The sequence below is a fragment of the Luteitalea sp. genome (assembly GCA_009377605.1).
Classification (GTDB): Bacteria; Acidobacteriota; Vicinamibacteria; order Vicinamibacterales; family Vicinamibacteraceae; genus WHTT01.
Map to the genome: position 1 here is coordinate 115,344 of WHTT01000001.1, position 57,671 is coordinate 173,014.

Genomic DNA, 57,671 nt, shown 5'->3' on the forward strand with positions numbered 1-57,671 from the left:
CGAGATCAGCATCGGCGAATCGGCACAAAAGGAGGTGCGCGCCAAAACTCCCGAACTGACAGACCGCGCTATCACGTCGTATATTCAATCGCTCGGACGACGACTGGTTGCCCATGCCGACGGACCGGAGTACCCCTACAGCTTCTCGGTTGCCAACTACCGCGACATCAACGCGTTTGCGCTGCCGGGCGGCCCGGTGTGGGTGAACCGTGGCGCGATTCAAGCGGCAAAGAACGAAGCACAGCTCGCCGGCGTCATCGGCCACGAGATTGCGCACGTCGCCAATCGCCATGCCGCGGGGCAACTAACGAAGGCGATGGGGGCGCAGCTGGGACTCGGCCTGCTTGGCGCCGTGTTGGGCAGTGATCGGAGCGTCGGTGCGCAGGCGGTCCGCGTCGGCTCGTCGCTCGCTGCAAACGTCACGATGATGAAGTTCAGCCGCGACGATGAGCGGGAAGCTGATGAAAAAGGCATGCTCTACATGAGCCGCGCGGGCTACGACGTGCGCGGGATGGCGGAGTTCATGAAGATCCTCCGCGATCAGCAAGGACGCGATCCCAGCTCCGTCGAGGCCTTCTTTGCCTCGCACCCAGCTCCAGCCGAGCGCGTCGACCGGCTGGAACGGGAGGCCGCCCAATTCAAACGCGGCGGGCGCCGCGACTCACCCGATTTTCAAGGTGTCAAGCGCCGGCTCGCGCAATTGCCTCCTGCAGCCCAGATGCCCCGAGGATAGCGCTGCAACCACGAAGGGACGAAGAAAGGCAAACGACGAAGGACACGAAGGTCAAAAGAATCAACCACGAAGAACACGAAGAGCACGAAGAATAATCAATGGTCTTCTTCGTGATCTTCGTGTCCTTCGTGGTGAAAGATCTTCGTGTCCTTCGTGGTTATCGCTTCGTGTTCTCCGTGGTCGACGCGGCCCTCGAACCGATCGACGATCGTCGCCGTCACCATGTCACCCGTGACATTCACCATCGTCCGGGCCATGTCCAGAATCCGGTCGACGCCCAAGACAATGGCGATGCCTTCCATCGGCACGCCAACCATTCCCAAGACCATCATCAACAAGGGAATCGATCCGCCAGGAATCCCCGCCACGCCAATTGCCGTGACGACCGACATGATGATCACCATGAGCTGTTGACCGAGCCCCAGTGATACCCCGAACACTTGGGCAATGAACAGCACCGTGATGCCCTCGAAGAGTGCCGTGCCGTTCATGTTCATCGTCGCCCCAAGCGGAACGACAAAGCCTGCGATCTGACGCGGGACGCCCAACTCTTCCTCGGTGACGCGGAGCGTCGTGGGCAGCGTGGCGCTGCTCGACGAGGTCGAGAAGGCCGTCAGCATGACGATGCGAGCCTTGCGGAGGAAGTCGCGTGGGTCGCGACGCGCCACGAGCTTGAGAATGATCGGGTAGCCCACCAAGAGGAACACGCCCAAGCAGCCGAGGACGGTGATCACGTACTTCAGCAGGTTGAGCAAGATGTCGAAGCCAAATCGCGCCGTCACGCTGAAGATCAGCGCGAACACGCCGATCGGCGCGACCTTCATCACGAGCGAGATGATTGCGACGGTCACGTGCGCCAGACTATCGAGGAACTTCACCATCGGCGCCGCCTGCTCCTTGGTCAGCATGGTCAGCGCGATGCCCACCATCAGCGCAAAGAAGATGACGGCGAGCATCTCTCCATTGGCAGCGGCTTGCACGGGGTTGCGAGGAACGATCTGCACGAACAGGTCCACGCCGAAAGCCCCTTTGGCGAGCCCCATCGCGCCTTCCGCCTGGCCCTTGTACGCGTCCATCAACCGGGCCGTGGTGTCCGGATCGAGTCCTGCACCCGGACGAATCAGGTTGACCGCCAGCAGACCGAGGATCGTTGCCAATGAGGTCAGCCCGAGAAACGACAGGAGCGTCGCGAGGCCGATCCGCCCCAGCTTGGCCACGCTCCCGAGCCCGGCGACCCCCAGCGCCAGCGTCGAGACAATCAACGGGATCACGACCATGATGAGGGCGTTCAGCCACACGCGTCCGACAGGCTCCGTCACGAGTGCCACGAAGCGCTGCGTCGCGCCGTCGCCGCCCGTGATCACGTTCACGGCGACGCCTGTTGCGGCACCGGCGATGAGCGCCAGAAGGATCTTGGTGTGAAGAGGCATGGAGGCGGACAGTACCCTGCGATCTGCGTGATGTCAATCGGCGGTAAGCTACCTATCAATGTCGACCGTGCGCGGGCGACGGACGCCTCGTGCTCGTAGCCAGCCGCGACGTTACCGGCAGCGAAACGTCCCGCGCCGTTGGCGTCGGCGTCTGCTCCCGGACCCTCGTCACCAGCGGCCGCGATGGCACGACAGCATGTGGCGTCGTGTTCGGCGCGTGCTGTGGGCCTGGTGGCTGTGGGCAGGAGGCGCGCTCCTCGCCGCGGCGAACGGCTTCTACTGGCTGGCTCTCGCGTGCGCGCTCCTGGCCGTTCTCCTGCACTTGGCGAGCCCTCCCGAGCGACGACCACCCGTCTTTGGGCTCGATCACATCTTCGATGTGGCCTCGCCGGAATTCTTGCAAAGCCTCGAAGGCGCCACCGGCGTTCCTTTCGTCGGGGGGAACAGCGTCCAGCTGCTCGACAACGGCGACGCGTTCTACCCGGCGATGCTCCAGGCCATTCGCTCTGCCACGCGCTCGGTCACGATGGAGATGTACATCTTCTGGCCTGGCGACTGCGGAACGGCGTTCGCGCAGGCGCTTGCCGAGCGGGCGCACCACGGCGTTCCCGTCAAGATCCTCCTCGATGCGATCGGATCCGCGACGCTTGGGGACCGGATCTTGAAGATGTTGGAAGACGGTGGCTGTCACGTGGGCTGGTACAATCCCATCCACTGGTATACGCTCGGTCGCTTCAACAATCGGACGCACCGCAAGACGCTCGTCGTCGATGGACGCGTGGCGTTCACCGGCGGTGCAGGCATCGCTGATCAGTGGCGTGGGAACGCGCAGGATCCGGATCGGTGGCGGGACTTGCAGGTGTCGATCGAGGGTCCGGCCGCGGCGCAGCTGCAGACCGGCTTCGCCCAAAGCTGGCTGAAGTCGACGGGGGAGCTCTTGAGCGGCGAGGAGTTCTTTCCGCGACTGACGTCGCGCGGACCCGTGAGCGTCCAAGCGCTGCTCGGGTCGCCGGGAGGGGGCGCATCGACGATTCGCATGCTCTACTACCTGGCGATTGTCTGCGCGCGGCGGACAATTGAGATCGCCAACCCGTACTTCGTCCCAGACGAGGCGGCGAGGACATTATTGGCGGAGGCAAAGCGACGCGGGGTCCGTGTACGGATTCTCGTCTCGGGCCTCCGCACCGACATTTGGTTGGCGCGTCATAATAGCGTGCGACTCTTTGGCCGATTGTTGGGCGAAGGAATTGAAATCTATGAGTACCATCGCACGATGCTCCACCATAAGATCATGATCGTGGACCGGCGCTGGGCCACGGTCGGAACTGCGAACTTCGACAGTCGATCGTTTGCCCACAACGAGGAGAGCATGGTGTCATTCTTCGAGCACGATCCCATCGAGCAGCTTGCTGCCACGTTCGAGGAGGATGTGGCGCAAGCGGAGCGTGTGACCCTCGCCGCCTGGCGGAACCGTGGCGTCGCCGCGCGTCTGCAGGAAGTGGTGGCCTCCATGTTGCAGGATCAAGTGTAGTCATGGCGCAGCTGCGTCTGCCGTTCGCCGAGCGGATCGTGCTGGTCCGTAACCGGCGCGCGCGGCGATACATCTTACGTGTCGACCCGGATGGCACGGCCCGTGTGACCATTCCGCGCTGGGGCTCGAAGCGCGAAGCGCTTCAGTTCGCCGAGCGGCACGCGGCATGGATCGCCCACGAACGACGGGCCTGCCTGGAGCGCGCGTCCGCGAATCGTGTCTCGCCCGCTGGAGGGTACGTGCTGCTGCACGGTGTGCGCGTGCCGGTGGCCTGCCGGTCCTGCGATACCGGGATTCACGTGCGACTCGGCGTGGTCGAGCTCGAGGTGGCGGGCGATACGGAACTGTCCGAGGCGGTTCGTCGAGGCTTGCGCGCGCTGGCCCTTGCCGAGTTGCCGGACCGGCTTCAGGAGCTTGCGGCGGTGCACGGGCTGTCCGTGGAGCGCGTCAGCATCCGTGACCAACGCACACGCTGGGGATCGTGTGGCGCCAACGGGCACATCACGCTCAACTGGCGGTTGATCCAAATGCCGCCGTTCGTTCGCGACTACGTGCTCCTCCACGAGCTGATGCACTTGATCGAGCCGAATCACTCGCGACGTTTCTGGCGACACGTGGCCTCGGCGTGCCCGAGCCTTCACGAAGCGCGAGCCTGGCTCCGTCGCGAGGGACGTCGCTTGTGGTCATGACGCGCGAGCTCGTGGACGTGAGCGCGGAGGTGGATCACCTCTATCAAGTGCCGCTCGCCGAGTTCGTCGCGGCCCGCAACGCCCTCGCGAGCCGCCTGGCGCGCGGTGGCAACAAGGCTGCGGCGCTGCAAGTGAAGCAGCTGGCGAAGCCGAGCCTCGCCGCGTGGATCGTCAATCAGCTCTATTGGCAGGCTCGACCCGAGTTCGACGGATTGATCGCCGCTGGGGATCGGTTGCGTGAGGCGCAGCAGCAGCGGCTTGCAGGAAGCAAGACGGCCGACCTACACGAGGCGATGCGCGCTCGACAGCAGGCGGTCGATGCGCTGCTCGCGCGCGCGGATGCGCTCGCCCAGAGCTCGCGCGCGGCGATCACGCCCGCCATACGGCAGCGTGCGGCAACGACACTGGATGCCCTGGCCGTGCACGGCGGCGAGGGTGAGCGCCCGCCAGCCGGCCGTCTGACCACCGAGCTCCAGCCTTCTGGATTCGCCGCGTTGGCGTCATTGACGTTTGGGGCGCCGTTTCAGGTCGCGACGGAGCAGGGAGCCCCGCCGAAAGCTGGCCGGACGCGACCGCCATCGCGCGCGCAGAATGGCGGCAAGCGGCAAGCTGCCCTGCGCGCCGAGGCACGCGCTACCGTGAAGGCGGCGGAAGCGGACATGGCCAGCCGTCGCCGGGCCGTCAGTGACGCCGAGCGTGCCGAGACGCGGGCACGACAGCGCGCCGCAGCGGCCGACCAGAAGGTTCGAGACTGCCACACCGCCATCGCGGAGGCGCGTCGTACGCTGGACGCCGCCCTGGAACAGGCGTCCGAGGCCACCGATGCGCTGGGGGCGGCGCGGACCACGGCTGCGGAGGCGACCAAGACGTTCCGTGAAGCGGAGTGGCGCCTGCGTCAAGCGCGCGCGGCGCTCGACAGGGTCGGCAAGTCCACGACGTGACCCGGTGAGAGATCAGGAAATAGGAATCGGGAAACGCCTTGGCGTCTTGCCACCTTCTCACCCTTGATCCCTTGATCCCTTGATCCCTTGATCCCTTGATCCCTTGATCCCTAGTCCATACTTGCCTCTATGATGTCAAAGTGATATCATTTCGATATCTGGAGGTTCACCATGATTCGCGAACGTGCACATCACGCTCCTACCGGCTGGTTGATGTTGGCGCTGTTCCTACCCGCCGTGGCCCTCGCCATCTGGCTCATCATCCATGGCAACGTCGCGGGCGTCGTGCTTCCGAGATGGGTAGGTATCTTGTTGTTGCTGGCCGCGATGGCGATTCCACCTGGCCTGTTCACCGTCGCGCCCAAAGAATCACGCGTGCTTCAGCTGTTTGGGCGCTATGTCGGCACGACGACTGAGACGGGACTGCGATGGGCGAACCCTCTGTACACGAAGAAGCGGATCTCCGTCCGGGTGCGAAACTTCGAGAGCTCGAAGCTCAAGGTGAACGACCTCGAGGGGAATCCCATTGAAATCGCTGCAGTGATTGTGTGGAGGGTCGTGGACACCGCCGAGGCGATGTTCGAGGTCGACGACTACACCAACTATGTCCACGTGCAGAGCGAGGCTGCATTGCGCAATCTTGCGACGAGTTATCCGTACGACACGCACGAGGATGAACAGATGTCGCTGCGCGGTCGCATCGGCGACATCGCGGAGCATCTCAAGCGTGAGATCCAGGAGCGGCTGGCGAAGGCGGGCGTCGAGGTGATCGAGGCTCGCATCAGCCATCTCGCCTACGCTCCTGAGATCGCCGCCGCCATGCTGCAACGCCAACAGGCCGGCGCCATCATCGCCGCCCGACAGCGCATCGTCGAAGGCGCCGTCACCATGGTGGAGTCGGCCCTGACGCTGCTGTCGTCCAAGCAGATCGTCCAGCTGGACGAGGAACGCAAGGCGGCGATGGTCAGCAATCTCCTGGTCGTGCTGTGCGGGGACAAGGCCACGCAGCCGGTCGTGAACACCGGGACGATCTATCAGTAACAAGCCACCGAACGGACGAGGACCGCGTGCCGCGCCACCGGCCTTGTCCGTTCCTCGGTTCCTCCGTCTTCGTGACGATTGCTGTTCTAGCGGGCCGCGGCCTACGGCCGCGCCCCCCGACGCTCACTTGAGAGCCCCGAAACTTGACTCAAATGCGTCAAGTTTCGGGTTCTCAAGGGTTGTGGATGACCAATGGCCGAGCGGCGCTCGTTCTTGCTACGGATGGATCCGGACCTGCTCGATGCGCTGCAGCGTTGGGCAAGCGATGATCTGCGTAGTCTCAACGGTCAGATCGAGTTCCTGCTTCGGAAGGCGCTGCGCGACGGTGGCCGTCTCGGCCGCGGAGAGCAGGGGCCCAAAGGCCCGCGCAAGCCGAAGACATGACCGGCACCAACGCGCCTTTGTGGCGACCTTGAGCCTCACGCGCAAGCCTCGCCCGAACTTCGCTGATAATAGTTGGGCACGGCTCACGTCTTGCGAGGAGGACCTATGTTTGGTCCCGCAGATTTCACCAGTTTCTGGTTGGGGTTGCTGATCGGCTGGTTGACACACCGCAGGCTACCGCAACGCAGTCCGCTTGGCGGCATCGCCCTCCTCATCACGGGAGCAGCAGCGGGCGGCATCATGTTTCCAGCGCTCGCGAGTCCGCCGCGTCTGGGAATATACGGACTCGGACTTGCCGTCGGCTTCTTTGCCTCTCTCGTTTTCGCGTCGTTCACCACTCGGGACCAAACCATGACGTGGTGGTGGTGACCATCGCCTGCGGTACGTATGGCACTTCGTGAGCGCGGTGACGCATCTGCGGCGCCGGCGCGCGCGGTCTCACCGTAGTCGCGCGTGCTGACGCCGTGTTCGGTGTCGACGGCGGATTGGCACAAGACCAGTGCCGGAGTCGTTTCGAAACGAGTTGATTGGTGCGATGCGCCGAAGACGGGCGCAATTTCTCGTACGCGTGTTGCTTGCCGCAGTCCGAACTCGCGCTCCGCTTCGTAGAGATTGTGCGAACGGCAGCGTAACTCAGTATTTTCAACTGACGCCTCTCCTCCCTTTGCATATGGCACGACGTGATGAAACTGCAGAAAGCTGCGCTCCGCACAGCGCCTCCCGCTTGAGCTCACGAAGGCACACTGACCGCCGTCGCGCTGCCAGACGGTCCGCTTGACTGCTGCCGGAATGTGCCGCGACCCAGCCGTCGGCCGGCCACTTGGATTCGGTCGATCCGTCGCCGCGCGGGTCGTCCGGGCGCACTCGGTCACGAGGAGGGTCAGCGCGCGATCAAAGATCAGCGCGGGGTCCCCGGTCGGGACGACGTGTCGGAGGAGCGCCTGTGCCTCCTGGAGCTTCGCGTACGTCTCGGCACTGATCGTGAAGGACACCTTGTAACGCGAGGGCGCTAGCGGTGCGACCACTGCGGGGCGTGTCGGGGCCGGCGCTGGTGGCTTGGGAACTGGAGAGAACCTCGACGCAGCCATCCCTGTCGTCCCCTCGGCGTCAGCGCGGTCTTGGTCGACCGACGCGCCACTGGCGATAGGCGAGTCTGGCTTTGGCGGCGTCGGCAGCTTTCGCACTGTGCTCGGCACGTCGGACCGTGGGTGCAGGCGGGCGACGATTTGTTCGACCTTGCGTCGACTCCGATGCCGGGCTTCGGCCAACAGCGCGGCGTGGTTCTCGTTGGTCAGGTGCGGCGCGAGCAGCCGAATCGTGGTCAGCGTGACCGCGCCCGCGGCGAGCTGCCCGAGAATGACCGGAAATCGGCGCACGGCGCGGGCGACCTCGATCCGGTCGTAAGCGGCGTGCTCCGACAAGCGCAGTACTTGGACGCAGTACGTGAAGAGCGAGGCACAACCTTCGCCTAGGTAGAGGCGTCGGCCATCGACCTCGGCGAGGCCGGCGATGAGGCACGCCGTGGCCTCTCGTTCACAGGCGGCGAGGCGGGTGACCTCGCGGAGCAGATCTCGATCGGAGAGGTGATGAAACGAGGAATGTGGCGTCGTCATGCCCCATTATACGGACGCGATTTTCGCGGCTCAGGAAGCGCCCACAGCGCACGATCGTGGCAGGATCCACCTCGTTCGCCGTCCACACATCGAAACGCGGCCTGTTGACCAACGTGAGGCCTACAGGAGCTAATTCTCACGGACTCCCAGACAAAAACGCGCGTGCTCCGAGAATCTTGTCAAGCACAATTGTTGGTCCGCACGGTCCCAGACCAAAAGAATTCTGTAGACGGGTTCCACCAGTCGCCTGAAGACCGCGTGCCTTCTTCTATTGCTTTCAAACATGTGATTGTGGCATTCTTCTATGGAACTGCAATAGCTGCTTACGTTCAGCGTGGGAGCCGGCGTCATACTCGTGGCAGCGCTCATCGCCTGTCTGAAGCCTGCACTCTCAGCCATGCGGATCGATCCAGTCTCGGCACTTCGCGGCGAGTGAGCTCGCGGAGACTCCTCTCTCTGCTTATCGTTGTTCAGTCCTGGCGCAACGTCTCCAGCAGATCGATTCGCGAGGCACACCGCGCCGGGACGTAGCCTGCCGCTACGGCGAGAAGTGCGAGTGACACCACTACGACGAGCACCGTCGGCGGATCGCTGGCGGTGATACCAAAGAGAAGGCTCTTGAAGACCTGCATGCCAATGAGCGCTGTCGGGAGCCCCATCAGGATTCCGGCCAGCGCGATGAGGAGTGTCCGCCGCATCACGGCGAGTACAACGCTCGCGGGTGGCGCGCCGAGCGCCATGCGCACGGCCAGCTCACGCGCCCGTCGCCTTACGCCGTAGTTGACGACCGCATACAGGCCGACGATGGCCAGGAGCGTGCCGAGCACGCTCAAGCCCGCTGCAAGCGTCGCTACCAGACGTTCCTGACGGAGTGACTCATCGATTCGGCTGCGCATAGTCCGGATGTGAAACAGTGGAATGGCGGGATCCAACGCGCCGACCTCGCGCCGAATCGTCGAGAGCATGCCGGTCGGCTCGGCGGCTGCGTTGACGTGGAGCGTCATGAGACTCCGCGTTTCTTGGGCCAACGGGCGATACACAATGCGCCGCGGTTCTTCACGAAGGTTCAGGTTGGGTGGCAATATTTATGGACCGGACCACCTAGACGGAAGGCCGGCACTTCGCGTTGCCACAGCCGTGTGCTCCACGTCGATCTCGATGGCGGGTTGGTCGATAATCAGTCAGCACCCGTAAGGCATATTGAGACGCTGCCTCTTGCGTCGAGGAATCGAACAAAACGAGAGAAGGTACCTCATGTCAAGGCTTCTGTTGTTCTTCGTGTTGTCCATGTGTGGAGCAGCCGCGGCTCACGCGCAGACCGCCGCTGAGTCGGCGGCGATCCGACAAACGGCGCTGGACTATATCGAAGGCTGGTACACCGGCGACGCTGAGCGTATGGAACAGGCGCTGCACCCCGAGCTCGCCAAGCGCATGGTGTCCAAAGATCCCCAGAGCGGCCAATCTCGCCTCGACCAGCAAAGCGCCATGACGCTCGTGCGGGGAACCCGCGCGCGCAGCGCCAAGAAAACCCCTGAGGACAGGCAGCTGAAGGAGGTGACAATCCTCGACGCCTACGAAAACGCGGCGAGTGTGAAGATCGTCGCCTCCGACTGGATCGACTACCTCCACTTAGCCCGGTGGAACGGCACGAGGAAGATCGTGAACGTGCTTTGGGAGCTCAAACCACAGGACAAATAGGTATAGTGAACGCCGTGTCGCTGTCGTGCAGTTCTTTGTAAGACCGATACGAGTGGAATAGCAATTGGAGGATCCGCCGATGAGCATTCTGACCTTTGAGGGCCTCGTCGAGAATGGTCAAATCCGGCTCCCTGGTGGAACGGTTCTGCCAGACAAGACTCGGGTGTACGTGGTGGTGCCTGACGGTGCGCCTCAAGGCTTCCGGCTGTGGAGCCCCCGCCTGGCGAACCTCGAGCAAGCCGGCGAGTTCCGCATGCAGATGACAGCGCCACCTCAGAAGCGATCCTGATGCCCAGCTATGATGGCACCCGCTTCGCACCTCCGGCTCTGCTGGCGCGTGTCAGGCTTCGCAGCTCAGACCAGCTCTGGGCCACTAGGCCCCTGGCCAGTGGCGAGGCCGGCCGCGCTCGTCGACCACGCGGAATGGCGTACCGGGCGGCAGCACCTGCAGGGTCTTGAGGAACTCGATGAGCGCGTCCTGCTCGTGCGGCGGGAGCGCCTTGAAGAGCGCCCGCGTGCCGGCTGCCTCGCCGCCGTGCGCGAGCACCGCTTCGCGGAGCGTGGTGTATTGGCCGTGATGGACGTAGGGCGGCTCATTGGCCACGCCCCACAGCTTGCGCGTGAGGAACAGACGGTTGCCTTCGAAGAACCCGGGCGACCCGTGCTGCTGGTTCATGTCGAGCGACTCGATGTTCGGATCATCGGCAGTGTCACAGATATCGTGCAGCTTGAGGTCTGTGAAGGCCGGCACGTGCACGACGCCGCGCACGGGCCTGAGACGGGGCTGGGGCAAGCGGCGATCGGTCAGGTCGACCGCGCGCGTCGGCGCGTCCTCGGGACGGAGCGTATCCTCCGGATTGAACGGGTTCGGCTCCGTGAAAATCCAGCCCGCCTTGTCGAGCGGCAGCGTCGGACGATGACAGGAGGCGCAGCCGATCGCCTCGAAGCGCTGTTCCCCGAGGATGACCGCCGCCTCGATCGCGCGATCGCGCGGGATGACGCGGCCGGGGACGGCCATGGCCGCCTGAAAGAGTGTCGCGGCGGTGACGTCCGCCCTCGTGAGCTCGTTCACGAAGCCATCGCCGTCCGGGTCCGCTTCCTCGCCCACGCGCTCGGCAGCCTGCATCCCGTGATGATGGTTGAACGCATTCACGGTGAACTGGCGGAGCGAGATGACGTTCCCCACCTGGTGAAAGGGGCGGATCAGCAGGGACGGCGGGTCGTCAGGACCGGTCGTGGCCAGGCTTCCGGCCGGCAGCCCTTCGACGCCCGTCGTATCCCAACTGCCATCCGGGCTCCTCGCGATGACGCCGAAGCTGACGCCCTTCGAGATCAAGGGCGTCCCGCCACCAGGAGGCGTCGCGTCACGGATCCGCTGCAGATCCGTGGACATCTGACGCGCGAGCATCTCGATGAAGCCCGAGCCGAACATGCCGAGCGTCGCCCGTGAGTTGGCGATGGACTGAAGCGTGGTCGGCTGGCCACTTTCGTCCACGGTACTGCCCGTCGGCGTGGTATCGGTCGTCTCGAAGGCGGCGAAGTCAAAGCGCTGCCCGAGCACGAACACGTTCGCCACCACATCACCGCCGCCGCCGGCGATGCCGAAGGGCGCATTGTGGCAGCCCGCGCAGGCGTTGGCGTCAGGCGCCGACACGCGGTTGAAGTTGCGGGGGAAGAGGAGCGGCCGCGTCGGATCCGAGAGCGGGGCGCCCGTGCCCTTGACGAGCGGCCGGCCCGCGCCTTCCTGGATCGTCCAGTTGGCTCGAAACAGCCGTTCGCCGAACTGGACTAGGGCCCTGAGTGGCACGACAAGCTCCTCACCATCTCGAAGATGGCGCGGGATGGCCACCTCGCGGCCAATCGGCGTTTGGGCCACGACCGTGGCCGTGAGGATGATGGATCCCAGAGCGATGCAGGCGGCGGCGCGAAAGCGGGGCATCGTCACACTCCACTACCCATAACGCCTGCACCCGGGGGAGCGCACAACGCTGTACGAGCGTTCATGAATTTCGAGGCTCCCAGAGGCCGACTAGAGCGTCTGACGCGTGCTGGTCGCCACGCCGGCGGGCGCAGCGACCGAGGCATCGCTCACCGCGCCACATGGACGGTGGCCTGTTGATCCGTGCACGGGTTGCTGTCGCTGCAGCCGGCGCCGTACGAGCCGATGCGCAATGTATTGGACGCCATGCGAGCGGCGCACCGGGTCTGGCGCCTTGAAGTTGAATGGCCGGAAATACACGGCGTCGTAGGTCTCCTCGTCCACGCCGTGGAATGCAACGCCGACGAAGCTCCGCGCCATGATGTCCCTGCCGCGAATGTCGATCTCGATGGTGCCGTCGCCCAGCACGAGATCGGGCCACCAGGCGACGCCATCGCCTTCGCGCTCATCCAGTTGCACGATCTCGCGGTTGCCCTCGGTCGCCGTAGAGGCCTCGCGGTTGTGTACTCTCGGCGGCGCCGCCGGCATCTCGCTCGTGCTCCCCTGCGGACGTTCGGAAGCGGCCGCCCCTGCAATCACCGTTGCGCAGACCGCGAACAAGTACATCGAAGCAAACCTGGATGGCATCCCATTCCCTCCTTGTTGGTCCCGATTCGGTCGCGAATCGTGCAAGTACATGGCCAACGAGAAGTGCCGCGAATGCGTGCTGCTCGATGCTCCTGGGGATGTCGGATGTTCGACTTCGGGATCGATGCGTCCGAGGCCGAACAGGAATGCCGCTCACTGCGTTACCGGATGAGCTCGCCAGCGGTCCAGCCCCTGACCGCATTGATCAGCCAAATTCGCGGCGATTCCCGGAGATCCTCGAGGGTTAGGAGCGATTCCCGAATGGTTCCATTGGCCAGCAGCTCTGCCCGGAACGTTCCGGCGAGGAGCCCACATTCACGAGGAGGGGTCAGCAGCACACCGGATTTTTCGACGACGATGTTGGCGATGGTCGACTCGGTGATGTGGCCGCTGCGATTCAACAGGAGCACGTCGTCTGCCTCCGGGCGGCTGCGGGCGGCGGCATCGTAGATCTGACGACAGGTCGTCTTGTGAAACAGCCTGAGGTCCCCGGCATCGATGGGATCGTCGGCGACGGCGACACGCCAGGCGCGAGCTGGTGCATCGTCCAAGCCGACACAGTGCGTTTGGACGTCACCGCTGCGCCCGAGCAAGAGCTTGACCCGCCATGTGCCCTCGATGTGGGCGCGTCTTACCCGATCTACGACGTCGAGCACGATGCTGGCGTCCCACCTGAACCCGAGGAACCGCGCCGACGCTTCGAGCCGATCGAGGTGACGCTGCAAGAGCCAGAACCGTCCATCGGCGAGCCTCAAGGTCTCGAACAGCTCGAATGAGCTCTCGTCGTTCCGGGATCGCGAAGCAGGCAGGCTCCCCAACGTCGCCGGTGTCCATGGCGGTGTCGTGGTGAACGCCGCTTTCAGGACGCACTCGTCGTACTCCGAGTCGGCGAGGGAGTCGGCCGTGATGCCGGCGCCGACACCGAGGGTAGCGGACTTCGTTGGCTGATCGATCAGCAGGGTGCGAATCGCGACGTTGAAGATACAGTCACCGCCAGGTTTGATGTAGCCAATCGTCCCTGTGTAGAGGCCGCGCGGCGCGACTTCGACGTCACGAAGGATCTGCATGGTGCGGATCTTCGGTGCACCGGTGATGGATCCGCACGGAAAGAGGACACGCAGGATGTCGAGCAGACCCGTGTTACCGACACTCGGCGCGCCCTCGTCGTCAGCGGCGGCCGTCAGAGGGCCTGCTCTGCCCAGCTTGGCCTCGATCGTGGACGTCATCTGCCAGAGAGTCGGATACGGCTCGACGGTGAAGAGCTCGCGGACGTGGACCGACCCGAGTGTTGCCACCCTCCCGAGATCGTTGCGCAGAAGGTCGACCACCATGACGTTCTCGGCCTGCGTCTTCTCACAGTGCGCTAGACGCGCTGCCAGACGCTTGTCCTCTTCGAGCCACCGCCCGCGTGGACACGTACCCTTCATGGGACGCGTACGGATCACATCACCCGTGCGCTCGAAGAAGAGCTCTGGTGAGAGGCTGAGGATCACCTGGTTGCCGCGCTCGATATACGCGCAATAGCCTCCCTGCTGACTCTGACACAACGCTCGATACAACGCATACGGGTTGCCAGCCCACGTGCCTTTCATGGGGAAGGTGAGGTTCGCCTGGTACGTGTCGCCAGCACGAATGTGCTCGTGGATCGTGTCGACGGCGGTCTGGAACCACTTGCGCGAGACGGCCGCGTGCAAGGTGGGGCGATGTGGATACGGGCGCGCGCGGCTTTCTCCAGAAGGATGCGCCGCGTCGGCGAACACGCTGACGCACGCGAACGGTTGCTCGGACACAGGCGCAGTTGTTGTCAAGGCCGGCTCGAACGCCGGCGCGGCCTCGTAAGCCAGCATGATGACTGCCCACAGACCACGACGCGCCGGGCGGTCGGCCTCGGCGAGCACCGGAAGGACCTGGTCGAGACGCTCCGCGACATGAACGTCCACCGGGTGCTCGAAGATGAGCGGCCCCCAGCCGGGCCGTGCCGCGTTGAACGACTCGAAGGTGGCAGATGTGATGTAGCTCACGGTGCCAGGATTCGCAGCTTAGGAAAATAGCTCCGATAGCGCCGCGAGTCCCGGGTGAGAAGTGTCATACCCCGAATGGCGGCATGAGCACCGATGAGCTGACGGCGCGCCTACGCGGCCGCAGCCTTTGGTGTGGTCGGCTTGCGCCGCCGCCGGGCGAGCAGCCGCCGCCACGCGGGATGGCTGGCAAGGTCGTCGAAGAGGGAATACACGACTGGCGTGAGCAGCAGCGTGAGGAGGAGCGCGAGCGATTGACCACCGATGACGACCACTGCGATGCTGCGCCGTTCTTCGGCGCCCGGACCGGTGCCCAGCGCCAGCGGCAGCATGCCGCCCACCAGCGCCAGCGTCGTCATCAGGATTGGCCGCAGCCGATCGCGATTGGCCTCCATGATGGCCGACAGCCGATCGAGGCCCTTGCCGCGCAAGTTGTTCATGTGGTCGATCTGCAGAATCGCGTTCTTCTTGACCACGCCGAACAGCACCAGCAACCCGAGGGCCGAGTAGAGGTTCAGGGTCTGGCCCATGAGCCACAGCGAGAAGAGGGCGAACGGCACTGCTACCGGCAGCGACAGCAAGATCGTCAGCGGATGCACGAGGCTCTCGAACTGCGCCGCCAGGATCATGTACATGAAGATCACCGACAGCATGAAGGCCCACAGGAACTCGCGGAACGTGCGCTCGAGCTCGCGACCGCGTCCTGCGACGACCGCCGTGTAGCCCTGCGGCATGTCGAGCTGCTCCGCCGCCTCCAAGAGCGCCTCCAGTCGATCGCCTTGTGCAAAGCCTGGTGCCACGTTGGCCCGCAGGTTGGCCTGCCGCTGGCGATCCTGGCGGTCGATGCGTGACGGTGCCTCTGTGGCGACGATCCGCACGAGATTGTCGAGGCGGACCAGCCCGCCGCCCTGGCGCGGGACGAGGAGCCGCGCGATCGTCGCGGGGTCGTTGCGGTCGCCGTCGGTCAACCTGAGCTGAACGTCGTAGTTGTCGTTGATCCCCTCGTCCCTGAACCGCGTCACCCGATCGTCACCGCCCACCATCAGCCGGAGCGCGTACGCGATGTCCTCCGTGTCGACGCCCAGATCGGCGGCGCGCGAGCGATCGATCTGCACCTGTAGCTCCGGCTTGTCCAGCTTCAATGTTGTGTCGGCGTCGACGATGCCCAGCTCGGGCGCACGCAGGCGCAGCTCATCGGCGTACTTTGCGAGTACTTCGAGCTCCGGGCCTTGCAGCGCGACGTCCACCTCGGACGGGCCGCCGCCAAAGTTGAAGGAGGGAATGTTGCGAACCTGGCCGCGCAGATCCCGGTAGTGACCCAGGCGCGCGCGAGCCATCTGCATGATCCGGTCCTGTGCATAGTTATCCCGGAACGCCTCCATGGGATCCAATGTGACGAATCCCTCGATGAGGCGAGACCACGTGAAGATCCGTTCCTCGTGCGGCGCCAGATGCACGTACAGCTCACCTTGGTTGACACCGGACAAGAACCCGCCGCCCACCGTGCCGAGCACGAGCCGCACGGCGGGCAGCGCGCGGATGTCCTGCTCCAAGGCCTGCATCACCTCGTTCATGGCGCCGACGCTGGCGCCTTCGGGCGCCGTCACGCGGACCTCGAACTCGGCTTCGTCCACGCCGCTTGGCACGTACTCCTGCGGGACGAGCCAGTAGAGCGGGACGGCCGACAGGGCAACCGTCGCCGCGACCGCAGTCATGACGAGGCGGTGCTGCAGGGACCAGGCCAAGAGCGCCGTGTACACGCGATCGATGTGGCGGTAGAAGCCGCCACGGGAGGTCGGCGCCCCACCACCGTGCAGTCCATGACCGGACCGCCCCGCATGCGGCGGGCGTGGGCTGGCGGCAGCACCGGATTCGACGCCGGACTTGGCATCTTCGTCGTCGCCGGCGGGATCGTCGACGTGCAGCAGCCGCGCGCTCATCATCGGCGTCAAGGTGAACGACACCAGCAGGCTCACCAGGATTGCCACCGCGGCGGTGATACCAAACTGGAACAGGAAGCGTCCGGAGATGCTCGACATGAACGAGACCGGCACGAAGATCACCACCAGGCTCAGCGTCGTGGCCATCACCGGCAGGGCGATCTCCGCCGTTGCCGCCGCTGCCGCCTCGAAGGGCCGCATCTGCTTTTCTTCCACGAACCGGAAGATGTTCTCGAGCACGACGATGGCATCGTCGATGACGATCCCGACCATGAGCACGAGCGCCAGCATCGTGACGCTGTTGAGCGTGAAGCCGAGGGCGGCCATCATGCCGAACGTCGAGATCACCGACGCCGGAATGGCGACGCCGGCGATGAGCGTCGCCCGCCAGTTGCGCATGAACGTGAACACCACCAAGCAGGCCAGGATGCTGCCGAGCACGAGGTGAATGTTGATCTCGTGGAGCGCCGCGTAGATGTAGCGCGACTGGTCGCGGATGATCTCCAGCGCGACGTCGGCCGGCAACTGCGCCTCGACCCGCGCGAGGCTCGCTTTGGCGGCTTCGATGACGGCAACGGTGTTCGCGCCGGACTGCCGCTGGACGCGCAAGGTCACGGTGGGCACGCCGTTGAGACGCGAGAGCGATCGCTGCTCCTTCGTGCCGTCCTCGGACCAGCCGATGTCCCGTACGCGAATCGGCGCGCCGTTCCGCGTGACGATCACCAGGTCATCGAACCGCCGAGGGTCTTCCATGCGACCCATGGTCCGCAGCGTGTGCTCGCGCGCGCGCCCGGTGACGTTCCCTCCCGGCAGATCGGCGTTCTGCCGCGTCAGGGCTTCGCGCACCGTGGAGATGGGCATCTGATACGCGGCCAAGCGATCGGCGTCGACCCAGATGTTGATCGCGCGCTCCATGCCGCCGATGATCTCCACGTCGCCGACGCCGCTCGATCGCTCGACCTGCGGCTTGACGACCTTGTCCGCGATCTCGGTCAGCTCACGGAGCGGCCGGTTCGCAGAGACTGCGATCTCCAGGACGGGCGACGTGTCGTTGTCCCGCTTCATGACGACCGGCGGCCGCGTATCGACGGGGAGGTCCGCCAGGACCCCCGACACGCGGTCGCGGACGTCCTGCGCCGCGGCTTCGATGTCGCGCTCCAGATTGAAGGTGGTAATGACCAGCGACGTGCCTGGCCCGGAGATGGATCGGAGCTCGTCGATGCCCTCGACCGTGTTGACTGCCTCCTCGATCGGCTGCGACACGAGGACTTCGGTCTCCTCGGGGGAGGCACCGGGGAGCAGCGTGCGAACCATGACCGTCGGGAGATCGACGGCGGGGAAGCGGTCCACGCCGAGCCCGAGGTAGCTCGCGCTGCCGACCACGACCAGGCCCAGAATGAGCATGGCCGCGAAGATGGGGCGGCGGATGCAGATGGCGGCGAGCGTCTTCATGAGGTGAACTATGGCGCCGCGACGGCGGCGGTGCCGGCGACGCGCACGCGCTCGCCGGCGACGAGGTTGCCCGGATCGACAATCACTTGCTCGCCGGCGGCAAGGCCACTCACGATCTCGAGGCGATGGTCCTCCCGCTGGCCGATGCTCACGTGTTTCTCGACGCTCTTCCCCTCTTGCACGACCAGGATCTTGTCGACCCCGGCAAAGGTCACGAGCGCGGAAGCGGGAACGACAACGGCCGTATCCTCGTGCTCGAGCACGATATCGACGTTGGCGAACGAGCCCGGACGAAGCCGGCCCTGCGCGTTCGGCACGGCCGCTTCCACCATCAGCGTGCGGCTGGCTTCATCGATCGCGGGACTCACACGACTGATGCGGCCGTCGTAGATGGTCTCGTCTCCGGTGACCGTGACGTGAACGGCTTGCCCGCGACGAATCGCCGGCGCAGCTCGCTCCGGAACCGCGAGACGCAAGCGCAGCGGATCCATGCGAACGATCGTGGCGACGGGGGCACCGGCCGCGAGATATTCGCCAACCGTGACATGGCGCTCGCGCACCATGCCGTCGAATGGCGCGGTCAGTGAGGCGTCGACGAGCGCCTGACGGGCCAGCTCGAGCTCGCTCCGCCGCTGTTGGAGGATCGCCTGACGGTTGCGAATCTCCTCGAGCGCGTCCTGATAGCGGCTCTCCGCCACACGGAAGGCGGCCACCGCCTTGTCGAGGTCGGCCCGGCTGCCGATGTTCTCCTCGAAGAAGGTTTGCGCGCGGTCGTTGGTCAGCGTCGCTTCCTCGAGCACCGCCTGCGCCTCGCGTACGATCGACGTCTGCTCGGCGTCGATACGATCGTCGTCACCCTCTGGCGGCAGGCCGAGCCGAGCGCGGCCTTGCTGCAACGCCGCCTCCGCTTGAGAGACCCGAAGCGTGAAGTCCGTCGGCGCGAGGCGGGCGATCACCTGCCCGCGCCGCACGCTGCTGCCGAGATCGACGAACAGCTCATCGAGGCGCCCGGTCACCTTCATGCTCAGCGTCACCTGCTCTTCGGCCGCGAGCGTCCCTGTGACGGCAATCGAGCGGACGAGACGTGCCTCGGATGCAGGGACCACGCGCACCTGCCGCGGCTCGTGGACGGCGCGCTCGCCGCGCGGCACCTCGGACGCCGATCCCGAGCAGCCGCCGAGGACGAGGATGAGGCTCAGACAGCCCGCCAGCGCTGACCGATGGTCACGGCGGCGGGGGAGCCACTGTTCTGAAACGACATCCGCAGACATTGCTCAGATTCTAAGGTAGGGCCGCCTCGCCGAGGCGGCCGTAAGCGGGTGGCCGAGGCGGCCGTGACGACGCGGGAGGCCGACGCGCCCTACCGCGTAACGTTCCACAACAACTACTTCGCCGGCGGCCCGGATGCTTACCCGGCGCCTGCTAGGGCTCCACGATGAACTTGTAGCCGACGCCTCGCACCGTGATCACATGTCGCGGCTCGGACGGATTCTTCTCGAGATATCGGCGCAATCGGACGATGAAGTTGTCGATCGCGCGCGTGTCGGTATCCTCGTGCAGGCCCCACACGTCCTCGAGGATTGCGCGCCGCGACACGGCCTTGCCGGCGTTCTTCAAGAGGTAGCGAAGCAGGTCGCACTCCATCACGGTGAGGTGGAACGCGCGATCGCCGACACGCAGCTCGAGCGCGTGCAGGTCGAGCGTCTTACCGGCGAAGGTCAAGGTCGCGGGCTCTTCCTCTGGCGCTCGTGGCTCTTCCACCCTTGCCGGCGGCTCAGCGCTGAGGCTTTCGCGCAGCCACCGCGCGCGACGCAGCAAGCCACGGACACGCGCCAGGAGGATCTCGAGCTCGAACGGCTTGGGAAGATAGTCGTCCGCGCCCGACTCGAAGCCCTTGAGCACATCTTCCGGTCGGCCGCGTGCGGTGAGCATCAGGACGGGGACGAACCGGCTCGCGCGTCGCAGCTCCGAGGCGATCTCGAAGCCGTCGCGGCCGGGTAGCATGACGTCGAGCACGACGAGATCGTGTCGGCCGTCTTCGGCGAACAGCACCGCCAGCGCATCGCTCCCGTCTCCCACCACGTCCACGTCGTGGCCCTCGGCTTCGAGGTTGAAGCGGATGCCCTCCGCGATGTGGGGCTCATCTTCGACGACTAGGATGCGGCTCATGTCAGGTAGCACCGACCGGTAGCCGTTCTAGACACGTCCACTGGTGGCGATCGACTCGGCAGGAGATTCTGCGGCGCGAGCCCGCAGCCGCGGCAGCTGCAGCGTGAAGGTGGCGCCGCGGCCCTCCCCCTCGCTCTGCGCGAAGACACGGCCTCCGTGCTGCGTTGCGATCGATCGAACGAGGTAGAGACCGAGCCCGGTGCCCTTGACCTTGAAGCCACGCATGGGGATCCGGTGGAAGCGGCGGAAGATACGCTTCAATTGACTGCGCGGAATGCCGATGCCTCGATCCCGCACACGAATCCAGAGCGCATCGACGGCTGGCGCGAAGAGCTCGACGGTCACCTTCACCTGGCCGTGCGAGTACTTCACGGCGTTGTCGAGCAAGTTCGACAGCGCCGAGCGCAGGTCGTCGACGTCACCGTCGACCAGCAGGTCGGCGTCAGCGACGCTTCGCAGCCGCGAGATCGCATCTGCTGGGAGGTGATGTCGCAGCCGAGCCGTTTCGATGGTGTCCACCACCAACGCTGCCATGTCCACCGGTGCGCGATGCAGCAGCCGCGGTCGCTGCCCGGCCACGCCGGCTTTGAGCACCTGCTCGACCGTGTGCTGCAGCCGCTCGGTGTCGGCCACCATGATGCGGTAGAACTCGCGGCGCTGCGCCTCGCTCACCTCGCGCGCACCCAGGGTGTCGAGATACAGCCGAATCGACGCGATGGGCGTCTTCAGCTCGTGGGTGACGGCGTTGATGAACGCGTCGTGCTGCTCGTTTCGTCGCATCTCGCGGACGAGGAAGACCGTGTAGACAATGATGCCGGCGATGATGAGGGCAAACGAGAGGACGCCGAGAACGAGCGGCAGGACACGCCGCCCATTGACAATGATCCAGCCGATGTTGAGCGTGACGGCCGCTGCGATGAGGACGACCGCGAGCGCGATGAAGACGACGGTCGCGACTTGGCGGCGGGGCACATCACGATCATAGCGAAAAACGGGGGCTGTCCCCGTTTTCGCTATTCGCTAATCTGCCGCCGCGATTTCGGCCGCCGTGATGTTGACGGCGTCGGGCGCTTCCTGCGGGTCCGCGTGGGCGGCCCGTCTCACCTTGGCCACCTTGACATCCCACGCCAGGCCAAGGGCTTGCAGCGTCTTGATGCCGTAGTAGTTGAGGTCGATCTCGTACCAGGCGAGGCCGTGGCGCGCAGACACCGGGTGCGCGTGGTGATTGTTGTGCCAGCCTTCGCCGAAGGTGAGCAGGGCTACCCACCAGTTGTTCGTCGAGTCGTCTCGTGTCTTGAAACGCCGTGAGCCCCACTTGTGCGTCGCTGAATTGACCAGCCAGGTGGCATGGAGGCCGAGAACCACGCGAAAGAAGACGCCCCAGAGGACATAGGTCCACCCGCCGTACGCCAGCAGCGCCAGCCCAACGACGACTTGCGGCACCCAGTGCCATTTCGTGAGCCAGAGGTGGACCGGGTCCTTACTGAGGTCTGGCGTGTAGCGGCTCAGGATCTTCGTGTCGTGATGCATGGCCTGGCCGGAGAAGATCCAGCCCATGTGCGCCCAGTAGGTGCCCTCACGCGGTGAGTGCGGGTCGCCCTCCTTGTCGGAATACTGATGGTGAATGCGATGCGTGGCGACCCAGAAGATGGGCCCCCCTTCCAGCGCGAGCGTCCCGCACAGCGTCAGGAAGTGCTCAACCCATTTCGGGGTTTTGTACCCGCGGTGCGTCAGGAGCCGGTGATAGCCCATCCCAATGCCGAGCATGCCCGACATCCACCAGAGAAACGCTGCCGCAAGGATCGCGCCTGTGTCGACGAAGAAGAACGCCGCCACTGCACCGATGTGGAACGCCGTCATTGCGATGACGGTCGTCCAGGTGATGCCGTCGGAGTTCTTGCGGCCGTAGAGGGTCCGTACGTCCAACATGGTTATCGACACTACCAGCATGCTGGGCGGCCGACTGTAATAGTTCTGTCAAAGGAACGAAGGGGGCGTTTTTCTTAGGATTTCCGCAGAAAAGACCACGTGCTGGCGACGACGGATCGGCTCCGCAGGGGCGGGACGGGCTATTCCGTCTCCATCGCCTCGATGAAGAGATCCGCTTCGGCAATCGCGCGCTCCAGGTCGGCAACCAGCGCGTCGACGTTGCCGCGCATGCTGGTGAGCTCCTTGGTGAGTGCCCCGACCGCTTGCGCGTTGAGGTTGTGCTTCAGAAAGAGGACGCGATCGCGCAGCGGACTGAGCACTGGATCGATGCGCTCCTCGGCGCGCGACATGGCTGCAATCAGCGCATCGGCTCGCCGCCGCGTCTCATCCAGCTCGCGCTCGCTCTGCGCACGCAGCGTCCGGTCCGAGTATTGTCGCAGCTCCTTCTCCCACTCGCGGAACAGATCCGCTGACACGTCGCGTACCGCCTTGATGCGATCACGCACCCTCCGGGCGCGCGACTCGCTCCGCTCGAGCACATCGTTGAGCTCGTTGTACTTGTCTTCGAGCGACCCTCCGTCGACGTCGAGGACGGTCTGGAACTTCTCGAGCGCCGAGCGGAACTCCTCCTTCGCCTCTTGCTGCGCGCCCCGCGCCGCGCGGACCCGTTTGACGAGGATGTCGCGCTTCTCGAGGCCGAACTTTCGCATCGTGCCGTAGTACATCCAGTCGCACCCGGCACATGCCACGAGCGCGAACACCAATGGCATCAGGCGCAGCCGCCGCGTTGGCCACGTCAATCGGCGATCCCCCCGGGGGCCAAGATGGGCCGAAATGGCTCTGATCATGCGGAGACGGCAGATCGCCGTGGGACTCGTCCTGCTGATTGAAGACCATGTTTGCGGACGAGCCCGCGAATCTGGTCGTAGGTGAGCGCAAGGTACCGCGCGGCGCGCTTCTGACTCCCACCGTTGGCCGAGAGCGCGCGACGGACCCACTCCCGTTCGGCCTGATCGAGATACGCGCGGAGATCGAAGGGACCGCCTGGCGCGCTCGACAGCGGCGGCCGTGGCTCGAGTGTCGCTGCGGGCGATGGGCCGGCGGCGTCGACGGCGGCCGCCGGACGATACACCGTGTCGAAAGCGTCAATGACGACCCGGTTGACGGGACCAGTGCGGTCGGCGGAGATCCAGCGATAGAACGAGCGCTCTGCGGCGTTCTTCAGCTCACGGACGTTGCCGGGCCAGTCGTAGGCGCAAAGCGTCGCGATCGCGGCGGGCGTGAAGCCTTCGAACCGCACGTCGGGACTCTCTTCGGCGAGCTCTTGCGCGAGAGTCGCGGCGAAGTGCTCAGCGAGGAGCGGAATGTCTGCTCGGCGGGCGCGCAGGGGAGGCGCGACGATCACGTCGAAAGCGAGCCGGTCCAGCAGGTCGGCGCGGAAGCGCCCCGTCGCGGCGCGGGCCGGCAGGTCGACGTTCGTGGCAGCCACGACGCGCACGTCCGCGGTGACCGTCGTCTCGCCGCCGACGCGCTCGTACTCGCCGTATTCGATCGCACGCAGGAGCTTTTCCTGCACGCGCACGCTGGCCGAGGCGATCTCGTCCAGAAACAGCGTGCCGCCTTCAGCCCGCTCGAACCGCCCCTGATGGCGGCGCTGGGCGCCGGTGAACGCGCCCGCCTCGTGACCGAAGAGCTCGCTGTCGAGGAGATCGTCGCTCAAGGCGGCGCAGTTGACCTTGACCAGTGGGCCGTCCCAGCGCGGCGAGAGGAAGTGGATCCGCTCCGCCAAGAGCTCTTTGCCCGACCCGCGCTCGCCGGCAATGAGAAGCGGACGGTTGAGACCCGCCGCCGTAGACGCATGGGTGAGCGCATCGAGAAATGCCGGGTCCTGACCGATCAGCTCCGGCAGTGTGCGCTCGCGCTCCATAGAAGGCCAACCATACCAATTTCCGTCGGTGAAAGTCACCCAAAAAAAGGCGTAGGATGCCTGTGTAGAGGCGGCGTGGAACCAGGCGATGAGACAAACGTATCTAGAATCAACGCGTTATGAGGACGGCTCCAGACTGGAACGACTCTCGCAAGAGATGAGCTCGGCAACGATCCAGTAGGCGAAAAAGCCGGGAGCATGACATGAGCTACTACCGTTACCACTACGACGACAGTGAGCGTAATTGGGAGAGCCGTTTCCGCCGCGCGTGCCGCAGCCGCGAGGGCTTCGCGTGGGGGGCGTTCCTGATTGGGTTCGTCCTGGGCGGGATTATCTTCTAGGGAGACCGAACCATGCGCGTTTTCTCCAGACTAGGCGACATCATCAACTCCAACCTCAACGCGATGCTCGACAAGGCCGAGGATCCAGCAAAGATCGTGCGTCTCATTATTCAGGAGATGGAGGACACGCTCGTCGAGGTGCGAAGCCGGGCGGCGCGTGCCATCGCCGACAAGAAGGAGGTGGAGCGCAGGAAGGCCGAGTTCGCCGCTCGCGGGGCCGAGTGGGAAGCGAAGGCCGAGCTCGCAATTGCCAGGGGCCGCGACGATCTCGCCAAGGGCGCCATTGCGGCCAAGCGCAAGGCGCAGGAAATGGTGGAGCTGTTCGACAAGGAATTCCAGGCGATCGACAAGAGCCTCGTCAAAGCCAACGAGGATCTCGAGAAGCTGCAGGCGAAGCTGAAGGAGGCGAAGGCCAAGCAACGGTCGCTCGAACTTCGCCGCGGCGCCGCGTTCGACAGCGTGCGAGTGAGCCGGCACGTCTACGACGGACGCATAGACGAGGCTATGGCGCGCTATGAGCGCTACGAGCGCCGGATCGACGAGCTCGAGGCCGAAGCAGAAAGCTACGTGCTCGGCCGGCCGAAATCGCTGGAAGAGGAGTTCAAAGAGCTGGCTGCCGAAGACGAGGTGAATGAAGAGTTCGAAGCGCTGAAGAAGCGTGTCGCCTCGCGTGCAGACAATCCGTAACGGGCCCGAGACCAAGCAGGGGGCGACCTGATGCACGACGTCTTTATCGTTGCGATCGTCGGGATAGTGTTTCTCGCGTTTCCGGCGATTGTGCTGAAGTACGTGATTGAGTGGCGGAAGACCAGGTCGTTTTCGGCCGACGATGAGCGTCTCGTCGACGATCTGTGGAAAACGGCGCAGCGGCTCGAGCGGCGGGTCGACGCCCTCGAGAAGATTCTGGACAAGGAAGCTCCGACCTGGCGTGAGGACTACAAGGAGCAGTCGCATGCCTGATCGCCACCATCACCATCATCATCACCACTATCATCGCGGCCGCGAGGGCTACGCCTATCACGCGGGCGAGCCGGGACCGGGTCCGAACCGTCACCGGCTTCGCCGCGACACGCAGCGTGGGAAGATCGCCGGGGTCTCGGCCGGGCTTGCCGATTACTTCGACTGGAACGTCAACATCCTCCGCTGCGCCTGGATTCTGGCGACGATCTTCTTCTTTCCGTTTCCACTCATCGCGTACGGCGTCCTGGCGATTGTGATGAAGCCGGCGCGCGCCGACGATCCGGTGTATGAGTCAACGGAGGACGAACGCTTCTGGCGAACGTTTTCGGCGCGCCCGACCGCAACGGTCTCCGCCATGAAGCACCGCTTTCGTGCGCTCGACGCGCGGATCGCGGACATGGAGCAGGCCGTGACGTCGAGCGAGTACGACTTGCGGCGACAGTTCCGCGATCTCGAACGCAGGGCGTGAGCACTGTCGGTCGGCGAGGGAGCGCCGTGTATGATGGGCGTGAGCTCCTTTCGCCGGCTTGCTTGTGACCGATCCAACTACGAGATCTGCCGTACCGGACGAGCGTCCAGTCGAGACTCCAGCAGTCGAGACTCCAGCGGCGCATCCTGTTGCGGCGCCTGTCCCGCAGCAGGCCAGCACGGAGCCGGCGCCGCATGCGGATGCCGCCCGCAGCCTGGGCTTTCCTGAAGGCGAGCCGCAGAAGCTCGACGCACGCGTCATCCAGGTTGACCACATCGCGAACTGGATCACGACCGGCGTGCTAGCCCTGGGGGGCACCATCACCGCGGCATTCGCCACGCCGCGCGGCTGGCGGCTCATCGCAATCGCCGGCACGCTCGCCATCGTCGGCGCGCTCTGGTGGTGGGGCCGGCGGTGGGCCTACCTCGCGTACGCGCACACGTCCTACACCGTGACGCCGGGCGGGTGCGAGATCCGGCGCGGCGTGGTGTGGCGGCAAGTCATCAACGTGCCGCGGTCACGCATCCAGCACACCGATGTGACGCAAGGTCCGTTGCAGCGCGTATTCGAGCTCGCCACGTTGGTCCTCTACACGGCGGGCACCACGCACGCCCAGATCGGGCTGAGCGGTGTGGCGTTCCGGCCAGCGATGGCGATCCGCCAGTACCTGCTCCAGCGCGTAGACGACGTCGTCCCGCGACCGGGTGACCCGGGCGGCGCTGAACGATGACGACCGGCCGCCTCGATCCTCCCGTGCCGGTGTCCACCGAGCGCGCTCTGCATCCGTTCTCCTGGATCTTCACGCTGTGGATGCAGGCGCAACGGCTAGCCGTGCCTCTCCTGGCGATAGTGGCGGCGGCGCGCTGGTCGACCTGGGATCTCGGATGGCTCCCATTGGCGGTCTTCTTTCTCTTCTTCGCCGTTATCCTGCAACTGTCCCTACGGTACCGCCTGGGCGACACTGATCTCATCGTTCGCCGCTCTCTCGTGATTCATCGCAGCGAGCGGCACATTCCGTACGCCCGCATCCACAACCTGCGGGTGGTCGAGACCCCGTTGCATCGGCTGCTGCGCGTCGTCGAAGTTGCCGTCGAGACGGCGGGTGGTACCACGCCTGAAGCGACGCTGCGGGTACTGTCGCGCGACGCGTTCGCCGAGCTACGCGCACATGTCGCCGCGCGTTCGCAGGCGCTGTCGCCAGCCGATGCAGGGCGGGCCTCCAACCGCGGGGCGATCGGCGGCGCTGCCGACATGACTGAATCGGGGGCAACGGCGCGGCGTCAGGTCATCCTGACGTTCTCGCTCCGCGACGCGATCAGTTACGGCATGCTGGACAACCGCGGGTTCGTCGTCGTCGCCGCGCTCGCCGGCATCGTGTGGGAGGCCTTCTCCTCCTATGAAGGCGAGCGCTTCTGGCACCCGGGATTCTGGACGGCACCGCTCCAGTTCGCGCGCGAAGGCTGGGGTCGGCTGCAGGGATCGGCCTTGCTGGATGTTCCACTCGTGTTGATCGCGATTGTCATCGGGGCGCTCGTTGTGCTGAAGCTGTTTTCCGTCGTCTGGGCCGTGGTGACGCTGCGTGGCTTCTGCGTGGAGCGCGTTGGAGCGAGCCTCACCGTGACGCACGGGCTGCTGACACGCGCCTCGACGATGATTCCGCTGCATCGGATACAGCAGATCAAGGTGCGTGAGAAACCATTGCATCGTCTGGCACGGCGGGCAGAAGTGGAGCTGGATACGGTGGGGAGCAGCGGGGAGCCGGGCAAGCGACAACCCGTCTGGCTCGCACCGCTCGTGCCGCGAGCCTTCGTAGCGCGGCTCCTCGCAGACGCCGGCCTGCCGATCGCGCTGGACGAGGTGCGGTGGCAGCCAGTGCATCCACGCGCCGCGCGCCGCATGCGCCGGAAGACGTTGCTCCTGACAATCCTCGGCGGGCTGTTGCTGTGGAGCAGCGTCCGGCAGCCGTGGGCGCTCGTTCCGACCGCGCTTGCGGCGCCGGTGCTGCTCGCCGTGGCGACCGTGCAGGCGCGGCGCCTGGGGTACGCGGTTGCGGCCCCGTGCATCCTGCTGCGCAGGGGGTGGCTCTGGAAGACGATCCACATCACGTGGGTCGACCGCGTGCAAACACTGGCCGTCTCCTCGTCTCCCTTCGATCGCAGGTATGGCATGGCGCGCTTGATCGTCGACACGGCGGCCGGCGGGGCGATGGGGTCGGATCTGCGCGTGCCATACCTAGGGACTGAAACCGCCCTCGCCCTGCAGCGCGAGCTCGCCGCGGGCGTGGCCGCGACCAGGTTCCAGTGGTGACGGCGATGCGTATCACATCACATATTGCATAGCAATAGGTCTTCCGGCACGCTTGAACGACTCCACAAAGGCGCAGGGCAGCGTGGCCTAGCGGACCAGGCCGCGCCTGAGCGCGAGGGCAACGGCCTCGGACTTCGAGTGGACGTGCAGCTTGCGATAGACGTGGATGATGTGGAAACGAATGGTCTCGATGCTGAGAACGAGCTCGGCCGCGGCGCTCTTGTAGCTATGTCCCTCAGCGAGCAGCTTGAGCACCTGCATCTCGCGCGGCGTGAGCGCCGTGTCGCCCTCCGGCAGCGGCGCCACACGATGGAACATCGTCAGCACCTTCCGCGCAATCTCAGGGGACATCGGTGCACCGCCGCGATCGACCTCGCGCAGCGCGTCGACGAGCCGCGACGGCGGCGTGTCCTTCAGCAAGTAGCCACACGCGCCGTTGCAGATGGCCTCGAACACGTGCTCGTTGTCGGCATAGACGGTGAGCATCACGACGAGCAAGTCCGGAATGCGTGCCTTCAGTCGCGCAACGCCCTCCACACCTGACATGCCGGGTAAGCCAATGTCGGCGAGGACGATTCTCGGCCGGTCGAGCTCCACGCGCCGGACCGCGGTTTCCATGGTGCGATATCGCCCGACCACGCCGAAGCCTGGCGTGCCATGGATGAGCGCCGCAATGCCTTCACGCGTGCGGTCGTCGTCTTCCACAATTGCCACCTGAATAGTTTCGAGAGAGGGTTTCGGCATCGACATGCGTGTCCCACGACAGACAGTAGCTCGTCTTGAACGCGCGTGTCACCCGCACGAATATGTAGTAGTTCGTCGACGGCAGTCACGTCTCCTCGAGTCGGCGGCGCTCCTCGCGCACGGCCCCGAGCACCTCGAGCTCGATTCGATCCTTCGGACGTCCGGCCGCTCGTTTCATCTCAATGAGGTCATCGAGCGAAGTCACCGCCACCTGTAAGCCGCCCAAATCCAGTGTTTCGGCGGTGCGAACAAGCTCGTCGTAGCCGCGCGTTCCGGCAGGAACACCGATGATGTCGAGATCGCCGGCATCTGTCTCGAACGTGAAGTGATCCCCCGCGCGGAGGGTCGCGCCGTCCAGCAGGAAGGGGACCGGTGCATCGACGCCGCGTAATCGCGCGCCGAGGACTTTGAGTGCCCGCGCCAGCGCCGAGAGGTTCGACGCATCTCGCGCGTAGCAAATATCGAGGTCATTGGTGACGGTTGGAGAGCCCCACACTCGTGCTGCGAGGCCACCAATCATCACGAATCGCACGTGATGCTCCTGGAGCACCTGGAGCACGCGAAGCGGATCGAACGGCGCCGAGCTCATTGTCAACGTCTCGCGGCCAGCAGCCGGTGCAAATTGCGGCCCTCTTGCGTGGCCCGGGCGATGCGTTCTGCGGGCGTGAGCGCCAGTAGACGGCGAATGGCCGTCCGCTCGACACCGTCGCCGAGCGTCGGCTGAAGCGCCAACCCGTATCCGCACTCCGCGAGGAGGCGCATCAACGTGTCGACCCGTGGCCGCGTGCGACCCGACTCCACCCGCGCGACGGCGGACTGCGGCATTCCAACCCGCCGGCCGAGCTCACGTTGCGATAGGCCAGCTTTCCGACGAGCGCGGTAAACGAGCCGGTCCATATCCGAAATGATATCAATATTATGTATTGTATGCTATCGACTTCCCGCGATCGAGGCGGTAGACACCGCGTCCGAGCTCGCGGGATCTGAAGGGCAGGCCACTAGTTGGCTACCCGTCGTGGAGTGCGGCCCGGTGCTCGATCGCGAAGCGCGTCAGGGCATGGCTGCCGTGGAGCTCCAGCTTCGCGGCGATGTTCGCGCGGTGGTGATCGACGGTTCGCGGGCTCACGCACAAGACGCTGGCGATCTGCTTGGTGGTCTTGAGCTCCGCAATGAGCCCCAGCACTTTCCGCTCGGTTGCCGTGAGATCCTCGATGCCTGGCGTCCGGCTGGCGAGCGCCTCGGCGCGCTGCCGGCGCGTGATCAAATACGTCGACAAGACCGGACTGATGTAGCTTTGGCCGGCGTGCACCGCCTTGGTGCATTGCACGATTTCAGCCGCCGCGCTGTCCTTCAAGACGTAGCCCTTCACACCGGCGTCCAGCGCGGCATTCACGAAGCGCGCATCCTTGTGCATCGTCAGGCAGATCACGGCCGTCGGCAGCCGCCGGTCGCGGACGGCCCGCGTCACCTCCAACCCATCGCGACCCGGCATCGAGACGTCGAGGATCGCGACGTCGGGGGCGAGCGCCTCGATGCGCTCGATCGCCGCATGCCCGTCCCCAGCTTCGGCCACGACCTCGAGCATTGGATCACTCTCGATGATCTGGCGCAGTCCCTGCCGAAAGATCGGGTGGTCGTCTGCGATGGTGATTCTGATGACCGATTTCGTCACGCCGCAGCTCCTGCTCGTTGATCCGATGGTCGACGGCGGCTACGACGACCTGAATCGTCGTGCCCCCGCCCGGCGTCGAGATGATCGTGTGCCGCCCTCCCAACATCTGTACGCGCTGAGCGATCCCCGCCAGACCGAGGCCAGCGCTGGACGACGGCGATGTGTGCGCCGCTCCCTTGTCGAACCCTTTTCCATCGTCCCGGATGGTAACGACGACGGCCTGCGCCTCACGTGTGACCTCTACCCAGGCGTGCGGCGCCTGAGCATGCTTGACGACATTGGTCAGCGCCTCCTGCACGACGCGATACAGGTTGATCTCGTGCTCCTTGGGAATGGCGCCGTCGATCTGCGCGATACGGCTCGAGACGTGAATCTCGGACGAGGTGGAGATCCGCTCGACCATGTCCTCGATGGAGCTGGTCAGGCCGAGCCGGTCCAGATGGTACGGTCGTAAATCGCGTGCGATCTGGCGAATCTCGTCGAGCGACTGCGTGGCAGTCGTCGAGATTTCGTCGAACTGCTCCTTCACGTCGTTGGCCTGTGGCTCCGCCATCGTACCGAGCAGCGCGCGGTTCTTGATGATCAGGAGCTGCTGACCCAGGCTGTCGTGCAGCTCGGCAGCGATGCGCCCCCGCTCGCGCTCCTGCGAATCGATCAACTGCTGCGCGAAGGCTTGCTGCGTCGCGCGCGCGCGCTTGAGCCCTTCGACCCGGCGGCGGTAAGCGGCCGTGGCCACGCCGACGCCTGCAAGCGCCACGAGCCACCAGAACCAACGCGTCTGGTAGAAGCGGGGGACGACGACGATGGAGAGGCTGTCACCATGCGTGTGCCACACGCCGTCACTGTTGGCTGCGAGGACCGTGAAGGTGTAATTGCCCGGCGGGACGTGCGAGTAGTACGCCGTGCGCCGCCTGCCGGCCTCCACCCAGTCCTCGTCCAATCCGTTCAGACGATAGCGGAAGCGAAGCCATCGTGAATTCTCGAAGCTGAGACCGGTGTATCGGATCTCGAACGTGTTCTGGCGCGACGCCAGGCGCACGCCGTTGTCGAACGCCACGGACGTGCGATCGACGAGGACGGACTCGACGACCGCCGGCACCTTGACATCGCTCGCCTCGATCGTGGCCGGATCAATCACTGCGATGCCGTCTTGGGTGGGGAACCAGAGCCGCCCGTCACGCGCCCTGATGCCGGCAGGCCAGTTGCCGCCGTTGGCTTCCGGGTTCAGGAGACCGTCACTCTTGCCCAGCGAGAGGGCGTTGATGGTCGTGCGCTCTCCGGCGGCGAAGCGATTGAGATCCGCTTTGCTGACGCGGTACAAACCGCGGTTACAGCTCATCCACAAGTGACCGTGCCAGTCATCGAGAATCTGAAACACGCCATTGTTGAACAGCCCGTCGCGGACGGTGTAGGTCGTAGTACGGCCATCCTCCAAGCGGCCGAGACCGCCGTCGTACGTGCCAATCCAGAGCACGCCCTGCGGATCGAGGTAGAGCGAGCGCACGCTGTTGCCCGGCAGGCCCTGGTCTTCCGTCCAGCTCGTGAGCCTACCGTCGCGGACATGCGTGAGACCGCCATATGCGCCCACCCACAGGCCACCCGCCCGGTCATCGATGATCACTTTGACGTCGTCGCCCGCGAGCCCGTCCTTCGTCGTGTACCGAGTCGACTGGCCGTCCTGGTATCGAAACAGGCCGGCCGGCGTGCCAAGCCACACCGCGCCCGTCCGGTCATGATGTATGACCGCCACTGCTGTGTTGTTGGGCACCATCTGATCCGGGACGGGGGTGAACCGGCCGTCCTCGAAGCGTGTGAGGCCGCCGTTCGTCGCGCCAAGCGCCGCCAACCACAGGATCCCTTCGTGATCCTCGGCGAGCGCCGTCACCGTGGGGGAGGGCAGACCGTCGGCGGCCGTGAAGCTCGTGAAGCGCCCTTGGCTCAGCCGAGTCAGGCCGGCGCTGCGCGCACCTATCCACACGGCGCCGTTGTGATCCTGGAACACGGGATACACATTCGGGCCGATCAACCCGTGTTCCTCCGAGTACACCCTGACCGTCTGCTCACGGACACGATAGAGCCCACGCCCATCGGTGCCGAGCCAGAGGTTCCCTTCGCGGTCTTCGTGGATCGTCGTGAACTGTAGCTCTTGTCGCTGTCCGGCGGACGGCACGATCAGCGTCCGACCCAATTCGGTCGTCAATGCCACACGCCAGGCGGTGCCGTGCCGGTCGCGGTGCGTGCTATACCTCTGGGCCTCGTCTTCGACTTCGCGCCACGTGTCCTGCATCCCGTCGGGCGCCGATGGGTCCTGCCGAGTCTGGCGCGTGAGCGTGGCGACCGTCCCCTCCACCGTGGTGACCCACAGCCTCCCCGATTGATCCTCTCCTACGCGCGACAGACGCACGCCTTCGGGAAGCGTCCACCTGCTCAACCGCCCGCGACTGAAGTGGTAGAGCGTTCGGCCATGGACACCCCAGAAAATCTCGCTGCTCCAGGCAGAACGGCGCATCGCACTCGCGGGCAGGCCGAGCTTCGCTGCGCCGAAGTGTCCGTCCTGCCACTGCACGATGTGGTTGCCGGCCAGGACCCAGACGTTGCCCTTCTCGTCGCCCGTGATTCCGCTGACGTTGGTGTGGCGCAAACCCTCGTCCACGCCGTAGGTGGTGAACACGCCGTCGCGATAACGCGTGACGCCAGAGGTTTCCGATCCGATCCAGAGCGCGCCGTCGGCGCTCTCGTAGATCGGCGTGAAGCGGTTGCTCGCGATGCCGGGTGACGTGGCGCGGCCGAAGACCGTGAACCGCACGCCGTCGAAGCGGACGAGACCATCCAACGTCGTCAGCCACAGATACCCATCGCGTGCCTGATGGATTGCGCGCACGATGTTCTGCGGCAGGCCGTCGTCGGTGGTCCAGACGTCGAGGCCGTATTCCGGCGCATCGGTGGGGGCCTGCGCCTCGGCGGGAGACGTCAGGCAGACGGCAGCCACGAGACAGAAGAGAGTCCTGCCGAGGTGGACAGGCTCGAGCCAGGTCCCGTACGGGTGGGGGAGGCGCATACGAGTTCGCCGCGAACCGGCTGCTACCGGCTAGCCATAACTATACTCATGGTTAGGAGTCTGTCCACCGCGCGTCCGCGCCCGGTGCCTACGCCTGCAGGCGGGCGCGAAGCTCCAAGAGATTCTCTTTCAAGACGTATCCCTGTGCACCCGCTTGCCGGGCGGCGTCGCGCAGCCTGTCGTCGTCGTACTGGGTCACGATGAGCACGCGTGCCTCGGGGAACAGCTCGAGGATTCGCCGGGTGGCGGTGAGGCCGTCCATCTTCGGCATTGCGATGTCCATCAAAACCCAGTCCGGTCGATGCCGGGCGTACGCGGCCAGCGCCTCGGCGCCATCCTCACATTCGGAGATCGGATCCGCGAGGTCGGCAATGACGCGTCGGATCATACGTCGCATCTGTTCGCTGTCGTCGATGAGCAACACGGAAGGCATGTCATTGGGGGGCGCGATCACGAACCATCGGGATGAGACGGGCCGGCGCTGGGGAGATCGTTCCGGCCCGTCTCGCACGGGGACGCCTGGATATGTGCGGCAGGCGGCCCCGTTTTCGTTGACCAGCGGACAGCGCCGTTGGTCACATCGTTCCGCCTCATTCCGGCAGCGGCAGCGCTGGCGTGGCGCTGCCGGTGGTGAGCGGCTGGTCGTCCGGCGAGGCGTAGGCCGCGCCTTCAACGACCAGCGGCACAGGGTTCTCGCCGCCGGTGCTCTCGACGTGCACCGCCACCGGCGCGGCGCCCGCGTCCGGGAACAGCTCGACGAGGCGGAGCGTGGTGCGGCTCCAGGGGCCGAGCGGCACGACCACCGGCTCGCGCGTGCCGTCGGGCGTGACGAGCGTGAGCGTCGCCTCCGCGTCGACCGCATTGGGATTCGCGATGAGCACGTACGCCTCGGCGGTGTCTGGACCGCCGAGCGTGAGCCCCGCGAGGCCCCAGCGCGTGGCGGGGCGCGTGGCACCGGTGCTGACATGGCCGCCGTCCCACGCGCCCGTGGCGCCCCACCACATGGCGCGCTCGGCGAGGATCGGCGTATCGCTCTGCACCGTGATGGCCACCTGCGTCTCGGCGAGCGCCGCATCTTCGGCGTCCACCCAGACGGTGCCGCGGCTTTCCGGCTCGAGGGGATACGTGCGCTCGATCGGCTCCCCGGTTGGCAGGAGATAGCGCACCGTGGCGTCGACCCGTTCCGTGCTCGGATTGGCGAGCAGGAGGAAGAGGTCGAAGAAGTCGGTGGCGCCCTCGGCGAAGTGCCAGGAGGTCGCCGGTGCGGTGACGCCCGGGGCGATGGTACCCGCCGTCAGCGGCTGCGCGGCGTTGGTGGTCAGATACAGCGCGCGCTCGGCGACAATCGGGACGCCGTTGGTGGCGACGATGTGCGCGCTGACCTCCGTGGCGCCGAGCTCCGGATCGGGCGTGACGCCATCGGCGCCGACGTTGACGAACACGGTGCGGCGTGTGTGGGGGCCGACCGTATAGGTGCGCGTCACGGCGGCCTGCTCTGCGCCACGGTAGTAGGTGGCCGTCACCTGCGCCGCGTCGTCGCCCGGGTTGTAGAGGAGGTAGAAGAGTTGGAAGGTGCCGGTGGCGCCTTCGGTGAACCACCACTCGGTCTGTGGGGTGGCGACGCCGGCGCTTTCGTGGCGGCCGTAGTGCCGCTCGTCCCACGCCATCGTGCGTGACGTGACCAGCGTCTGGTCCGCCTCGATAGCGGTGGCAAAGCCGACCCACTCCTCCGGGAGGAGCGTTTCGGGATTGACGATGACCTGCTGACCTGCGGGAATGGTCACGGGGTGGTGGACGGCCTGACCGGTCTCGCCGGCAAACGTCAGGGTCGCGGAGGCCTCCTCGTCCGTGGGATTGAAGAGCGCAAAGGTCGTGTCGAAGAACTCCCCGATCGCGCCTTCGCCAAAGTAGCGGGTGTAGACGGCAGTCAGCCGCGTGGCGGTGAAGGTGATCTCCTGATCGGTCTCGAGCGGATCGAAGGTCTGCGAAGGGGGCTGCACATCGTAGTCGGGATGGGTCGGCGTGACCGTGTAGGAGTCACCCCACGTGAGCCCCTCAAACGCGAACGCGCCGTCTGCCGCGGTCGTCACCTCATCGTGGCCGTTGCCACTCAACGTGACGGTGACCCCCTCGAGCGGTTGGTCGTCCTCATCGACGACCGTCCCGGTGATGCTGACCTCCACGGCCGCGGCGGTGAAATCCGCCGTGGCGTCTCCGGTGAGCTCCCCGAACTCCTGCGAGGCTGGTGTGAAGGTGTAGCCGTCGAGGCTCGGCATCACGGTGTAGCTGCCGCCCTCGGCCAGGTTAGCGAACGTATAGGTGCCCTGAGCAGTGGTCGTTGTCCCGGCGTCGGACGTGCCGGTCAAGCCCACCGGGACGTCGGGGAGCGGCGCGCCGCTGGCGTCTTGGATCGTGCCGCTGATGGTCCACGTGGGCGGGAGGGTGCCCTCGCCCGACAGCGCGACCGTTGCTGGACTTTCGGGGCCGTTGTGGGGGACCTCGAGGGTGGCCGTCTTACCGCCCGCGGACGCTGGCGTGAACTCCAGATCGATGTCGCAGGTCTCGCTGGCGCCGAGCTGGGCGCCCTCGCAGCCGTCGCCGGCGATCGTGAACTGGCCGGGATGGTCGCCTGCGAGCGCTGCCGCATCGACCGTCAGCGTGCCGCCGCCGACGTTGGTCACGGTCACCATCTCGGTGCCGGAGGCCTCGCCTGTGATCACCGCGCCGAACTCGATCACCTCCGGAGCGATGCCGGCCTCGGGGGACGGCGGGTCGGCGCCGGGACCGACCGCGACGCCCTTGGCGCCGCTCGCGCCGGTGATGAAGCTCTGGTTCGGGTCGCTGCCGTCGAGGTTTGCGCGCCCGATCGTGCTGCCGCCCAAGTTCCCCCAGTAGACGTAATCGGCGTCGACCGCCACGCCGACGGGGCTTGCTGCGCCGGTGATGAAGCTCTGGTCCGGGTCGCTGCCGTCGAGGTTCGCGCGACCGATCGTGTCGGCGACGAAGTTCGTCCAGTAGATGTGGTCGGCGTCGACCGCCACGCCGTCGGGGACCTGCGCGCCGATGATGAAGCTCTGATTCGGGTCGCTGCCGTCGAGGTTCGCGCGGCCGATCGTGTCGCCAGCATAGTTCGCCCAGTAGATGTGCTCGCCGTCGACCGCCACGCCGCTCGGGGTTCTCGCGCCAGTGATGAAGCCCTGGTCTGGGTCGCTGCCGTCGAGGTTCGCGCGGCCGATCGTGTCGCCGCTCCAGTTCCCCCAGTAGACGTAATCGGCGTCGACCGCCACGCCGACGGGGCTTGCTGCGCCGGTGATGAAGCTCTGGTCCGGGTCGCTGCCGTCGAGGTTCGCGCGACCGATCGTGTCGGCGGCGAAGTTCGCCCAGTAGATGTGGTCGGCATCGACCGCCACGCCGTCGGGGCGGCTCGCACCGATGATGAAGTCTTGATCTGGTTCGGTGCCGTCGAGATTCGCACGGCCGATTGTCTCCGCGTCGGCGTTCGCCCAGTAGATGTGCGTTGGCGACTCCTGTGCGAGGGCGGGGGTTGCGTCCACCCACGGCGCCGCCACTATGAGCAGCGCAGCGAGGATCCGCAGCGCCCCGCACAACGAGCGGCGGCGGGAGACGCCGCGACGACCGAATTCGATTCCGTTCGCTCTCTCAACCATGTTCTTCCTCCCATTCCGGCGTGAGATGCAGACCGGGCGGCGGCTGGCCAGGCCCTTGGGCAGGACCCCGGCGCCGGGGCGAAACGTAGAACGCCGTCGGAGAGCCATGAGCATCGCCTTCCTTGGCCTCGCGACGAACTGGCGCCAGTAGGTGGCGCGTACGACTGGCCGACGCCAGTATGGAAGGGCTCCTGTGACGAGGGAATGGAGGAAAGTACCGTATTCCTGTAGGTAGGATTGCCTATTTCGTCTAGGTAGGATTGCCTATACGACGGTGCCCCGGCAGGGCGTGCGAAGCGTCTGCGTCGTGTCCCTGATCCTGCCGGGGGGAGGCCATCCGGGCACTCGGCGAGCTGCCTCCGCGCTTCGGTGCCTGGCCTCCTTGACGCTCAGCCGTTGTCGCCCGGGTTGAGCCCAGACGTCGAGGGTCACGATGACTGGCGGTAACCTGCGCTCAATCGTTCAATCTCTGGATCGCATGGATGTCCCAGTGGCGATGTTTCGCTGACATCAACTCGTGCCGGCACGAGCGCGGCATTGATCTTGCGCGCTCCTCCTCTCCGGTGATGATGCCATGGGGTACACTGGCGCCGTATGGCTTCCGCTGCCGCGCCGTTGGAGGCGGTCGTGCGATGCCTGAACGGGCTGAAGGCGCGCGGGCTCATCGGCGAGCACGCCATCGGCGGCGCGATGGCGTTCATCTACTGGGCTGAGCCGTTCGAAACGAAGGACCTCGACGTGTTCGCTGTCCTGCCCGCGACCGCAGCAGACGTCATCCACCTCGCGCCCATCTGAGATTATCTCGTCCTGCATCGGTACGGCCTCGTAGAGATGGAAGCGGTTCAAGGAGATGTACGATGTCGATCTCGGATGAGCCACTGACGAAGGACGAGTATTTGAGGCGGCTCTTCGCGGCAAAGGCGCCACAGCGCAGGAAGGACGCCGAGCTCCCGTTCGAGGAAAAAGTGGCGATCGTGCTCGCGCTGCAAGGCGTATCCCTCGCGCTCCGCAACGCCCGCGTTGTCGAGGGGGCGGGAGACAGATCACCCAGTGAGCCGGAGTAGCCGCATTGAATCCGTTCGCCGAGGGCCCGCCGAGTGCCGCTTAGACCAATTCGGTACTTTCCCCGAGTTTGACGCGTGCGCAGGAGGCGCTCGCCGACACGAAGGAAGATGCTGATCATGAGGAGTGGTTGCGGCAACTCGATCGCGTCATCGATTCGCGGGAACGTCAGTCTTGGTCGACGCTTCGAACAACGGTATAGTCAGAAGAATTCCTGCACCGCTCTTCTTCGAGTACATGCGTGTCTCGCGTGCGAGCGCGCATGAGGGCGGGCCGTTCAGGATCGACTCCGTCGTTCCTGTTTGCGCCCAACCGAGCTCCCCACTGGCACCCGGTGCGCATCCCAAACGGCGATGTTGTTGTTGGAGGTGGTCGGCTCTACTTGCCCTTCGAGCCCGCGCGAACGAGCGCCTGCTCGAACGCAGGCAAGAGGTCGCTCTGTGCGGAGGGCCGACTCGAGCATCTGGAGCAGGTGTCGGGTGCGCCCCGTGTCGACGGCCGTCCCCTGGACGCGCGACAGAGGTCGGCGAGTAGATCAGCGACCGGCGAGCGCACGTGTCGCACGATCCAATCGATCGCGAAGTTGCAGGTGGTTGGCGAGATCCCCGGCCCGATCGCTGGCCGAGGGATAGTCCGGCTGCACAGCGCGCATGTGGAGCAGTAGTGCCGTAGACGCCGTCCTTGCAGGCGCCGGGCCGTGTTGGCGGTACTGCTCCACCCAATATTCGATCTTGTGATGCGCGGCGGCCAACCAATCACGGCGGGCAAAACGTCTCAGATCGTCGGCATTCACGCATTTATTCTACTCGACAAGCGCCTGCCAGCACGCCGCGCGCGGCTGAATCCGTGTGACGAGCGCGTTCGCGTCCGCGTTTGTGAACAGCCTTGGCCTAGGGCAGCGGCAGCGCCGGCGTGGCGCTGCCGGTGGTCAACCTGAGCTCAATTGTTCAATCTCTGGATCGCATGGATGTCACAGTGGCGATGTCTCACGAACATCAACTCGTCCCGGCCGGCACGAGTGCGGCACTGATCTTGCGCGCTCTTCCTGTCGCACTCTTGTCCGATGAGGGTGGTTCCGCGCGGATGTCCGCCGCCGCGAGATCCTGCAAGAGGTGCGCGCGGGAAGCGATGGCGGAATTCCAACCTTGGAGAGCGAGAAGCTTGACTCATTGTGTCAAGTTTCGAGCTCTCGAATGAGCGTCGGGAGGCGCGGCTGGCAGCCGCGGCTCGCAAGAACTGGCGGCGCGCCCAGTTGGACGCGCAGGTACGTTTCCTAAGAGATGGGTGATTGCCGCGATATCCGCCGCTACGTGCAGGGGCTCGATCGTGAAGTGGTCGAGCGGCCCCAATAGGTCATAGACGAGCGCGACGCCGAGGCGACGCGCCCGGAAGCTCACGTCGTGATCCTGCCTGACATCGACCTCCTGCCTCCGGCGACACGACGTCAGGCCGTTGGTTCGAAGGCCGATGCCATACGATCGATCTGGGACGCCGTCAGCCCGTGACGACGCGCCTCCTGGCGCCATGTTGCCACCGCCTGCTCGACCTCGAGCACAATCCTCTGCGCCTCGCGATCGTCCAGCTCGAAGTACGGCGCCACGCTCCGCGCAAGACCCAAGGAGGCTGTGCCATCCTCGAGGTCGATGGCCGTCGTGAGGAGGCGGGGCTTGATGTCGACAGGCACCGGATTGAGGTCGTAGGCAGGCGCCAAACGCCAGCCGTCGATGCCCGCATGAAGAAAGCCATGATTGCGAAGATGATCATCGGTGTTGGCGATCAGCACGCTGAAGACGATGCGCCGCCACAGAGCGCGCATGTCCTCCTGCGGCTGAGCGCCGTAGCGGCGAAGCACGTCGACGAGCTCGAGATAGCTGCGCATCTCGTGATCGCTGGCGCCGAGCATGCTCATGGCTGAAAGGAACGGAATGCGCGCCCGCTCGATGCGGTCGAAGCGTCGGAGGATGAGGACTGGTCGACCAGCCACGAGCTCGAGGCGCCACGCCGGGACGTGGAGGCCCGCCTTCTCTGCGAGCGCAAGTGCGGTGGCCTCCCAGCGAACCGTATCGATCTCGTCATCCCTGTGAGGAAACTTCGCGATCGCCAGGTGGCCGTCGCGGTCACGGATCGACGCCTTGGGCCGCGCGCCGCCAAGCGACGATCCGGGGGCCAGAAGCAAGCGAAGATCTTCCTCGCTGTCGGCATCGGCGATGACGTGCTCGGTGGCCGCGAGCAGGCGGGGGAGCTCGACCAAGGGCGGAATGCGGGTGGCGCCGTGGGCGGCGAGGAAGGGCCCACCTTCCACCTGCGCGAGACGGAGCGCCCCTTGCCGGGCCTCGTCGTCCACCCGGAGCAGGTAGTCGATCTCCCGCAGGGTGCGCGGTGTCTCGCCGGCGCGCTCGGCCCGCCGTCGTTCGGCGCGACGCATGAGCGCTCGCCCCCAACGGTCGGGTGCGGAATCACCAAGGGCGCCGAAGAGCGCCGTGCCAGCCGGCGTGTGGAAGGCGCCGGGCCCCAGCGTGAGAGCCGGCTCGAGCGAGAAGCGGGCTGGATGGTGGAGCCATCCCGTGTCGTACTCGAAAGAAGTGCGCTCTCGCCCTTTGCGCATCAGCGCCCACAACCGGCCGGCGAGTGTCGGCACGCCGCCGAGGTCGACATAGACGAGGACTGGTGTCTCCATCACGCACTGTTCGGTCCGCCGGATGCTGTCGGGGGCTTGCGCGAGCGCCGGATGCGGCGTGGCAGATGCTCCTCCTCGAGCGCAAGGCCGAGCTCGTCCTGCCCGGGGTCGGCCAGATGCTCGAGGCGCTGGACGAGACCCAGTACGAAGAGTGCGGTGGCGTAGCTGCCGAGGGAGACCCCAGGATCACCCTTCTCGACTTTGCTCAGAGTCGTGCGACTGATCGACGCTCGCTCGGCCATCACGGCGACGGGAATGCGTCGACGCCGGCGGGCGTCGCGGATGTCGTGGCCGAGCGTTCGGAGTGCTCGGACGACCGGGATCGGCAGGTTCGAATACCGCATGTCAACGCCACCAAATAACGTCCATTATAATAAGCTATATTAGGCTTAACGTAAAATAACCTGGACGTTAGCGTCTGACCGGAAGGTCTTTTCAGCCGCTCATGGGCCACCCGGGATGACATCGCGGATCCTGCAGGCAGATTTTCGCTGTGGGCCTCCCCCTGGTCGAAGAACAGGCGGTCCAGGCGGCCGAGTTGTTCAATGTAGGCGGCCGGCGACGAGGACGTTTCAAACGAGGTCTGAGGTCCGCGCCTGTCTCAGCGCGAGCATCGGGAGCCGCCGTTTGGCCGCCCCACCTGGAGGGCAGCAACACGCGACTCCCGATCTCGTGCTGTCGCGCGTACCACGCGCGCACATTCGTTCGCGAGCGTGATCGCGTCCGTGAACCTGTCGCCGGACCTAGTCCACTGGCCCGACAGACGACAGGCATGCCGTCGCGTCGCCGTTCGGCGCACGGAGCCCGCTGCTCTGCGACGACACCACCACCGCCGCGTCGGCGCCGGCGGCCGGCAGCACCACCCGATAGATGGTCCCGCTGTACTGTGCATAGAAGCCAAGGTCACCGTTGCTATAGGTAAAGGCACCACCAAACACTTGGCGATTGAGCTGACGTCCGTCAGCGTCAACGAGCGGGAGTACTTGCACCTCCCCGGAGACCGGGTCCAACCGGCGGGACACTGCGGCCGGCTTGAACACGCTTTCGATGAGCGGCATGTAGGCGAGGTCGAGCGGAAGGCCTTCTGCCCGGAGCACGCGCTGAATCATCGGCAGGTATTGCTCGCCTCGCGCGAGCCCTTCCTCGATCGTGCGTCGCAGCTCCGTTTGAAAGCGCTTCACGTACTCGAGGACGCGGTCGTTCAACGGGATCGGGATATCGTGTATCGCCCGCGCAGCGCCCGGCAGCCTGTCCATTGTCGTACGTGCCGGCGTCGCGGCTCGCGCCGGCGTGGTGACGGTCTCACATGTGGCCCCGTGGCCGATCAGACCGAGACGATTTCAAGGAGGTCGGACAGGCCAGCGAAATCGTCCGGGTTGCGTGAGTAGAGAGGTACCGCCGCCGCGACAGCGGTCGCCGCTATCAGCAGGTCGACCGCGCGCCGGCCGCGCGCTTTGCGGCCTGCCGACGCGACCGCGGCGTAAACACGTCCGTACGCACGAGCTACGGCCGCATCTACCGGCAGCGGCTCGAACATAGCCTCGGCCCGTTGCAACCGGTCCTGACGACGGGCACGTTCTGCCGGATCGGTGGTTGCGTGCGGTCCGGCTGCGAGCTCGGCCATGGTGACCGCAGAGACGGCGAGCTCTACAGGTAAATCGGTCGGTTCAATGAGCTGCAGGTCGATGACCACCGAGGTGTCGATGAGACCACGGGCGTGACGCCGGTCAGCCACGGGGCGTGGGATCCTGTTCGATCATGGCGTCGACGTCGCGCCGAAAGCGCCCGGGCGCGACGCGTGGCGCGTCCGCGAATGCGGCCAGGGCTGCCTCGGCCGGTACGAACACCCGTTGTCGGAAGGGGATCAACTCGCCGACGGGTACGCCGTTACGCGTGACAATGAAAGACTTCCCTCGGTCCAGGGCGCGCATGATTCGCCCGCTTTCGTTGCGGAACTCTCGTTGGGTGATCCGTTGGCTCATCGAAGCCATTGTAGCGCGTGCGCTACGCGCTCTGGACGTGACTGGCATCTGCTCCGAGGTGACGCGCTCGAGCATTGGCTACGCTCGAAGCGCGGGTTCAGCCTCCACCTCGCTAATAGCGCGCTCGAGGATGCCCAGTGCGCGCGACATTTCCTCTTCGGTGATCGTCAAGGCAGGCGTGAGGGTGAGGATTCGGCCCATGGTCACTTTGAAGCTGAGCCCGAGCTCCAGGGCGCGGTACATTACCCGCTCGGCGCCCGTCTTCAGCTCCACGCCGAGGAAGAGGCCGAGCCCGCGCACATCTGCAATGAGAGGATGGCGCTCCTGCATCTCCCGGAGCTCGGCGCGAGCCTTGTCGCCGAGCGTGCGGACGTGCTCGACGATGCCGCTCTCCAGCAGCTCGATTGCCGCGAGCGCCGCGGCGCAGGCGACCGGGCTCTTCTCGTGCGTGTAGTGTCCGAGCGCGCGATTCGAGAGCACGTCGAGATCCTTCCGCGCGATGAGCGCGGCCAGCGGAAAGATGCCGCCCCCAAGCCCTTTGCCAATGACCACCATGTCAGGCACGATGCCGTAGTGCTCGCAGGTGAACATGCGCCCCGTCCTGCCGAGGCCGTGCGGAATCTCGTCGAGGATGAGCAGCGTGCCATGGCGATCGCAGGCCGCTCGAATCCGCTTCCAGTAGTCTGGCCGCGGAATGTACGGCGTGCTGCGAATGGTTTCCGCGACCACCGCCGCCACGTCACCCTCTTTTTCGAGCATGTACTCAATGTAGCCCGCGCAGCGAAGGTCGCACTCGCGACCGCACTGGAACGGGCAATGGAGCGGGTCCGGCGGCGGCGCATGCTCCGTTCCAGGCAGCAGGGGACCGGCGTTCTGGCGGAAGAGCGCCTCACCCCCGATCGAGATCGTGTCGAGCGACGCGCCGTGGAACGACTCCCACCACGAGATGGTCTTGAACCTGCCCGTTGCTCCACGCGCCAGCTTGAGCGCCATGCTGATCGCTCCGGCCCCGCTCGGTGCGAAGAGGACTTTCCCGAGGTCGCCCGGCGCGAGCTCCGCGAGCTTCGCCGCGAGCTCGATGGCAGGGATGTTCGTATAGCGCCGCGTGCAGAACGACAGGCTCGCCATCTGTTCCGTGATGGCGGCGATCACCTTCGGATGACCGAAGCCGACGTGATGGACGTTGTTGCCGTGGAAGTCGAGATACCGGCGGCCTTGGAGATCTTCGATGTAGGCGCCGTCACAGCGCGCGAGCACGTTGAGGCAGGGCGTCGAGAGCGATTGCCGCAGGAACCAACGCTCGTCGGCGTCGAGCCAGTGCTTGGTCTCTGCGTCGATGTTTTGCTCGAGCCAGTGCCTGCGCGTGGGCGAGAGGTTGACGTCGCCTTCCGATTGCTGCGGGGCCGATCGGGCCGACCGGCCGACGATATCGCGCACATACCGTCGTAGCGCTGCGAGGCTGTCCGTCGTGTACACGCCGTCGGGAGCTGTCAGGAGCTCGTCGAGAAGCTGCCACTGGCCGTTCACAAAACCTGCGGACTCATCGCATCGGCATGAGAGTACCAATCCGAGAACCTCAGTGTCGCCCTGTTCGATGCAGAGCTCACCGTGTTGCTCGAGCGCGGCAGAGACGAGGGCGGGGTACTGCCCCGCGAGGCGGGCGGCGGCCGCGTCGAGGCTTTCTCCCTCTTCCACGACGCAGCAGAGCGCCGCGGTGGCTCGACTACCGCTCTGGCCGTGGCACAACACGCGCCCGCCGGAATCGACGACGATCAAATATGCTCGGTGTTCTCCCTGCATGGTCTTCACCTGCCCGTCGGCCATAGTTCCACAAGATCGCTTGCAGCGCGCCTCCCACGAACGCCACGACCGTGAATACTTGGAAGAGACCGTTCCAACCGTACCGGGCCGCAACGAACGCCACCAGATACGGCGAGAAGAGCTGGCCTACCGATCCCACACCGCTGATCAGTCCGGATACCGTGCCGGTGCCCAATCCCGCGCCGGCATCCTGCGCCGCCGCGCCTTGCAGCAAGGTGTCCGGTCCATAGTTCGCGATTCCAATCAGCGCGATGCCGATGCCGCTGGCGACGTAGCCATAGCCGGCGGTCAGGGGATGCACCAGGCACACGACGGCGAGCATGAAGAACATCAAGGCGGTGACGGGAAAGCGGCGGGACTGGAAGAGTCGATCCGATACGTAGCCGGCGAGGATGGCGCCGCCAAATCCCGACAACTCGAAGATGGACGCCATGTAGCCCGCTTGATCCACCGTGTAACCGAGTTGCTCGGTCATGTAGAGCGGAAGCCAGAACAGGAACGCGTAGCGCGTGATCTTCGCGAACAGACAGCCCAACGCAATGATCCAGATCAGCGGGCTGGCCAACGCGCGCCCAAGATGCGGCCGTTCCGCCGGCGCATCGGCCTGCGTCGCCGAAGCGTAGCGAAGGCGGGCCGAAGCGGAGCGAAGGCGGGTGGCCGCGTCGGGCGCTGCTTCTTCCGATCGCACGACACTGTCTTCGGGCCGGTCCCGCGCTCCGGCGACGAACAGCGCAGCGATGACGGCGAGCAGCACGGCGGGCACCCAGAAGGCCCGCTGCCAGCCCTGACCGGGGAGGAGAAGACTGCTGGTGGCGACCCAGGTGGCGAATACCGTAGCAAGAAATCCGCCCAGCACGTAGTTCGTCGTCCACCAGGCCATCACCATACCTCGCTCACCGCGGCGAAACCAGTTGGCCATGATCTGGACGAGGCCGGGCCAGCCGGTTGCCTGGCCTATCCCGTTCATCAGCATGAGCGGCGCCAGCATTAGGACCGATGTGCCTGTCACCATGAAGATGTTCGCGACCACGGCAAGCAGCATGCCCGTGGCCACGACGCGACGGGCACCGAAACGATCAGCGAGGACGCCGAATAGCGGCTGACCGGCGGCGTACATCAGGCTGTAGCCAAAGATCAGGTTGGCGAAGTCGAGCTTGGTCAGGCCCGACTCGCCGCCCAGGAGCGGCATCGCCACGCTGAAGTTCTTGCGACAGAGATAGAAGCCTGCGTAGGCGATCCAGGTGACCGCAAAGATGCGGATCTGCCACGCCTTCGCCGACCGTCCCAGCCCTTGCGTCGGGTTGGATCCGATGTTGTTCACCTCAGCACACGACATCCGTAGCGCAGGCCTTTAGGCCTGCCAAAATTGGCGTGGCGGTTGGCAGGGCTCAAGCCCTGCGCTACGTACGACAGATTCACCGCAGGCTGCTAGCGACGCTGCGCGGACGTGCGCGCGGCGGATTCGTCGAAGGCTTCGAGCACGGGGCGGCCGAGCCAGGCCTCGGGCGGATCGAGCTGGAAGATCCAGGCGATCGTGGCAGCCGTGTCGAACGTGTTCACCGGTGTCTCGATCTCGTGACCAGCACGGACGCCGGGGCCGGCGACCATCCACGTGATCTCCAGCTCCGCCGGCGTGTTTCCGCCGTGCTTCTTGCTGCCGTTCGGAAAGCCGTGGTCTGCCGTGACGAGCACGGCCGTCTCGTCGAGAATGCCTGCCTCTTCGAGCGCTCCCAGCAGATCGCCAATCAACCGATCGGCCTGCGCGACCGCGGTGTAGAACTCCTTGGTGCCGTAGCCGCGCTCGTGCGCCGTGTGATCGACGTGGTCGAGCTGCACGAACAAGAAATCGGGCTCGTCGCTGCGGATGTAACGGACCGCGCGCGCGACCGTGTCATCCGGACCATCACCATCCTCGATTCGGTCCACGGCCTTCCTCTCGAGCAGGCGCCCGAAGTCATCCCAATCATGGAAGCAGCCGATCTTGGCCGAGGGTCTCTGCTCGCGGAGCAGGCTGAAGATCGTGGGGAAGATCGCGCCAGGTCCGCTCACGCTCGGCGGAATGTCGAACGCGTCCGGCTCCCAGTCGTTCGACGTCACGCCATGCTGCTCCGGACCTGCTCCCATGATCATGGACGCCCAGTTGGGACTGCTCGATGTGGGCATGACACCGCGGGCGTGCATTGTCCAGGCGCCTCGCTTTCGCAAACCGTCCAGCGACGGATTCTCGGACGGCCGCGGCGTGTAAGCACCGAGGCCGTCGATGCCGATGACCACCACGCGGCGCGCAATCTGGCCCTGGGCAGGCGTCGCCACGATCAGCGCGGCCACGCCACAGAGAAACGCAAGGCTCCTTCGCATGCTCGGTCTCCTCACCTAAAATCCAATCCTTACGGCGAACTGGAGGATTCGCGACTCCCCCAGCGTGCTCGTAATGCGGCCAAACGTCCCGCTGCCGTACTGATTGCCGGGGTTGTCGAAGTTCGGATGGTTCAGAAGATTGAACGCTTCGGCGCGCAGCTCCAGCGTGCCGCCCCCCTGCAGCGGTAGGCCGAACGTGCGAGAGAGCGCGAGATCGACATTGGCGTAGCCGGGACCGTAGAGCGAGTTCCGCCCGATGTTGCCGAACGTGCCCGGCGCGCCGGCAGTGACGTTCGCGGTATTGAAATACTCCTCCAGCCACTCCGACTTGCTGCGGTCATCGTCGAACGTCAATGGGCCAATCTGATCGGCGTGCGGTTGACAATCGTTGCATGCCGCTTGCGTCGAGCTCGCGGTCACGGTAAACGGCCGCCCGCCGTGGATGGTCACCACGGTGCTCGCGGTCCAACCGCGCGTCAGCGCGTGAAGCAGGGTTCCGCGCCCGGCAGCGCTGGGAAGGTTCCACAACAGCGAGCTCACGAAGACGTGTCGCCGGTCGAAGTCGGACGGTCCATAGAAGTAGCGGGGATCGAACGGGTTCGGCACGGAGTTGCCGTCGGCCATTTCTTCCACGCTGTCGTTGGTGGAGGAATAGTCGAGCGCCTTCGAGAAGGTATAGCTTGCTGTCAGGCTGAACCCTTGATCAAAGCGGCGCTGCAGATGAAGCTGCAGGCCATTGTAGTTGGCGTTCTGGCCGGTGCTGAGGATGTACAGCTTCTCGTATTCGGGGAATGGCCGGCGCTCCTGCATGGTTTGGAGGTTTTCGCGCTCCGACGAGCTGAAGTCGTAGATGGGCGCGTTCAAGTCCGTGACGTAGGGGAGGTGCGTTGACTTGTTTCCGACATAGCTGATCTGGACGAGCCAGTTCTGTAGAAGCTGCCTCTGGATGCTGAGGTTCCACGCGTAGGTGGTGGCCTGCTTGAAAGTGGGTTCCTGCGCGTACGCAAACAGGGGCGAAGGGAATGGCAAATTCGGATCGTTGGCGAAGCTCTCCGACAGCGGAAACACGTTCGCGGACTCACGTCCCCGATAGGGGTCGTCGAAGACACCCCCCTGAAAGGTCTGGTCATATCCGAATGGCGCCTGGTCGCTGAGCGCGTTCAGGAGGTAGACCTCGGGCAGGCTGTAGTAGATGCCGCCGCCGCCGCGGACGCTGAGGCGGCCATCGCCCAGCGCATCCCACGCGAATCCGAGACGCGGAGCGAAGAGATTCCAGCTCGCGTCGCTCGCGCCATCGGGCACCGTCCTGCCGTCCACCGTGTCGCCCGGATAGAAGAGGCCCGGGGGTGACTGCAGCCAGACCTGTGAGCGCTCTCCCGCTGCGTACTTTTCTGGCAGGAACAGGAGCGTGCGATCGCCGACGTCGGTAATCGGGGTATAGGGTTCCCACCGTAGGCCAGCGTCCAGCGTGAGCCGGTCCGTCAGCCGAATGCTGTCCCCGACAAACAGCGCCTGGTAGTGATGCCGGCGAAATTCGAACTCGCCCTTGCCCTGTGTGAACTCGGACAGGCAGCCGATCAGCGCGTCCGCCTGGTCGAAGCCGGTGCAGCGACCATCGAAGCCGAAGACGCCAGAGCCGTGATAGGGGTTGTACTCGTTGTAGCGGCTCCAGCGAATCTCGCCGCCGAAGGAAACATTGTGGCGGCCCCGAGCCCAGTGCCACGAGTTGGCGAAGCCGAAGCTGGCGCGCCGGAAGTCGGCGTTGCGGCTGGCGCTGCCGAGGTCGAAGTCGCTCGTGCCGTCGAGCGCGATATCGAGCTCATTGGCCAGCGGGTTGATCTCGACACCGAACGCGGTGATGTCTCCCCACGGCGAATCGAGCGTGCGCGCGGCGGGAGCGTAGTTGACGAACACGTTCGCATAGGACACCAGGCCCGAGGAGACCGTCGCGGTCCACGCCAGCGTGCCGCTGTGCGTGGTGAGCTTGCTCCCGTTCTCGCTGCCCGCCAGATTGTCGCCGATGAGCGGTCGCGGCGACTCGGCCGGCTGGCCGAGATAGCGACCGTAGACCGTATGTGACGGGTTGACCGTGTAGTCGCCGCGGAGGATGTACTGGGTGATGTCGGTGTTGGCGGTGATCGGTGCGCGGACCAGGCCGCTCTCATCCGGCTCGGGCCAGTACGCCAGCAGGCTTTGTATGGCAGGAGACCACTCACTGGATGGGATCTGGTTGTTTGGATATGGCTGGCCAGACGGGTCCACCAGTTGCAGCGGCGCCTGGTTGGAGTCCGTCGGATGCAGGAGATCGGAAAAATCTCCTTGCCGGTAGGCCGCGGACATGGCCTCTTCGAAGTTGCTGTCGATGGTCTGTCTCACCCACGTGCGCTGCCACCCCCCGAAGAGAAAGAGCCTGTTCTCGATGATCGGCCCGCCAAGCGTGAAGCCGCCCTGGTTGCGACGCAACTGGTCGCCGGTCTCGGAAAAGAAGTTGTTCGCGTTGAACGCCGAGTTGCGCACGAACCAGAAAGCGTCGCCGTGCACCTGGTTGGTTCCGCTTCGCGTGACGATGTTGATGCTACCGCCAGGGCTCGAGCCGACATCGGCACCCTTGCCCGATGTCACGACGGTGAACTCCTGCACCGCGTTTGGAAACGGGAACGGCATGCCGGCGTTGTACATCGTGTCGTTGTTGTCGGCGCCGTCCAACGTGTAGCGGGTCTCGTTGTTGCGTGCGCCATTGATGGAGAACTGCCGGCTGCCCAGCGGGATCTTGACGCCGTCGCCATTGCCGTTCTTGTCGGCGCCGGTGGTGTCGTTGGCCGGCACGGTTCCGGGCGACAGCAGCGCCAAGTCCGCCAGATTGCGGCCGTTGAGCGGCAGGTCCACGATGCGCCGAGAGTCGACGACGGACTTGATGTCGGCGCCCCGCGTCTGCACCAGTGGTGCGGAGGCCGCCACGCTGACCGTGGTCGTCACGTCGCCGACGATCAAGCCCACATCGAGCCTTGGGTTGTCGTTCACCTGGAGCACGATGCCGGACTGCTGGTACTGCTGGAATCCCTCCTTCTCGGCGATGAGCTCGTAGCGGCCCACTGGCACGAACCGAAACACGAACTGCCCGCTGCCCTCGGTGAGCGTCGTTTGGGTCCACTCGGTATCGGCATTGATCAGCGTGACCTGTACATTCGGCGCCACCGCGCCTCCCGGATCGTGAACCGTGCCGTACACCCCAGCCGTGCCTCCGGTCTGTGCAAAGCCAAATGTGGGCACGCCGACCAGAGCAAGGACCATGAGAAGCGCGATTGTCGCCGGCATCGCCGCTGTGTGCGGCATCCATCTCCTGAGAAAACCCACCATCGTGCGGCTCCTATCTGGAGGCACGACGGTAGCAATCGGCTGTGTCGATTCAGTAACCGTTGATGAGATTTCTGCGGCGACGGTTATGAGAGCTATCACCAAATCGTACGGGCAGCTCGTGGTGAAGGAGTCGTACGTAGCGCAGGGCTTTAGCCCTGCCTGCGCCCGCGCTTTACTGGCAGGCCTGAAGGCCTGCGCTACGTATGGCGCACGCGACGTTCAGGTGCGGTCCGCCGACGTGAACTCGGCGAGAATCAAGTTGCGGAACACGGCCGCCGCGGGACTGAGCTTGTGTCCCGTCGAGGTCAGCAGGGAGATCGGGCGCGTGAGGGGGCGGTGGGCCAGCATAACGACAACGAGCCGGCGCGCCGCGATGTCCTGCTGCACGGCGTGCTTGGAAAGAAACGAGATGCCGAGCCCGCAGGCCAATGCTTCGCGGATCGCCTCGACGGTGCTCAGCTCCAACATCGTTCGCGGCTGGACTCGCGTCCGCGTGAGCTCCTCATCGATACGGATACGCGTGCCAGACGTGCGCTCTCGTACCAACAGACGCTCCTCTTCGAGGTCCTTGAACGTCACACCCGAGCGGTTGACCCAGCGATGACGCGGACCGACCACCAACAGGAGCTCGTCGAGGCCGAGCGGCTCCGTCGCCAGCTCGGTCGACGTGGGCGGGGAGGCCACGACGCCGAGCTCCGCCTCTTGTGAGAGCAGCAGCCGCTCCACATGGACTGTGTCTTTGATCTGCAACGTGACATGGACGCCAGGGTAGTCCTCGAGGAACTGGCCGAGCAGGCGCGGCAGCAGATACGCTCCAGGCGTCGAGCTGGCGGCAACCACCAGATGGCCCGTGACCAGGCCACGGAAATCCTGCAGCGATCGGTCGGCCTCCTGCAGCGTCGTCAGAACCTTCGCCGCGTACGGAAGAAACAGCTTGCCTGCTTCGCTGAGGTACGCTCGACGGCCCGTCCGATTGAACAGCACCAACGCGAGCCTCGCCTCCAGGCCGGCGATCTGGCCTGACACATATGGTTGGCTGACGCGCAGCTCGTCGGCGGCGCGGGAGAAGCTGCAATGCTTGGCGACGGCGGCGAAGACTCTCAGGTGAGCGAGGGTGACAGGTAGCGACATCATGAGGATAGCCTGTTGCCACTACCTTAAGCGCAATTCCGTTCACGTGGCGCCCGACCTTTGGCAGGGCCCGGTAAGTGTAGGCCCGACCTTTTAGGTCGGGCGTGACCGTGGGCCGGGTACCGCGGCGCAGACGTACGCCGCGGCACCCTGTGTGGCGCTGACTACTGGATCTTCGTGGCGTGTGCCGTCCCGCCGGCATTGCCGAAGAGTCCATCGGTGGATTGATACCTCGACACTTCGACCGTGATCGGCACCTGGTCGACGCTTTCTACGAGGATGCTGAAGCGCCGCCCTTCGGACGCCGGGAACTCGGTCGTGATGAGCGCGGTCAGACGCGAGCTCCCGCCGACCTCGAGCGTCTTCTCCTCGGTCGTCCCATCGTCATAGATGAGCGTGAAGCGCACTGGCGCTGGAGTGTCCGAGGCGTTGGAGACGAGCACATACGTGTCTTCCTCCGCCTCGCCGCCGCTCTGGGCCTCGCCGATCCCGAAGACCGTGCCGGTCTCGGTGGTGCCGAGCGAGGCGTGCGCCTCGTACCACGACGCCGAGGTCGGCCCCCACCACATCGCCCGTTCGACGATGATCGGTACGGTCGAGGACACGCTGGCGGCGAACGCCGTGTCCTCCAGGAACGGATCCTGCTGGCCGTCGATGAGGATGGTCCGCTTTGCCTGTGCCGGCACGACGTACTGCTTGGTGATCGTCTGGCCCGCGGGCAACTGGAACGTCACCGTGACCGTGGCCTCCTGGTCGTTGGGATTGCCGAAGAAGAGGAACGTGTCGAAGTAGTGCGTCGCCCCCTCGGCAATGTTCCAGGTGGTGCTCAGCGCCGTGGCGCCGGCGCTCATCTGACCGGCCTCGAAGCCGCGATCGCCATCGCCGGTCAAGTACATGGCCCGCTCCGCGACGATCGGCGCATCGGAAGTGATCACGGCCGAGATCTCCACGGACTCGAGCCCTGGCACGGCGTTTGCCCACACCGTCTGGCGCGTGTAGGCGGGGACCACCACCTCCTGTATCACGGGTGGCCCTTGGTCTTGCCCGCGCAGGTATGTGATCGTGACGTTCGCGTCCACGCTGTTCTCGTTCTCGATCACGTGGAAGACGTCGAAGACGTAGGTCGCCCCCTCGCCGAAGTACCACGTGTTCGCAGCCTCGGGCTGGCCACTCTCGAGGGCACTGCCGTAGCTGGTGTCGTCCCACAGCATCTGGCGCAGGCCAGCGATCGGCTGATCGGACTCGATGCGCGTGGAAGCGCCGGTAGACTGGCCGGCGAGCGCCGCTTCGAGATCGACGGTGACCCGCGTGAGCGGCTCCACCGTGTACCACTGCGAGGCTGCCGGGTGTCCCGCCTCTGGGATCACCGTCACCAGCACGTTGGCGGCCTCCTCGCGGCTGGCGTTGAAGAAGCCGACGTCGGTCTGGAAGAAGTCGCCGACGGCCCCTTCGGCGAAGTGCTGGACGTAGAAGCCGCGCGGATGTGACGGCACCTCCGCGTTGATCTCGTCGATGTTGGATATCCCATCACCATCCGGATCCCCGTCCGGCCCATCTTCATCGGTGGCGTTGCACGGATCCAGCCCATAGCGCAGCTCGTCCTCGTTGGACATGCCGTCACCATCACAGTCGGCGGCTTCGTCTTCCAAGACAAAGACGTAGGCCGCGCCCTGGTCCGTGTTGCCGCCCACGTCGGCGCTCGGTGCTCCCACCAGGGCAGTGCCGTCCGAGAAGGCGACTGACCTGCCGAGCGCATCGCCCGCCGCTCCGTCGTCCGCGGTGAGCGTGCTCCCCTCGGTCCAGACCTCGCCGCTCCGGGAGAAGAGGTAAGCGGCACCCGTGCCATGCGCCGTCGATGCTCCCACTACCGCGGTGTCGCCATCGAACGAGAGGTCGACCCCGACGCCGAAGTCATTCCCTGCCGTCCCGTCGGACGCGAGGAGCTTGGCCTGTTGTGTCCAGTCGGCACCGCCGCCGGTGAAGACGTAGGCCGCGCCTGGGAGGTCAGGAGCATTGGGTCCCCGTAACGGCGCCCCGAGCAGGGCGGTCCCGCCGTCGTCGGAGAGGGCGGAAGAGAGGCCGAATCGGGCACCTGGCGTGCCGTCGTCCGCGACGAGCTTGGCCTGCTGCGTCCAGGTCGTCCCGCTGCCGGTGAAGATGTAGGCCGCGCCTTGCTGGGCGTTGTCACCCACGTTGGCGCGGGCTGCCCCAATCAGCGCGATGTCGCCCGCGAGAGAGAGGTCTACCGACTCGCCGAAGAAAGCGCCCCGCGCTCCGTCCTCCGCGAGGAGCTTGGCCTGCTGGCTCCAGGTCTCGCCGCTGCGGCCGTAGACGTAGGCCGCGCCCCGGTTCTGGTTTTGGTTCGCGCCGTCATTGTGGGCCCCCACCAGGGCGATGTTGCCGTCGCCCGAGAGGGCGACGTCGAAGCCGAATTGCGCTTGAAACCACCCGTCGTCCGCGGTCAGCTTGGCCTGCTGGCTCCAGGTCCCGTCGTCGCTGAGGGTGAAGACATAGGCGGCGCCCCGGTTCGTGGAGGCCTGCTCACCCCAGTCGGCCGTCCAGGCTCCGACCAGGGCCGTATTGCCTGAGACCGAGAGGGCGACCGAGAAGCCGAAGTCATCACCCTGTACCCCGTCGTCCGCGGTAAGGGTGGCCACTTCGGTCCAGACCGCGCCGCTGCGGGTGAAGAGGTAGGCTGCCTCCTGTCCGGACGCTCCCACCAGGGCCGTGTCCCCCTTGAGGTCGACCGACACGCCGAAGACAGCGTTCGGTGCTCCGGAGGGCCCGAGCTTGGCCTGCTCGGTCCAGACCGCGCCACTTCCGGTGAAGACGTAGGCCGCGTCGGCCCCCGGCGCTCCCATCAGCGCGGTGTCGCCGTCGAGGGCCACCGAAAAGCCAAACTCGTCGCCTTGCGTCGCATCGGAGGCGAGGAGCTTGCCCTGCGGCGTCCAGGCCCCGTCGCTGCCCGTGAACACGTACGTTGCGCCCGGGATGGCGGGCACATCGGGACTCACTCGCGCGCCCACCAACGCCGTCTCTCCATCGTCGGAGAGGGCCACCGAGCTCCCGAATCGATGGCCGGGCGCCCCGTCGTCTGCGACGAGCTTCGCTTGCTGATTCCAGCTCGCCCCGCTGCCGGCGAAGACGTAGGCCGCGCCCTGCCGGTCGTTGCCGTCCACGTCGGCGAAGAACGCTCCAATCAGGGCGACGTCGCCCGCGAAGGACAGGGCGACCGCCCCGCCGAACCAATCGCCCCGTGCCCAGTCGTCCGCGAGGAGCTTGGCCTGCTGGGTCCACGCCGAGCCGCTCCGCGTATAGACGTACGCTGCGCCACGGTTGGTGATGGGGTTCGCGCCGTCCTCGCGTGCGCCCACCAGGGCGATGTTTCCGTCGCCGGAGAGCGCGACCGCGTTGCCGAAGTGCGCTTGGAAGAAGCCGTCGTCTGCGACGAGCTTCGCCTGCTGACTCCAGTCTGGACCGCTGCCTGTGAAGACGTACGCCGCGCCCCGGTTCCTGAACGCCCTCTCGCCCCAGTCGGCCAGCCAGGCGCCTATCAGGGCCGTATCGCCCTCGAGGGCGACCGAGTAGCCGAAGCTATCGCCCTCCGCCCCGTCGCTCGCCGTCAGGACCGCCTGCTGGGTCCAGACGCCGGCGTTCCTCGTGAAGACGTAGGCCGCGCCCTGACGGTCGTTGCCGGCGACGGCGGCGTTGGGCGCTCCCACCACCGCGGCATCGCCCAGCAGCGCGACCGAGATGCCAAACAAGATCCCCGTCCCGCCGTCCGGGGTGATCGCGGCCTCCTCGCTCCAGACCGTGCCGCTGCGGGTGAAGACGTACACCGTGTCTGCACGCGGTGCACCCACCAGGGCCGTGTCGCCCGAGACGGCGACGGATGTGCCCACCCCAGCGTCCGCCGGTCCACCCACCGTGAGCTTGGCCTGCTGCAGCCAGGGGTCGATGACGATGGGGTACACGGCCGCCTCGTCGTCCACCTCGATGCGCAGCGTGCGCCCGTCCAGCGCGAGCGAGGCGGGCAGCTCCCGTCCCTCGGCATCGACAGCGAAGAGGCCGCCGTAGCTGAGGCCGTCCTGCCAGGTCACGACGTTCGTCTCCCCGTCGAGCCTCGGCGTACCGGGGCCGGTCAGGGTCATCGCCAGGGTCAACGGGCCATCAGCCTGCGCCGGCCGCGCGTCGAGTGTGAAGCCCTGTTCGAGGCCCACCGGACCGTTGACGTACCACTCCGTGAGAGGACCACGGACATACTCGACGCGGTTGGTAGCTGCCACTGGCGTTGCGGGTGTCACAGGCGCGAGCGTCTCGCCCACGCCGATGGTGGTCAGCGCCATGCCAATCGGCGCGGCGTCCCGGCGCTGGATGGTCACCCCGTCGCGCGTGAACACGGTCGTGATCTGGTGATCGTGGTTCGTCAGCGTGACGCTGCCGCTGGCGGTCTCGGCGTGATATTGCTCATCGTCACGTCCGAGCGCCGCCGAGATGCTCGCCTGGGCGGCGACCGGCAGGCTCTCCACCGATGTGGTGTTGGCCGGCGCCGCCGCGTCGGCCGGCGACGTCACGTCTTCGCGCGTGACGACGGGTTGGCTCCGGGACGTCTCGGGCCCGGGAGCCTTTGCTGGATCCGATGCGGCACCGGCAGCCTGGGGCATTGCCACGCAGGCCGCCAGGCACCAGAGGACCAGACGTGCTGGCAGCTGTGCTCTTCGCTTCATCATGTCTCCTCCCCTCGCAGGCGTCCGCGGGACATGTGACATCCCGAGGTCTGCAGGTCGATGGCAAACAGGATGCGCGGCTGTCGGCGTGAAGGGAATGGAGAGAACTACCGTATTTGCGTAGGTAGTGCTGCCTATTTTGTATAGGTAGTATTACCTATACTGGGTACTTTAACTCAGGCAGGTGAGCGGGGAGGCTGCGCGTGGAACCCGGGCACGGCGACGCTGCTGAAGGCGGCTTCCCTGGTGCCCATGTAGCGAAGCTCGGCCTCGAACCGCCGAGCCAAGCCGAACCCGCGGGGCGGACCTTCGCTACCAGTGAGGAGCGAGAAGCTTGCTGCTCACGACCGGTGGCTTGGCAGACGTCTAGGCAACTGCGATCTCCCAGCGGCGAACGCCGGGCACATCGATTTTCCGGCCCTTCGGCACCGGCTTGCCGAGCTTCTCTTGGGCGGCGATGTAGGTTTCGATCGCGTCCCGCACATCCCGTTCGAGCTCATCCAGTGTGTCGCCGGATGCAAAGCAACCTGGGAGATCTACGACTTCAGCCCAATAGCCACCGCTTTCGTGATCTTCGTGAACGATGACCGAGTACGCTTGCACAGCTTTTACCTCGCTATAAGCATCGCAGAAATTGATCCAGCGTGAGACCGGCGGTCTTGATGACGCTGCTGAGGAGGCCGGGCTTCACCTTGCGCGGAATGACCACCGTATGGCCGTTCGGCATCTCCACCGCTCGGTGACTGCCCTTGCCAGCGTCCTTATGCCCGCATGGTGGACCAACCGCCTCAAACGACTCGTCCGCGGACCCAAGCGGTACTTCGTCGATTCATCACTCGCACTCGCGACGCTTAGGCTCGATGTCGCGGGGCTGATCGCAGACGCGGACATCGTCGCGCGCACGCTCGACACGTTCGTGGCTGGCCAATTGAGGGCGGCGCTTGCCCGAAGCGCATCCTCGCCCAGGCTCTACCACCTGCGCCAAGAACAGGGCCGACGCGAGATCGACATCATGGTCGAGTACGGCGGCCAACGTGTGTTCAGCTTCGAAGTCAAGGCCACCAGCGCGCCGACGCGCCACGATGCGCGACACCTTGCATGGCTACGGGACGAGCTCGGCGATCGCTTCCTTGGTGGCGCCGTGCTCCATACAGGTCCCAGAGCCTTCATCCTCGACCACAACATCATTGCCGCCCCGATCGCGAACCTCTGGAGTTGACGGCCCAGGCAAGGCCGTCGGCGCCTTCGGCCGCGTCGATGAGCGTCTCGACCTTCC

50 protein-coding genes (2 of these 50 cut by a window edge) are annotated in these 57,671 nt (G+C 65.6%); 16 read left to right on the plus strand and 34 right to left on the minus strand.

The window, feature by feature from the left end; genetic code table 11:
* A protein-coding gene (locus GEV06_00445) for a M48 family metalloprotease (GenBank protein MPZ16372.1) crosses the window boundary here: on the plus strand, window positions 1-733 show its 3' portion. 113 nt of this gene lie to the left of the window's left edge; the window shows 733 of its 846 coding nt (coding positions 114-846); its start codon lies beyond the left edge, outside the window; its stop codon occupies window positions 731-733.
* Window positions 734-828: 95 nt separating this feature from the next.
* Here the strand turns inward: GEV06_00445 and GEV06_00450 are convergent, their stop codons facing one another.
* The gene (locus tag GEV06_00450) at window positions 829-2,163 is read right to left on the minus strand and encodes a cation:dicarboxylase symporter family transporter (protein MPZ16373.1); all 1,335 of its coding nucleotides are present in this window, start codon (window positions 2,161-2,163) and stop codon (window positions 829-831) included.
* A 58-nt stretch (window positions 2,164-2,221) separates the two neighbouring features.
* On the opposite strand from GEV06_00450, the gene GEV06_00455 reads away from it, so the two are divergent.
* The 5 genes from GEV06_00455 to GEV06_00475 all read left to right on the plus strand — a co-directional run bounded on the left by GEV06_00455 (window position 2,222) and on the right by GEV06_00475 (window position 6,749).
* Window positions 2,222-3,694 (plus strand): cardiolipin synthase B, encoded by a 1,473-nt coding sequence (locus GEV06_00455; GenBank protein MPZ16374.1) that lies wholly within the window; start codon window positions 2,222-2,224, stop codon window positions 3,692-3,694.
* A gap of 2 nt (window positions 3,695-3,696) precedes the next feature.
* Window positions 3,697-4,383 carry a DUF45 domain-containing protein gene (locus GEV06_00460; GenBank protein MPZ16375.1) on the plus strand — a complete coding sequence of 229 codons (687 nt, stop codon included), beginning with the start codon at window positions 3,697-3,699 and terminating at the stop codon, window positions 4,381-4,383.
* Window positions 4,380-5,324, plus strand: coding sequence for a hypothetical protein (locus tag GEV06_00465; GenBank protein ID MPZ16376.1), 945 nt, complete (start codon window positions 4,380-4,382; stop codon window positions 5,322-5,324). Before GEV06_00460 ends, GEV06_00465 begins: the two co-directional genes overlap by 4 nt.
* A gap of 171 nt (window positions 5,325-5,495) precedes the next feature.
* The gene (locus tag GEV06_00470) at window positions 5,496-6,365 is read left to right on the plus strand and encodes an SPFH domain-containing protein (GenBank protein MPZ16377.1); all 870 of its coding nucleotides are present in this window, start codon (window positions 5,496-5,498) and stop codon (window positions 6,363-6,365) included.
* Between the two features lie 192 nt (window positions 6,366-6,557).
* Window positions 6,558-6,749, plus strand: coding sequence for a hypothetical protein (locus GEV06_00475; GenBank protein MPZ16378.1), 192 nt, complete (start codon window positions 6,558-6,560; stop codon window positions 6,747-6,749).
* An 83-nt stretch (window positions 6,750-6,832) separates the two neighbouring features.
* Here GEV06_00475 and GEV06_00480 read toward each other — a convergent pair whose 3' ends face one another.
* Both GEV06_00480 and GEV06_00485 read right to left on the minus strand, forming a co-directional pair.
* Window positions 6,833-8,362 (minus strand): hypothetical protein, encoded by a 1,530-nt coding sequence (locus GEV06_00480; GenBank protein MPZ16379.1) that lies wholly within the window; start codon window positions 8,360-8,362, stop codon window positions 6,833-6,835.
* A gap of 470 nt (window positions 8,363-8,832) precedes the next feature.
* Complete coding sequence (locus GEV06_00485) at window positions 8,833-9,366, minus strand: FtsX-like permease family protein (GenBank protein MPZ16380.1); 534 nt, start codon at window positions 9,364-9,366, stop codon at window positions 8,833-8,835.
* A 211-nt stretch (window positions 9,367-9,577) separates the two neighbouring features.
* Between GEV06_00485 and GEV06_00490 the strand changes: the two genes are divergently transcribed.
* Window positions 9,578-10,060: a hypothetical protein gene (locus GEV06_00490; protein MPZ16381.1), complete on the plus strand. Its 483-nt coding sequence runs from the start codon at window positions 9,578-9,580 to the stop codon at window positions 10,058-10,060.
* Window positions 10,061-10,139: 79 nt separating this feature from the next.
* Complete coding sequence (locus tag GEV06_00495) at window positions 10,140-10,349, plus strand: hypothetical protein (GenBank protein ID MPZ16382.1); 210 nt, start codon at window positions 10,140-10,142, stop codon at window positions 10,347-10,349.
* 84 nt (window positions 10,350-10,433) lie between these two features.
* Here the strand turns inward: GEV06_00495 and GEV06_00500 are convergent, their stop codons facing one another.
* The 10 genes from GEV06_00500 to pspF form a co-directional block, all read right to left on the minus strand.
* Entirely contained in the window at window positions 10,434-11,999 is a 1,566-nt protein-coding gene (locus GEV06_00500) for a thiol oxidoreductase (protein ID MPZ16383.1), read from the minus strand.
* Window positions 12,000-12,089: 90 nt separating this feature from the next.
* Entirely contained in the window at window positions 12,090-12,626 is a 537-nt protein-coding gene (locus GEV06_00505; protein ID MPZ16384.1) for a hypothetical protein, read from the minus strand.
* Between the two features lie 161 nt (window positions 12,627-12,787).
* Window positions 12,788-14,647: an aminodeoxychorismate synthase component I gene (gene pabB / locus GEV06_00510; protein ID MPZ16385.1), complete on the minus strand. Its 1,860-nt coding sequence runs from the start codon at window positions 14,645-14,647 to the stop codon at window positions 12,788-12,790.
* 110 nt (window positions 14,648-14,757) lie between these two features.
* The gene (locus GEV06_00515) at window positions 14,758-18,036 is read right to left on the minus strand and encodes an MMPL family transporter (GenBank protein ID MPZ16386.1); all 3,279 of its coding nucleotides are present in this window, start codon (window positions 18,034-18,036) and stop codon (window positions 14,758-14,760) included.
* 8 nt (window positions 18,037-18,044) lie between these two features.
* Window positions 18,045-19,307, minus strand: coding sequence for an efflux RND transporter periplasmic adaptor subunit (locus GEV06_00520; GenBank protein MPZ16387.1), 1,263 nt, complete (start codon window positions 19,305-19,307; stop codon window positions 18,045-18,047).
* A 151-nt stretch (window positions 19,308-19,458) separates the two neighbouring features.
* On the minus strand, window positions 19,459-20,205 hold the full coding sequence (locus GEV06_00525; GenBank protein MPZ16388.1) for a response regulator: 747 nt from the start codon (window positions 20,203-20,205) through the stop codon (window positions 19,459-19,461).
* A 27-nt stretch (window positions 20,206-20,232) separates the two neighbouring features.
* The gene (locus GEV06_00530; GenBank protein MPZ16389.1) at window positions 20,233-21,177 is read right to left on the minus strand and encodes a sensor histidine kinase; all 945 of its coding nucleotides are present in this window, start codon (window positions 21,175-21,177) and stop codon (window positions 20,233-20,235) included.
* 48 nt (window positions 21,178-21,225) lie between these two features.
* Window positions 21,226-22,134, minus strand: a complete 909-nt coding sequence (locus GEV06_00535; GenBank protein ID MPZ16390.1) for an acyl-CoA desaturase — start codon at window positions 22,132-22,134, stop codon at window positions 21,226-21,228.
* A gap of 140 nt (window positions 22,135-22,274) precedes the next feature.
* Complete coding sequence (locus tag GEV06_00540; protein ID MPZ16391.1) at window positions 22,275-22,982, minus strand: DUF2959 family protein; 708 nt, start codon at window positions 22,980-22,982, stop codon at window positions 22,275-22,277.
* Window positions 22,979-24,061: a phage shock protein operon transcriptional activator gene (gene pspF / locus GEV06_00545; GenBank protein MPZ16392.1), complete on the minus strand. Its 1,083-nt coding sequence runs from the start codon at window positions 24,059-24,061 to the stop codon at window positions 22,979-22,981. Before pspF ends, GEV06_00540 begins: the two co-directional genes overlap by 4 nt.
* Before the next feature lie 353 nt (window positions 24,062-24,414).
* Between pspF and pspA the strand changes: the two genes are divergently transcribed.
* The 5 genes from pspA to GEV06_00570 all read left to right on the plus strand — a co-directional run bounded on the left by pspA (window position 24,415) and on the right by GEV06_00570 (window position 28,138).
* On the plus strand, window positions 24,415-25,089 hold the full coding sequence (gene pspA / locus GEV06_00550; GenBank protein ID MPZ16393.1) for a phage shock protein PspA: 675 nt from the start codon (window positions 24,415-24,417) through the stop codon (window positions 25,087-25,089).
* A gap of 30 nt (window positions 25,090-25,119) precedes the next feature.
* Window positions 25,120-25,362 (plus strand): envelope stress response membrane protein PspB, encoded by a 243-nt coding sequence (gene pspB, locus GEV06_00555; GenBank protein MPZ16394.1) that lies wholly within the window; start codon window positions 25,120-25,122, stop codon window positions 25,360-25,362.
* Window positions 25,232-25,831 (plus strand): PspC domain-containing protein, encoded by a 600-nt coding sequence (locus GEV06_00560; GenBank protein MPZ16395.1) that lies wholly within the window; start codon window positions 25,232-25,234, stop codon window positions 25,829-25,831. Before pspB ends, GEV06_00560 begins: the two co-directional genes overlap by 131 nt.
* A gap of 64 nt (window positions 25,832-25,895) precedes the next feature.
* Complete coding sequence (locus tag GEV06_00565) at window positions 25,896-26,561, plus strand: PH domain-containing protein (protein MPZ16396.1); 666 nt, start codon at window positions 25,896-25,898, stop codon at window positions 26,559-26,561.
* Window positions 26,558-28,138: a PH domain-containing protein gene (locus GEV06_00570; GenBank protein MPZ16397.1), complete on the plus strand. Its 1,581-nt coding sequence runs from the start codon at window positions 26,558-26,560 to the stop codon at window positions 28,136-28,138. The genes GEV06_00565 and GEV06_00570 overlap by 4 nt, the downstream gene beginning before the upstream one ends.
* A gap of 87 nt (window positions 28,139-28,225) precedes the next feature.
* On the opposite strand, the gene GEV06_00575 is transcribed toward GEV06_00570, so the two are convergent.
* The 7 genes from GEV06_00575 to GEV06_00605 form a co-directional block, all read right to left on the minus strand.
* A complete protein-coding gene (locus GEV06_00575; GenBank protein ID MPZ16398.1) occupies window positions 28,226-28,888 on the minus strand; it encodes a response regulator in 663 nt (220 codons plus the stop codon).
* 79 nt (window positions 28,889-28,967) lie between these two features.
* On the minus strand, window positions 28,968-29,471 hold the full coding sequence (locus GEV06_00580; GenBank protein MPZ16399.1) for a hypothetical protein: 504 nt from the start codon (window positions 29,469-29,471) through the stop codon (window positions 28,968-28,970).
* Window positions 29,472-29,473: 2 nt separating this feature from the next.
* Window positions 29,474-29,779 carry a helix-turn-helix domain-containing protein gene (locus GEV06_00585; GenBank protein ID MPZ16400.1) on the minus strand — a complete coding sequence of 102 codons (306 nt, stop codon included), beginning with the start codon at window positions 29,777-29,779 and terminating at the stop codon, window positions 29,474-29,476.
* Window positions 29,780-29,888: 109 nt separating this feature from the next.
* Window positions 29,889-30,554 carry a response regulator gene (locus GEV06_00590; protein ID MPZ16401.1) on the minus strand — a complete coding sequence of 222 codons (666 nt, stop codon included), beginning with the start codon at window positions 30,552-30,554 and terminating at the stop codon, window positions 29,889-29,891.
* Window positions 30,472-33,612, minus strand: coding sequence for a hypothetical protein (locus tag GEV06_00595; protein ID MPZ16402.1), 3,141 nt, complete (start codon window positions 33,610-33,612; stop codon window positions 30,472-30,474). The genes GEV06_00590 and GEV06_00595 overlap by 83 nt, the downstream gene beginning before the upstream one ends.
* Window positions 33,613-33,700: 88 nt before the next feature.
* Window positions 33,701-34,045, minus strand: a complete 345-nt coding sequence (locus tag GEV06_00600) for a response regulator (GenBank protein MPZ16403.1) — start codon at window positions 34,043-34,045, stop codon at window positions 33,701-33,703.
* A gap of 157 nt (window positions 34,046-34,202) precedes the next feature.
* The gene (locus tag GEV06_00605) at window positions 34,203-37,394 is read right to left on the minus strand and encodes a choice-of-anchor D domain-containing protein (GenBank protein MPZ16404.1); all 3,192 of its coding nucleotides are present in this window, start codon (window positions 37,392-37,394) and stop codon (window positions 34,203-34,205) included.
* A 480-nt stretch (window positions 37,395-37,874) separates the two neighbouring features.
* Here GEV06_00605 and GEV06_00610 point away from each other — a divergent pair, with 480 nt between their 5' ends.
* Window positions 37,875-38,075 (plus strand): hypothetical protein, encoded by a 201-nt coding sequence (locus GEV06_00610; protein ID MPZ16405.1) that lies wholly within the window; start codon window positions 37,875-37,877, stop codon window positions 38,073-38,075.
* Between the two features lie 62 nt (window positions 38,076-38,137).
* Entirely contained in the window at window positions 38,138-38,344 is a 207-nt protein-coding gene (locus GEV06_00615; protein ID MPZ16406.1) for a hypothetical protein, read from the plus strand.
* Window positions 38,345-38,877: 533 nt separating this feature from the next.
* Here GEV06_00615 and GEV06_00620 read toward each other — a convergent pair.
* The 13 genes from GEV06_00620 to GEV06_00680 all read right to left on the minus strand — a co-directional run bounded on the left by GEV06_00620 (window position 38,878) and on the right by GEV06_00680 (window position 56,980).
* Entirely contained in the window at window positions 38,878-39,135 is a 258-nt protein-coding gene (locus tag GEV06_00620) for a hypothetical protein (GenBank protein MPZ16407.1), read from the minus strand.
* A gap of 651 nt (window positions 39,136-39,786) precedes the next feature.
* A complete protein-coding gene (locus tag GEV06_00625; GenBank protein MPZ16408.1) occupies window positions 39,787-41,019 on the minus strand; it encodes a type II toxin-antitoxin system HipA family toxin in 1,233 nt (410 codons plus the stop codon).
* Window positions 41,019-41,363 (minus strand): helix-turn-helix domain-containing protein, encoded by a 345-nt coding sequence (locus GEV06_00630; GenBank protein ID MPZ16409.1) that lies wholly within the window; start codon window positions 41,361-41,363, stop codon window positions 41,019-41,021. Before GEV06_00630 ends, GEV06_00625 begins: the two co-directional genes overlap by 1 nt.
* Before the next feature lie 399 nt (window positions 41,364-41,762).
* Window positions 41,763-42,275, minus strand: a complete 513-nt coding sequence (locus tag GEV06_00635) for a hypothetical protein (protein ID MPZ16410.1) — start codon at window positions 42,273-42,275, stop codon at window positions 41,763-41,765.
* A gap of 68 nt (window positions 42,276-42,343) precedes the next feature.
* Window positions 42,344-42,754, minus strand: coding sequence for a PIN domain-containing protein (locus GEV06_00640; protein ID MPZ16411.1), 411 nt, complete (start codon window positions 42,752-42,754; stop codon window positions 42,344-42,346).
* Window positions 42,747-43,001 (minus strand): hypothetical protein, encoded by a 255-nt coding sequence (locus GEV06_00645; GenBank protein ID MPZ16412.1) that lies wholly within the window; start codon window positions 42,999-43,001, stop codon window positions 42,747-42,749. Before GEV06_00645 ends, GEV06_00640 begins: the two co-directional genes overlap by 8 nt.
* A gap of 78 nt (window positions 43,002-43,079) precedes the next feature.
* Window positions 43,080-44,801 carry an aspartate aminotransferase family protein gene (locus GEV06_00650; GenBank protein MPZ16413.1) on the minus strand — a complete coding sequence of 574 codons (1,722 nt, stop codon included), beginning with the start codon at window positions 44,799-44,801 and terminating at the stop codon, window positions 43,080-43,082.
* On the minus strand, window positions 44,725-46,158 hold the full coding sequence (locus tag GEV06_00655) for an MFS transporter (protein ID MPZ16414.1): 1,434 nt from the start codon (window positions 46,156-46,158) through the stop codon (window positions 44,725-44,727). Before GEV06_00655 ends, GEV06_00650 begins: the two co-directional genes overlap by 77 nt.
* A gap of 92 nt (window positions 46,159-46,250) precedes the next feature.
* Window positions 46,251-47,180 carry a sulfatase-like hydrolase/transferase gene (locus tag GEV06_00660; GenBank protein ID MPZ16415.1) on the minus strand — a complete coding sequence of 310 codons (930 nt, stop codon included), beginning with the start codon at window positions 47,178-47,180 and terminating at the stop codon, window positions 46,251-46,253.
* Window positions 47,181-47,195: 15 nt separating this feature from the next.
* Window positions 47,196-50,537, minus strand: a complete 3,342-nt coding sequence (locus tag GEV06_00665; GenBank protein MPZ16416.1) for a hypothetical protein — start codon at window positions 50,535-50,537, stop codon at window positions 47,196-47,198.
* Window positions 50,538-50,756: 219 nt separating this feature from the next.
* On the minus strand, window positions 50,757-51,671 hold the full coding sequence (locus GEV06_00670; protein MPZ16417.1) for a LysR family transcriptional regulator: 915 nt from the start codon (window positions 51,669-51,671) through the stop codon (window positions 50,757-50,759).
* Between the two features lie 161 nt (window positions 51,672-51,832).
* Window positions 51,833-56,437: a hypothetical protein gene (locus tag GEV06_00675; GenBank protein MPZ16418.1), complete on the minus strand. Its 4,605-nt coding sequence runs from the start codon at window positions 56,435-56,437 to the stop codon at window positions 51,833-51,835.
* A 324-nt stretch (window positions 56,438-56,761) separates the two neighbouring features.
* Window positions 56,762-56,980: a type II toxin-antitoxin system HicB family antitoxin gene (locus GEV06_00680; GenBank protein MPZ16419.1), complete on the minus strand. Its 219-nt coding sequence runs from the start codon at window positions 56,978-56,980 to the stop codon at window positions 56,762-56,764.
* Window positions 56,981-57,107: 127 nt separating this feature from the next.
* Between GEV06_00680 and GEV06_00685 the strand changes: the two genes are divergently transcribed.
* Window positions 57,108-57,614: a DUF4143 domain-containing protein gene (locus GEV06_00685; GenBank protein MPZ16420.1), complete on the plus strand. Its 507-nt coding sequence runs from the start codon at window positions 57,108-57,110 to the stop codon at window positions 57,612-57,614.
* Here the strand turns inward: GEV06_00685 and GEV06_00690 are convergent.
* On the minus strand, window positions 57,580-57,671 hold the 3' portion of the coding sequence (locus tag GEV06_00690) for a beta-propeller fold lactonase family protein (GenBank protein MPZ16421.1). The gene runs 967 nt beyond the window's last position; only the last 92 of its 1,059 coding nucleotides appear in the window; its start codon lies off the right edge, out of view; its stop codon occupies window positions 57,580-57,582. The genes GEV06_00685 and GEV06_00690 overlap by 35 nt on opposite strands.

Excerpts from the sequence above, each read along its gene's own strand:
- GEV06_00450 (MPZ16373.1), bottom strand. The coding sequence starts at position 2,163 with ATGCCTCTTCACACCAAGATCCTTCTGGCGCTCATCGCCGGTGCCGCA.
- GEV06_00455 (MPZ16374.1), top strand. The coding sequence starts at position 2,222 with ATGTCGACCGTGCGCGGGCGACGGACGCCTCGTGCTCGTAGCCAGCCG.
- GEV06_00460 (MPZ16375.1), top strand. The coding sequence starts at position 3,697 with ATGGCGCAGCTGCGTCTGCCGTTCGCCGAGCGGATCGTGCTGGTCCGT.
- GEV06_00465 (MPZ16376.1), top strand. The coding sequence starts at position 4,380 with ATGACGCGCGAGCTCGTGGACGTGAGCGCGGAGGTGGATCACCTCTAT.
- GEV06_00470 (MPZ16377.1), top strand. The coding sequence starts at position 5,496 with ATGATTCGCGAACGTGCACATCACGCTCCTACCGGCTGGTTGATGTTG.
- GEV06_00475 (MPZ16378.1), top strand. The coding sequence starts at position 6,558 with ATGGCCGAGCGGCGCTCGTTCTTGCTACGGATGGATCCGGACCTGCTC.
- GEV06_00480 (MPZ16379.1), bottom strand. The coding sequence starts at position 8,362 with ATGACGACGCCACATTCCTCGTTTCATCACCTCTCCGATCGAGATCTG.
- GEV06_00485 (MPZ16380.1), bottom strand. The coding sequence starts at position 9,366 with ATGACGCTCCACGTCAACGCAGCCGCCGAGCCGACCGGCATGCTCTCG.
- GEV06_00495 (MPZ16382.1), top strand. The coding sequence starts at position 10,140 with ATGAGCATTCTGACCTTTGAGGGCCTCGTCGAGAATGGTCAAATCCGG.
- GEV06_00500 (MPZ16383.1), bottom strand. The coding sequence starts at position 11,999 with ATGCCCCGCTTTCGCGCCGCCGCCTGCATCGCTCTGGGATCCATCATC.
- GEV06_00505 (MPZ16384.1), bottom strand. The coding sequence starts at position 12,626 with ATGCCATCCAGGTTTGCTTCGATGTACTTGTTCGCGGTCTGCGCAACG.
- GEV06_00515 (MPZ16386.1), bottom strand. The coding sequence starts at position 18,036 with ATGAAGACGCTCGCCGCCATCTGCATCCGCCGCCCCATCTTCGCGGCC.
- GEV06_00520 (MPZ16387.1), bottom strand. The coding sequence starts at position 19,307 with ATGTCTGCGGATGTCGTTTCAGAACAGTGGCTCCCCCGCCGCCGTGAC.
- GEV06_00525 (MPZ16388.1), bottom strand. The coding sequence starts at position 20,205 with ATGAGCCGCATCCTAGTCGTCGAAGATGAGCCCCACATCGCGGAGGGC.
- GEV06_00535 (MPZ16390.1), bottom strand. The coding sequence starts at position 22,134 with ATGTTGGACGTACGGACCCTCTACGGCCGCAAGAACTCCGACGGCATC.
- GEV06_00540 (MPZ16391.1), bottom strand. The coding sequence starts at position 22,982 with ATGATCAGAGCCATTTCGGCCCATCTTGGCCCCCGGGGGGATCGCCGA.
- pspF (MPZ16392.1), bottom strand. The coding sequence starts at position 24,061 with ATGGAGCGCGAGCGCACACTGCCGGAGCTGATCGGTCAGGACCCGGCA.
- pspA (MPZ16393.1), top strand. The coding sequence starts at position 24,415 with ATGCGCGTTTTCTCCAGACTAGGCGACATCATCAACTCCAACCTCAAC.
- pspB (MPZ16394.1), top strand. The coding sequence starts at position 25,120 with ATGCACGACGTCTTTATCGTTGCGATCGTCGGGATAGTGTTTCTCGCG.
- GEV06_00560 (MPZ16395.1), top strand. The coding sequence starts at position 25,232 with ATGAGCGTCTCGTCGACGATCTGTGGAAAACGGCGCAGCGGCTCGAGC.
- GEV06_00570 (MPZ16397.1), top strand. The coding sequence starts at position 26,558 with ATGACGACCGGCCGCCTCGATCCTCCCGTGCCGGTGTCCACCGAGCGC.
- GEV06_00575 (MPZ16398.1), bottom strand. The coding sequence starts at position 28,888 with ATGTCGATGCCGAAACCCTCTCTCGAAACTATTCAGGTGGCAATTGTG.
- GEV06_00580 (MPZ16399.1), bottom strand. The coding sequence starts at position 29,471 with ATGAGCTCGGCGCCGTTCGATCCGCTTCGCGTGCTCCAGGTGCTCCAG.
- GEV06_00585 (MPZ16400.1), bottom strand. The coding sequence starts at position 29,779 with ATGGACCGGCTCGTTTACCGCGCTCGTCGGAAAGCTGGCCTATCGCAA.
- GEV06_00595 (MPZ16402.1), bottom strand. The coding sequence starts at position 33,612 with ATGCGCCTCCCCCACCCGTACGGGACCTGGCTCGAGCCTGTCCACCTC.
- GEV06_00600 (MPZ16403.1), bottom strand. The coding sequence starts at position 34,045 with ATGCCTTCCGTGTTGCTCATCGACGACAGCGAACAGATGCGACGTATG.
- GEV06_00605 (MPZ16404.1), bottom strand. The coding sequence starts at position 37,394 with ATGCTCATGGCTCTCCGACGGCGTTCTACGTTTCGCCCCGGCGCCGGG.
- GEV06_00610 (MPZ16405.1), top strand. The coding sequence starts at position 37,875 with ATGGCTTCCGCTGCCGCGCCGTTGGAGGCGGTCGTGCGATGCCTGAAC.
- GEV06_00615 (MPZ16406.1), top strand. The coding sequence starts at position 38,138 with ATGTCGATCTCGGATGAGCCACTGACGAAGGACGAGTATTTGAGGCGG.
- GEV06_00625 (MPZ16408.1), bottom strand. The coding sequence starts at position 41,019 with ATGGAGACACCAGTCCTCGTCTATGTCGACCTCGGCGGCGTGCCGACA.
- GEV06_00630 (MPZ16409.1), bottom strand. The coding sequence starts at position 41,363 with ATGCGGTATTCGAACCTGCCGATCCCGGTCGTCCGAGCACTCCGAACG.
- GEV06_00635 (MPZ16410.1), bottom strand. The coding sequence starts at position 42,275 with ATGGACAGGCTGCCGGGCGCTGCGCGGGCGATACACGATATCCCGATC.
- GEV06_00645 (MPZ16412.1), bottom strand. The coding sequence starts at position 43,001 with ATGAGCCAACGGATCACCCAACGAGAGTTCCGCAACGAAAGCGGGCGA.
- GEV06_00650 (MPZ16413.1), bottom strand. The coding sequence starts at position 44,801 with ATGCAGGGAGAACACCGAGCATATTTGATCGTCGTCGATTCCGGCGGG.
- GEV06_00655 (MPZ16414.1), bottom strand. The coding sequence starts at position 46,158 with ATGTCGTGTGCTGAGGTGAACAACATCGGATCCAACCCGACGCAAGGG.
- GEV06_00660 (MPZ16415.1), bottom strand. The coding sequence starts at position 47,180 with ATGCGAAGGAGCCTTGCGTTTCTCTGTGGCGTGGCCGCGCTGATCGTG.
- GEV06_00665 (MPZ16416.1), bottom strand. The coding sequence starts at position 50,537 with ATGGTGGGTTTTCTCAGGAGATGGATGCCGCACACAGCGGCGATGCCG.
- GEV06_00670 (MPZ16417.1), bottom strand. The coding sequence starts at position 51,671 with ATGATGTCGCTACCTGTCACCCTCGCTCACCTGAGAGTCTTCGCCGCC.
- GEV06_00675 (MPZ16418.1), bottom strand. The coding sequence starts at position 56,437 with ATGTCACATGTCCCGCGGACGCCTGCGAGGGGAGGAGACATGATGAAG.
- GEV06_00685 (MPZ16420.1), top strand. The coding sequence starts at position 57,108 with ATGGCCGTTCGGCATCTCCACCGCTCGGTGACTGCCCTTGCCAGCGTC.